At 68.9% G+C, this 54,862-nt stretch carries 45 protein-coding genes and 9 pseudogenes; 23 read left to right on the top strand and 31 right to left on the bottom strand.

All coding sequences use genetic code 11. The features are described from left to right. Positions 1 to 122: 122 nt before the first annotated feature. Positions 123 to 461 (bottom strand): annotated as a pseudogene (locus ACO2Q0_RS21625) (integrase core domain-containing protein); the annotation flags it as partial. 146 nt (positions 462 to 607) lie between these two features. Between ACO2Q0_RS21625 and ACO2Q0_RS21620 the strand changes: the two are divergent. Further along, on the top strand, positions 608 to 880 hold the full coding sequence (locus ACO2Q0_RS21620) for a LuxR C-terminal-related transcriptional regulator (protein WP_423353586.1): 273 nt from the start codon (positions 608 to 610) through the stop codon (positions 878 to 880). Positions 881 to 1,005: 125 nt separating this feature from the next. Continuing rightward, positions 1,006 to 1,275: pseudogene (locus ACO2Q0_RS21615) on the top strand (ATP-binding protein); the annotation flags it as partial. A gap of 671 nt (positions 1,276 to 1,946) precedes the next feature. Here the strand turns inward: ACO2Q0_RS21615 and ACO2Q0_RS21610 are convergent. Continuing rightward, positions 1,947 to 3,629 (bottom strand): ATP-binding protein, encoded by a 1,683-nt coding sequence (locus ACO2Q0_RS21610; protein WP_423353585.1) that lies wholly within the window; start codon positions 3,627 to 3,629, stop codon positions 1,947 to 1,949. Positions 3,630 to 3,991: 362 nt separating this feature from the next. Between ACO2Q0_RS21610 and ACO2Q0_RS21605 the strand changes: the two genes are divergently transcribed. After that, entirely contained in the window at positions 3,992 to 4,324 is a 333-nt protein-coding gene (locus ACO2Q0_RS21605) for a UrcA family protein (protein WP_423353584.1), read from the top strand. A 14-nt stretch (positions 4,325 to 4,338) separates the two neighbouring features. On the opposite strand, the gene ACO2Q0_RS21600 is transcribed toward ACO2Q0_RS21605, so the two are convergent. Together ACO2Q0_RS21600 and ACO2Q0_RS21595 are read right to left on the bottom strand one after the other, a co-directional pair. Next, positions 4,339 to 4,833, bottom strand: a complete 495-nt coding sequence (locus tag ACO2Q0_RS21600; protein WP_423353583.1) for a Rid family hydrolase — start codon at positions 4,831 to 4,833, stop codon at positions 4,339 to 4,341. Positions 4,834 to 4,851: 18 nt separating this feature from the next. Further along, on the bottom strand, positions 4,852 to 6,456 hold the full coding sequence (locus ACO2Q0_RS21595) for a flavin monoamine oxidase family protein (RefSeq protein ID WP_423353582.1): 1,605 nt from the start codon (positions 6,454 to 6,456) through the stop codon (positions 4,852 to 4,854). Positions 6,457 to 7,042: 586 nt separating this feature from the next. Between ACO2Q0_RS21595 and ACO2Q0_RS21590 the strand changes: the two genes are divergently transcribed. Both ACO2Q0_RS21590 and ACO2Q0_RS21585 read left to right on the top strand, forming a co-directional pair. Next, the gene (locus tag ACO2Q0_RS21590) at positions 7,043 to 9,715 is read left to right on the top strand and encodes a TonB-dependent receptor plug domain-containing protein (protein WP_423353581.1); all 2,673 of its coding nucleotides are present in this window, start codon (positions 7,043 to 7,045) and stop codon (positions 9,713 to 9,715) included. Positions 9,716 to 10,147: 432 nt separating this feature from the next. Then, positions 10,148 to 10,492 carry a hypothetical protein gene (locus tag ACO2Q0_RS21585; RefSeq protein ID WP_423353580.1) on the top strand — a complete coding sequence of 115 codons (345 nt, stop codon included), beginning with the start codon at positions 10,148 to 10,150 and terminating at the stop codon, positions 10,490 to 10,492. A 29-nt stretch (positions 10,493 to 10,521) separates the two neighbouring features. On the opposite strand, the gene istB is transcribed toward ACO2Q0_RS21585, so the two are convergent. From istB to ACO2Q0_RS21565, 4 genes and pseudogenes are all read right to left on the bottom strand, one after another. Next, the gene (gene istB, locus ACO2Q0_RS21580; RefSeq protein WP_423353579.1) at positions 10,522 to 11,250 is read right to left on the bottom strand and encodes an IS21-like element helper ATPase IstB; all 729 of its coding nucleotides are present in this window, start codon (positions 11,248 to 11,250) and stop codon (positions 10,522 to 10,524) included. 5 nt (positions 11,251 to 11,255) lie between these two features. After that, a pseudogene (istA, locus tag ACO2Q0_RS21575) lies at positions 11,256 to 12,748 on the bottom strand (IS21 family transposase); the annotation flags it as partial. Positions 12,749 to 12,867: 119 nt separating this feature from the next. Then, a pseudogene (locus ACO2Q0_RS21570) lies at positions 12,868 to 13,014 on the bottom strand (helix-turn-helix domain-containing protein); the annotation flags it as partial. Beyond that, the gene (locus ACO2Q0_RS21565; protein WP_423353578.1) at positions 13,014 to 13,607 is read right to left on the bottom strand and encodes a helicase; all 594 of its coding nucleotides are present in this window, start codon (positions 13,605 to 13,607) and stop codon (positions 13,014 to 13,016) included. The pseudogene ACO2Q0_RS21570 and the gene ACO2Q0_RS21565, both read right to left, overlap by 1 nt. Positions 13,608 to 13,707: 100 nt before the next feature. On the opposite strand from ACO2Q0_RS21565, the gene ACO2Q0_RS21560 reads away from it, so the two are divergent. Next, entirely contained in the window at positions 13,708 to 13,956 is a 249-nt protein-coding gene (locus ACO2Q0_RS21560; RefSeq protein ID WP_423353577.1) for a helix-turn-helix domain-containing protein, read from the top strand. Between the two features lie 210 nt (positions 13,957 to 14,166). After that, positions 14,167 to 15,273 (top strand): sensor histidine kinase, encoded by a 1,107-nt coding sequence (locus ACO2Q0_RS21555; RefSeq protein WP_423353576.1) that lies wholly within the window; start codon positions 14,167 to 14,169, stop codon positions 15,271 to 15,273. 811 nt (positions 15,274 to 16,084) lie between these two features. Here ACO2Q0_RS21555 and ACO2Q0_RS21550 read toward each other — a convergent pair. Both ACO2Q0_RS21550 and traA read right to left on the bottom strand, forming a co-directional pair. Beyond that, positions 16,085 to 16,786, bottom strand: coding sequence for a DUF6118 family protein (locus ACO2Q0_RS21550; RefSeq protein ID WP_423353575.1), 702 nt, complete (start codon positions 16,784 to 16,786; stop codon positions 16,085 to 16,087). Positions 16,787 to 16,804: 18 nt separating this feature from the next. Next, the gene (gene traA, locus ACO2Q0_RS21545; RefSeq protein ID WP_423353574.1) at positions 16,805 to 19,849 is read right to left on the bottom strand and encodes a Ti-type conjugative transfer relaxase TraA; all 3,045 of its coding nucleotides are present in this window, start codon (positions 19,847 to 19,849) and stop codon (positions 16,805 to 16,807) included. Positions 19,850 to 20,245: 396 nt separating this feature from the next. On the opposite strand from traA, the gene ACO2Q0_RS21540 reads away from it, so the two are divergent. The 3 genes and pseudogenes from ACO2Q0_RS21540 to ACO2Q0_RS21530 all read left to right on the top strand — a co-directional run. After that, entirely contained in the window at positions 20,246 to 20,569 is a 324-nt protein-coding gene (locus ACO2Q0_RS21540; RefSeq protein WP_423353573.1) for a mobilization protein, read from the top strand. An 18-nt stretch (positions 20,570 to 20,587) separates the two neighbouring features. After that, a complete protein-coding gene (locus ACO2Q0_RS21535; protein ID WP_423353572.1) occupies positions 20,588 to 20,944 on the top strand; it encodes a hypothetical protein in 357 nt (118 codons plus the stop codon). Between the two features lie 12 nt (positions 20,945 to 20,956). Continuing rightward, a pseudogene (locus ACO2Q0_RS21530) lies at positions 20,957 to 22,153 on the top strand (type IV secretory system conjugative DNA transfer family protein); the annotation flags it as partial. 74 nt (positions 22,154 to 22,227) lie between these two features. On the opposite strand, the gene ACO2Q0_RS21525 reads toward ACO2Q0_RS21530, so the two are convergent. Genes ACO2Q0_RS21525 through ACO2Q0_RS21510 form a run of 4 tightly spaced genes read right to left on the bottom strand, consistent with a single transcriptional unit; the run spans position 22,228 to position 25,162 of the window. Further along, entirely contained in the window at positions 22,228 to 23,130 is a 903-nt protein-coding gene (locus tag ACO2Q0_RS21525) for a hypothetical protein (RefSeq protein WP_423353571.1), read from the bottom strand. 47 nt (positions 23,131 to 23,177) lie between these two features. After that, a complete protein-coding gene (locus ACO2Q0_RS21520) occupies positions 23,178 to 23,543 on the bottom strand; it encodes a hypothetical protein (protein WP_423353570.1) in 366 nt (121 codons plus the stop codon). Beyond that, positions 23,540 to 24,214 carry a formylglycine-generating enzyme family protein gene (locus ACO2Q0_RS21515; protein WP_423353569.1) on the bottom strand — a complete coding sequence of 225 codons (675 nt, stop codon included), beginning with the start codon at positions 24,212 to 24,214 and terminating at the stop codon, positions 23,540 to 23,542. The genes ACO2Q0_RS21520 and ACO2Q0_RS21515 overlap by 4 nt, the downstream gene beginning before the upstream one ends. Before the next feature lie 9 nt (positions 24,215 to 24,223). Then, positions 24,224 to 25,162: a LysR family transcriptional regulator gene (locus tag ACO2Q0_RS21510; protein ID WP_423353568.1), complete on the bottom strand. Its 939-nt coding sequence runs from the start codon at positions 25,160 to 25,162 to the stop codon at positions 24,224 to 24,226. Between the two features lie 95 nt (positions 25,163 to 25,257). Between ACO2Q0_RS21510 and ACO2Q0_RS21505 the strand changes: the two genes are divergently transcribed. From ACO2Q0_RS21505 to ACO2Q0_RS21480, 6 genes are all read left to right on the top strand, one after another. Then, positions 25,258 to 26,817: a sulfatase-like hydrolase/transferase gene (locus tag ACO2Q0_RS21505; RefSeq protein WP_423353567.1), complete on the top strand. Its 1,560-nt coding sequence runs from the start codon at positions 25,258 to 25,260 to the stop codon at positions 26,815 to 26,817. A gap of 23 nt (positions 26,818 to 26,840) precedes the next feature. Next, positions 26,841 to 27,524, top strand: coding sequence for a TetR/AcrR family transcriptional regulator (locus ACO2Q0_RS21500; protein WP_423353566.1), 684 nt, complete (start codon positions 26,841 to 26,843; stop codon positions 27,522 to 27,524). Between the two features lie 28 nt (positions 27,525 to 27,552). Continuing rightward, entirely contained in the window at positions 27,553 to 28,038 is a 486-nt protein-coding gene (locus ACO2Q0_RS21495; protein WP_423353565.1) for a hypothetical protein, read from the top strand. Positions 28,039 to 28,219: 181 nt separating this feature from the next. Beyond that, complete coding sequence (locus ACO2Q0_RS21490; RefSeq protein WP_423353564.1) at positions 28,220 to 30,424, top strand: TonB-dependent receptor; 2,205 nt, start codon at positions 28,220 to 28,222, stop codon at positions 30,422 to 30,424. 9 nt (positions 30,425 to 30,433) lie between these two features. Further along, complete coding sequence (locus ACO2Q0_RS21485) at positions 30,434 to 31,483, top strand: alpha/beta hydrolase family protein (protein WP_423353563.1); 1,050 nt, start codon at positions 30,434 to 30,436, stop codon at positions 31,481 to 31,483. Between the two features lie 68 nt (positions 31,484 to 31,551). Next, positions 31,552 to 32,850: a DUF1254 domain-containing protein gene (locus tag ACO2Q0_RS21480; protein ID WP_423353562.1), complete on the top strand. Its 1,299-nt coding sequence runs from the start codon at positions 31,552 to 31,554 to the stop codon at positions 32,848 to 32,850. A gap of 10 nt (positions 32,851 to 32,860) precedes the next feature. Here the strand turns inward: ACO2Q0_RS21480 and ACO2Q0_RS21475 are convergent, their stop codons facing one another. From ACO2Q0_RS21475 to ACO2Q0_RS21465, 3 genes are read right to left on the bottom strand one after another with little or no spacing between them, the layout of a single operon-like run. Then, a complete protein-coding gene (locus ACO2Q0_RS21475) occupies positions 32,861 to 33,652 on the bottom strand; it encodes a GntR family transcriptional regulator (RefSeq protein ID WP_423353561.1) in 792 nt (263 codons plus the stop codon). A 59-nt stretch (positions 33,653 to 33,711) separates the two neighbouring features. After that, positions 33,712 to 34,788 (bottom strand): serine hydrolase domain-containing protein, encoded by a 1,077-nt coding sequence (locus ACO2Q0_RS21470; RefSeq protein WP_423353560.1) that lies wholly within the window; start codon positions 34,786 to 34,788, stop codon positions 33,712 to 33,714. Between the two features lie 20 nt (positions 34,789 to 34,808). After that, on the bottom strand, positions 34,809 to 36,542 hold the full coding sequence (locus ACO2Q0_RS21465) for a hypothetical protein (RefSeq protein ID WP_423353559.1): 1,734 nt from the start codon (positions 36,540 to 36,542) through the stop codon (positions 34,809 to 34,811). 450 nt (positions 36,543 to 36,992) lie between these two features. Here ACO2Q0_RS21465 and ACO2Q0_RS21460 point away from each other — a divergent pair, with 450 nt between their 5' ends. Continuing rightward, positions 36,993 to 37,187: a hypothetical protein gene (locus ACO2Q0_RS21460; protein ID WP_423353558.1), complete on the top strand. Its 195-nt coding sequence runs from the start codon at positions 36,993 to 36,995 to the stop codon at positions 37,185 to 37,187. An 858-nt stretch (positions 37,188 to 38,045) separates the two neighbouring features. On the opposite strand, the gene ACO2Q0_RS21455 is transcribed toward ACO2Q0_RS21460, so the two are convergent. Continuing rightward, a complete protein-coding gene (locus ACO2Q0_RS21455) occupies positions 38,046 to 39,539 on the bottom strand; it encodes a tyrosine-type recombinase/integrase (protein WP_423353557.1) in 1,494 nt (497 codons plus the stop codon). A gap of 124 nt (positions 39,540 to 39,663) precedes the next feature. On the opposite strand from ACO2Q0_RS21455, the gene ACO2Q0_RS21450 reads away from it, so the two are divergent. Together ACO2Q0_RS21450 and ACO2Q0_RS21445 are read left to right on the top strand one after the other, a co-directional pair. Further along, a complete protein-coding gene (locus ACO2Q0_RS21450; RefSeq protein WP_423353556.1) occupies positions 39,664 to 41,538 on the top strand; it encodes a TonB-dependent receptor in 1,875 nt (624 codons plus the stop codon). 143 nt (positions 41,539 to 41,681) lie between these two features. Further along, positions 41,682 to 42,653 carry a helix-turn-helix domain-containing protein gene (locus ACO2Q0_RS21445; protein ID WP_423353555.1) on the top strand — a complete coding sequence of 324 codons (972 nt, stop codon included), beginning with the start codon at positions 41,682 to 41,684 and terminating at the stop codon, positions 42,651 to 42,653. Here ACO2Q0_RS21445 and ACO2Q0_RS21440 read toward each other — a convergent pair. From ACO2Q0_RS21440 to ACO2Q0_RS21415, 6 genes and pseudogenes are all read right to left on the bottom strand, one after another. Beyond that, entirely contained in the window at positions 42,597 to 42,947 is a 351-nt protein-coding gene (locus ACO2Q0_RS21440) for a HupE/UreJ family protein (RefSeq protein WP_423353587.1), read from the bottom strand. The two genes, ACO2Q0_RS21445 and ACO2Q0_RS21440, sit on opposite strands and share 57 nt — an antisense overlap. A gap of 113 nt (positions 42,948 to 43,060) precedes the next feature. After that, positions 43,061 to 43,162 (bottom strand): annotated as a pseudogene (locus ACO2Q0_RS21435) (HupE/UreJ family protein); the annotation flags it as partial. Positions 43,163 to 43,185: 23 nt separating this feature from the next. Next, positions 43,186 to 43,698 carry a hypothetical protein gene (locus ACO2Q0_RS21430; RefSeq protein WP_423353554.1) on the bottom strand — a complete coding sequence of 171 codons (513 nt, stop codon included), beginning with the start codon at positions 43,696 to 43,698 and terminating at the stop codon, positions 43,186 to 43,188. Continuing rightward, positions 43,698 to 44,066: a hypothetical protein gene (locus ACO2Q0_RS21425; RefSeq protein ID WP_423353553.1), complete on the bottom strand. Its 369-nt coding sequence runs from the start codon at positions 44,064 to 44,066 to the stop codon at positions 43,698 to 43,700. The genes ACO2Q0_RS21430 and ACO2Q0_RS21425 overlap by 1 nt, the downstream gene beginning before the upstream one ends. Positions 44,067 to 44,210: 144 nt before the next feature. Next, positions 44,211 to 44,420 carry a hypothetical protein gene (locus ACO2Q0_RS21420; RefSeq protein WP_423353552.1) on the bottom strand — a complete coding sequence of 70 codons (210 nt, stop codon included), beginning with the start codon at positions 44,418 to 44,420 and terminating at the stop codon, positions 44,211 to 44,213. A gap of 67 nt (positions 44,421 to 44,487) precedes the next feature. Continuing rightward, a complete protein-coding gene (locus ACO2Q0_RS21415; protein ID WP_423353551.1) occupies positions 44,488 to 45,063 on the bottom strand; it encodes a DUF6118 family protein in 576 nt (191 codons plus the stop codon). Between the two features lie 88 nt (positions 45,064 to 45,151). Between ACO2Q0_RS21415 and ACO2Q0_RS21410 the strand changes: the two are divergent. Further along, positions 45,152 to 46,084: pseudogene (locus ACO2Q0_RS21410) on the top strand (type IV secretory system conjugative DNA transfer family protein); the annotation flags it as partial. An 18-nt stretch (positions 46,085 to 46,102) separates the two neighbouring features. Here the strand turns inward: ACO2Q0_RS21410 and ACO2Q0_RS21405 are convergent. From ACO2Q0_RS21405 to ACO2Q0_RS21390, 4 genes and pseudogenes are all read right to left on the bottom strand, one after another. After that, a pseudogene (locus ACO2Q0_RS21405) lies at positions 46,103 to 46,630 on the bottom strand (transposase); the annotation flags it as partial. Between the two features lie 191 nt (positions 46,631 to 46,821). Continuing rightward, positions 46,822 to 47,547 carry a GntR family transcriptional regulator gene (locus ACO2Q0_RS21400; RefSeq protein ID WP_423353550.1) on the bottom strand — a complete coding sequence of 242 codons (726 nt, stop codon included), beginning with the start codon at positions 47,545 to 47,547 and terminating at the stop codon, positions 46,822 to 46,824. Next, positions 47,544 to 48,068, bottom strand: a complete 525-nt coding sequence (locus tag ACO2Q0_RS21395; protein ID WP_423353549.1) for a GntR family transcriptional regulator — start codon at positions 48,066 to 48,068, stop codon at positions 47,544 to 47,546. Before ACO2Q0_RS21395 ends, ACO2Q0_RS21400 begins: the two co-directional genes overlap by 4 nt. 2 nt (positions 48,069 to 48,070) lie before the next feature. Continuing rightward, positions 48,071 to 49,342: a hypothetical protein gene (locus ACO2Q0_RS21390; protein WP_423353548.1), complete on the bottom strand. Its 1,272-nt coding sequence runs from the start codon at positions 49,340 to 49,342 to the stop codon at positions 48,071 to 48,073. 69 nt (positions 49,343 to 49,411) lie between these two features. On the opposite strand from ACO2Q0_RS21390, the gene ACO2Q0_RS21385 reads away from it, so the two are divergent. Continuing rightward, positions 49,412 to 50,419, top strand: a complete 1,008-nt coding sequence (locus ACO2Q0_RS21385) for a serine hydrolase domain-containing protein (RefSeq protein WP_423353547.1) — start codon at positions 49,412 to 49,414, stop codon at positions 50,417 to 50,419. Positions 50,420 to 50,440: 21 nt separating this feature from the next. After that, positions 50,441 to 52,732, top strand: coding sequence for a TonB-dependent receptor (locus tag ACO2Q0_RS21380; RefSeq protein ID WP_423353546.1), 2,292 nt, complete (start codon positions 50,441 to 50,443; stop codon positions 52,730 to 52,732). Positions 52,733 to 52,937: 205 nt separating this feature from the next. Here the strand turns inward: ACO2Q0_RS21380 and ACO2Q0_RS21375 are convergent. Further along, a pseudogene (locus tag ACO2Q0_RS21375) lies at positions 52,938 to 53,144 on the bottom strand (IS66 family transposase); the annotation flags it as partial. A 3-nt stretch (positions 53,145 to 53,147) separates the two neighbouring features. Between ACO2Q0_RS21375 and ACO2Q0_RS21370 the strand changes: the two are divergent. Next, positions 53,148 to 53,273: a hypothetical protein gene (locus ACO2Q0_RS21370; RefSeq protein ID WP_423353588.1), complete on the top strand. Its 126-nt coding sequence runs from the start codon at positions 53,148 to 53,150 to the stop codon at positions 53,271 to 53,273. A 69-nt stretch (positions 53,274 to 53,342) separates the two neighbouring features. On the opposite strand, the gene ACO2Q0_RS21365 is transcribed toward ACO2Q0_RS21370, so the two are convergent. Next, positions 53,343 to 53,543, bottom strand: a complete 201-nt coding sequence (locus ACO2Q0_RS21365) for a hypothetical protein (RefSeq protein ID WP_423353545.1) — start codon at positions 53,541 to 53,543, stop codon at positions 53,343 to 53,345. Between the two features lie 613 nt (positions 53,544 to 54,156). Continuing rightward, positions 54,157 to 54,648, bottom strand: coding sequence for a CYTH domain-containing protein (locus ACO2Q0_RS21360; RefSeq protein ID WP_423353544.1), 492 nt, complete (start codon positions 54,646 to 54,648; stop codon positions 54,157 to 54,159). Between the last annotated feature and the right edge of the window lie 214 nt (positions 54,649 to 54,862).

The following is a 54,862-nucleotide window of genomic DNA, read 5'->3' as shown; positions in this document are numbered from 1 at the left end:
CAACTCGACCTTGGGACAAAGACCCCCGGTGACCAACCCTACCGCCGCGAGGCGGTCCGCCGAGCAATGTGGAGGCTCCGCGGCCCGCCTCGCTCAGCGAATTTCCACCACCTCAGTGGACGCTACCTTGGGGTGGGCGAGCGCGCGCCCTCCACAGCTGGCGCGCTCGCCCATGGCACGACGGTTCCGCTGCGGGGGATGATCATCTCAGGCGCCGGTGGTTGGTAGTTGAGCGAACTGTGCGGCCGGACGGCGTTGAAGTGACGCCGCCAGGCCTCGATCAGCACCTCGGCCTCGGCGAGGCTGAAGAACAGCTCGCCGTTCAGCAGTCCATCGCGCAGCTTGGAATTGAAGCTCTCGCAGTAACCGTTCTCCCGCAGGCTGCCGGGCTCGATGTAGGCGCTCTGGGCGCCGACCGCGGCGATCCACTCCCGCACGGTCGCGGCGATGAACTCCCGCCCGTAACACATCAGGAAGGCGGATGACGGCGAGCCTGCGAAGCGCGCCGCTATCAAGCGGCGGGCGCGCGTAGCAGGCGGTCACGGCCAGCCGAAGAGGTCTCTACAGTGAAGGTGTTCGAAGCCCTCTGTGGAGATCCTGACCGACCATGACCAGAAGAGACTCTACGCCCGCCCACGCCGTCCTGGTAGCGATCGACATAGCCAAGACGCGCAACGAGGTTCTGATCGAGCCGCCTGGCGGCCGCCGGCGACGCCTGGCCAACAAGGCGATCGGCTACGAGCTCGACATCAGCGCGCGGACCGTGGAGGTCTACCGGGCCGCCATCATGGAGAAGCTCGAGGCCCAGGGGCTCTCCACGGCGGTGCGGATCGCCATGGCGGCGGGCCTCGACCCCCTCGAGGACACCGACGACCGCTGAGCGACTATGTAGATTTCCCAGGGACACGCCGCCGGGCTCTCCCCGTACTCCAGCGGCCAGATCAATCACTGATCAGCGCCGGAGACGCCATTTCCCGACCGGCCGCGCCAAGGGACGCGCCGACCGTGGACCCCGCCCGGGTCCGCCAGGTGCTCATCAACCTGGTCGGGAATGCGGTGAAGTTCACCACGCAAGGGCGGATTGGCATTGGCTTCGGCTGGCGCGAAGGGCGGATCGAAGTCGAGGTTTCCGACACAGGTCCGGGCATGACGGAGACCGAAGTCCAGCGCCTGTTCCAGCGCTTCTCGCAGCTCGACGCCTCCTCGAGCCGAACTCATGGAGGCTCCGGCCTCCTCCCCGCCATCTGCAAGCGGCTCGTTGCGGCCATGGACGGCGAGATCTGGGTCCGATCGACGCCGGGCGCGGGCTCGATCTTCGGCTTCGCGGTTCCCGATGGGGCGCCCCCTCGCACTCGCCGCCCGAGTCGTCGGAGGGCGCCCCTCGCCGCACGACGAGCAAGGGCGCCGAGCTCCGCCTTCAGGCCGAACGCCGCATGCGGCCCTCCCGCCGTCAACGGTTGTGCAGCGTCCAGCCGAAGTCCAGGGCGGAGTGTAGTGGACGGCCGCCGGCCCCGCGCCCTAAGGGTGTGCCGGCCTCTGGAAGGATGCGACCAAGCGATGATCGAGACAGGCGAGCACCTGCGCCAGGCGCGTGAGGCGATGGGCTGGGCGCCGGCGGATCTGGCGCGCGCGCTGCGCTTCGCCGAGAGAACCACGGCGCCAGCCGAATCCTGGAGATGGAGGCGGGGAAGCGGCAGCTCACGGGCCCCGTCACGGTCGCGGTCGAAGCCCTGTTGCGCGGCTTCCTCCCCCACGGGTTCAAGCCGCCCGAACCCCGGGATGGGGAGCCGGCCCGCCCCGCCCCGGCCGCCCGCCCCCAGGCGTCCGCCGGCGGGCCGCGCGAGCGCTAGCGCCTCCTGCGGCCTCGGGTCCGGCGCCTCCTGGAGCCGCGTCGCACCTGACGCCGCCTCAAGCTTCCCTGAGGCAGAGCGCCACCTCGGCGCGCGCTACTCGACGCCGCCCGGCGATGCCACGCCTCGGCCGCCGCCGGCGGCGGCGGCGTCCGTCCAAGAACCGTCCCCGCGGGAGGCCAGGACGGCCTCGAGGGCGCTCACGAGGTCTGTCACGGCGATGGGCTTGCTTACGTGGCCGTCCATGCCGGCGGAGAGGTGGGCCGCCACCTGATGCGGCATGGCGTTGGCGGTTAAGGCGATGATGGGCGTGCGGGGTCGGTCTCCAGCCTGCTCTGCGGCGCGGATCTGTTCCGTCGCCTCCAGCCCGTCCATCAGCGGCATCTGGATGTCCATCAGGATGACGTCCCAGCCGCCGCCCCGCCAGGCCTCCACCGCGGCGCGGCCGTCCCCCACGACGGTGGGCTCGACTCCCAATTGATGCAGCAGGGTCTTCAAGACGAGCTGGTTCACGGCGTTGTCTTCCGCGGCCAGCACGCGGAGCGGCAGAGGCGCCGGCGGCGACGCCTGCGGCCCAGGCAGCGACGGCTCGGCCTGCTCCCCGCCGATGCGCGTCAGCGGCAGCCGGACGACGAAGCGCGACCCGCGGCCGACCTCGCTTTCCACCTCGATCGCGCCGCCCATGGCCGTGGCCAGGTCCCGGCAGATGGCCAGGCCGAGGCCCGCGCCCCCGAACCGCCGGGTCATCGCGGAGTCCAGCTGGTCGAACCGGTCGAACAGACGGCCACGCGCCGCCTCGGGGATGCCGGGGCCGGTGTCGGCGACGGCGAGCTCGAGAACGCCGCCGGCATAGCCCCCGGTGACGCGGATGCCGCCGGCTTCGGTGAACTTCACGGCGTTGGAGATCAGGTTGTAGAGCACCTGACGAACGCGGGTAGGGTCCCCGACATAACGTCCTCTGGCACCGGCGATCTCCAGGCTGAAGGAAAGCCCCTTCTTGTTGGCGAGCGCCGTGAACGCCGAATAGGCGCCCTGGGCCACGGCGGCGAGGTCGAACTCGATGCATTCGAGTTCGAGCTTGCCTGCCTCCACCTTCGAAAGGTCCAGGATGTCGTTCAGGATGGCCAGCAAGGCCTCGCCGCAGTCGTGGACCACCGAGAGCCGCTCCCGCTGCACCGGCGACAGCGCATCGGCGGCCATGGCCCTGGCCATGCCGAGGACGCCGTTCAGCGGCGTACGGATCTCGTGGCTCATCATGGCCAGGAAGGCGCTCTTGGCCGCGTTGGCCGCCTCGGCGCCCTCCAGCGCCTCCGCGAGCGCCGCGGCCTGGCGCTTCATCTCCGTCACGTCGATCCGTAGGCCGACGATTTCGCCGTCGCGGGTGCGGCGATCCTCCACGAGCAGGTGGCAGCCGTCGGAAAGTCGCTGCTCGAAGCGCGAGGCGCCGCCCAGGATCTGCGCCTCCCGTTCGGCCAGCCAGGCCTCCTCGCGGCCGACGGCGTCCGGATAGTCGCCCCGGCCGACCCCCACCCGCAGCGTGTCCATGAGGAAGGCGCCCGGGCGGAAGAGGTCCGCCGAGCGATGGTAGATGGCCGCGTAGCGGGCGTTCCAGGCCAGGTAGCGCCCGGCTTCGTCGAGCAGGACGACCCCCTCCGGCAGGGCGTCGAGCACGGACTGCAGGCGGCGCTCGGCGACGTCGGCCCGAGCCTCCGCCGCCGCGCACCGGGCCTCGAGCTCGGCGCTCGCCTGCCGGGATTTGGATCGCTTCAGCTGCGCCAAGACCTGTTGCTCCGGATCGTCGCGCGTGATTGGCGGCCGGCGATGGTAAACAGGTCCTTAGGGCGGCCTCCCCCCTCGCGCGCGCCTGAGCGGAATGCCCGCGCTGCGGCGCCCCAGCCGCGGCGCTGCGCGACTTCTGGGCAGATACGCCGGCGGAAAGCTCGCTCGAGCGCTGGGGGCCGCTCCTGCTGGAGCGCCCCGCGGCGCACCTGATGAAGCCCCGCGGACGGGCGCGTCGTGCAGGCCGCGACGGCGGCCGCCGGGCCCTCCCGGCAGGCGGGAGGCCCGCCGGCTGCCCGCCGGCGTGGCGCCTGGGCCGGAAAGCGCCTATCTTGCGGGCAAAGATCACAATGGAGGAACAGATGCGGCATTTCCTGCTTGGCGCCCTCGCCCTGGCGCTCGCCACCCCCTCGACGGCCATTCCGTCGATCGCCATGGCCCGCGAGGCAGTCGCCGTGCGCACCGGCGACCTGGCGCTGAACCGCCCGGGCCACGCGGAACGGCTGCTGCGCCGGTTCGACAGGGCCGCGCTCGACGTCTGCGGCGCTTCCCACGTCAGCGTGCGGGAGCTGCAACGGGCGGTGCGCGCCACCGACTGCTACGCCCGGGCGATGGACGAGGCGGTGACCGCAGTCGGCGCGCCGCGGGTGGCCGACCTGCATCGCCGAGGCGGACCGGCCTTCGCGACGCGCTGAGCGGCCTCGCGATCTCAGGGCTTCTTCGCCGCCTGGACCTCGATCTCGGCCATCATGCCGGGGGCGACGAGGCCCGCCACTTCTGACGTGATGCGGGCGGGCTTGTTCTTCAGCGGGGCGTAGACGGCGTTGTACGCCTCCATCATGCCGGCGAAGTCCATGCGGTCGCCCTTGGCGGGATCCTTCACCAGCAGCACGCGCATCATCACCACGTCCTCCCAGCCATAGCCCTGGGACGTCAGGATCTCGCCGATCTGGCCGAGGATCGAGGTCACCTGGGTCTTGGTGTCCCCGAATGTCTGCTGATCGCGCGGCGCTTGCGGGTTGGCGGGCCTGGGCGTGATGCCGCTGACGTACAGCATCTCGGACCCGGCCGGGACCTTCACGGCCCGCGAGATGAAGCTGTTCGCGGGGTTGACGTGGAGGTTCTGGGTCCAGGCCGGGCCGGCGGCGAGGGCCACGGCCAGCGTAAGGGGCAGCGCGAGGGCGGCGAGCGGGGTCTTGGTCATCGGGGTCTCCGTGCGATGTCAGGCGGCCGCCCGGCGGCCGGGTTCGACGGCCACCGACTGGCCGACGCGGTCGGCGATCATGCCCACGGACCGCCAGGCGGAGAGCACCGCCCCTTCCTGCCAGCCCGGCATCTGCGAGAGGTGCGCGCCTGAGAAATAGACCCGGCCGTGGGCTTGGTTGAGCAGCTTGTAAGCGGGATCGTCGATGTGGCCCTCCTGGCCGCCGCGGCCGCCGAAGGCGGGCCAGGGCCCCAGGTTGAACGGGATCTTGCTCCAGTTGACCACGACCGGCTTCTCCAGCTCGCCCTCGTGGCCGGGATGCAGGCGCCCGACCACGGCGCGGGCGATCGCCACCTGCTCGTCCAGCGGCTTCTCGGCGAAGCCCTTCGCCCGCGGGCCCGAGCCGTAGCAGGCCAGCAGCATGCCGCGGGCGGAATGCAGGTCGTTGGACGGATACCAGACGAGGCTGGTCTCGCCGCCGACGAAGGAGATGCCGCCGAAGATCTGCTGCTTCTCCCAGAACCGCGGCGCCTCGAAGCCGATCTTGTTCGAGTAGTCGTAGGGGACGCTGGCGATCGCCTGCTTAACCGGCTTGGCGAAGTTGGTGTCGACCTTGGCCAGGATGTTCAGCGGCAGGGTGACGACCACATAGTCGGCCTGGGCGACCTCGCGCCGGCCGCTGGTCCTGTCGCGCCAGGCCACCGCCACGCCGGCCGGGAGGTCGCGGATCTGAAGCACCTCGGCGTTGAGGATCAGCGGGCTGCGCAGGGCCCGCTGGAAGCCGGCCGGGATCTGGTCCATCCCGCCCACCGGCTGGAACATGGTGGCCTGCATGTAGAGCTGGTCCTCGAACAGCGTGGCGGCGAGCTGGTCGTTGGCCAGCAGGTCCTTCAGCGGCAGCGGCGGCCGCCCCGCGCCGTACTGGTCGGCGGCGCCCGGCAGCGCCGAGAAGCCCGACCTCAAGGTGCCCGTGAAGCGCATCTCGCCGTTGAGGTCGCCGTAGCGGCGCAGGAACGGCATCAGCTGCGCCTTGTCCTCGGGCGAGAGCTCCTGGTCGAGGGCGCCGCGGTTCAGCGCCTTGGCCAGCAGCTCCGAGATGTAGCCGCGGGTGTCGTTGACGCCCTGGCGCATCTGGATCGGCCGGCCGCCGTTGGAATCGCCGTCCCAGATGTAGGCGCTGCGGCTGGAGTTGATCTCCACCTCCAGCGGAACTCCCAGCTTGGTGCAGTATCCCAGGACGCCGTCGTGGTGGCTGGGGATGCGGGCGGGACCGGCGTTCATGTAGACGCCGTCCGAGAAGCTCACGGTCTGGGTCGCCTCGCCGACCATCTCGACCTTGGAGCCGTTGCGCAGCGTCCAGTTGCGCCCCCCGACCCGATCGCGGGCCTCCAGCACCGTCACCGAGAAGCCGGCCCGCTCCAGCTCGTAGGCGGCCGTGAGGCCGGCGATGCCCGCGCCCAACACGAGCACCTTGCGGCCGCGGCCCACCGCCGGCTCGAGCGATGGAGCCGCCGCCCGCGCCGGCGCAGCCATGAGGCCCATCGCCAGCATCGCCGAATAGGCGGCGCCGTAGCCGCCCGCCGCCCCGAGCCTATGCAGAAATGACCTGCGGCTGAGCCCCATGACCGTTCTCCCGACGACGCCGCACCCCGCGACACCTAGAGAACCGCCCGGCGGTCCCGCCGCTTCAAGGCGCCAGGCGCGACGACCCGGTAACAGTCGCCAATGCGAACAATCGTTAGGCGCCTAAGGTCAGCAACTGCGCATTCTGACAAGATCATCAAAACCGCCTAGAAAGTTTTCGTGCTGAGGAGTCAAATCTCCATCGTCTTCAGAAACCGCCATGTTGCGCGCTTTCTGTACACTACGGACCTAGTTGATGAAATCGTGGGCGGTCCGCCGCTCCTTTCGTCTATCTTGTTGACTCTCGTTCTCGAACCCACGGTCATGATCTCGGCAAACCGGCGACGAATGTAGGACCTCGAAGTCCGACTGTCGGATTATCGCACGCCGATTGCTGTAGGGGACGGAGACGCATCCACCTGGGGCCTTGCTCTATTGAGGCGAGTGCAGATGGGCGTCGACCTGTATCGGGTTCCAAAGCTTGAGCTGAAAGAACGCCGCACGGCAAACCACGGTGCGCGCCCGGACGCCTGCGCTTGATCAACAACAACAGATCTCTCTGCAGAACATAAATGGGGGCGTTTTCATGAAGACCAGAACTTATCGCGGGCTCCTGCTGGCCGGCGTCACAGCCGTCGCCGCCGCAAGCGCCGGTGCAGCCTGGGGCCAGGCGGCCGTCGAGGAAGTGATCGTGACGGGTTCGCGCGCCGCGCCGCGCACGGCCATCGAGTCGCCCGTGCCGGTCGACTCCTTCAGCCAGGAGGAGATCGAGGCGATCTCGGTCACCGACACCCAGGACCTGCTCAAGACCCTGGTGCCGTCCTACACCCTCACCCGCCAGCCGATCTCGGACGGGGCGACCTTCATCCGGCCCGCGTCCCTGCGCGGCCTGCCGTCGGACAAGACCCTGCTGCTCGTGAACTCCAAGCGGCGGCACCGGTCGGCGCTGGTGGTGACGGGCGGCTCGGGCGTGCAGGCGCAGGACGCCGCGCAGATCCCCGCGGCGGCGCTGAAGTCGGTGGAGGTGCTGCGCGACGGCGCCGGCGCCCAGTACGGCTCGGACGCCATCGCCGGGGTGATCAACTTCATCCTCAAGGACGGCGCCGACGGCGGCAGTCTGCAGGTCCAGGCCGGCGAATACTACGAGAAGGACGGCGACTCAATCATCGTCAGCGGCAACAAGGGTCTGCCGTTGCCGAACAACGGCTTCGTCAACGTCTCCTTCGAATACATCACCGAGCAGCCCAGCTCGCGGGCCCAAACCTTCTGCAACCGCAACATCCCGAACCAGTCGGCGGGCTTCTGCATCCCGGTGTTCGCGTCGGAAACGGCGGGCACGACGGCCAATCCGGGCACGGCCTACACGGCCGCCTATGCCCAGCAGGTCAACTACCTGGGCCTCTACCAGCGCACGCCGCAGAAGTGGGGGCAGCCCGAGGCGGAGGCGTTCCGCCTCTTCGCCAACAGCGAGATGGAGCTGGGCGTTGGCGAGCTCTACGCCTTCGGCAACTACGGCCGCAGCCACATGAAGGAGGACTTCAACTACCGCAATCCGGTGGACGTGGGCGCCTCGACCAACAACCTCGACGACTACGTCCGGATGCAGAACGGCCAGCTGTTCCGCGCCAACCAGATCTTCCCCCTGGGCTTCACGCCCGAGTACTTCGGCACGGTGACCGACTGGTCGCTGATCGGCGGCTATCGCGGCGAGATGGGGTCGTTCGGCTACGACCTCTCGGCCCGCTACGGCTATGACAAGCTGCGCTACGACCTGGACGAGACGGTGAACTTCTCGCTCGGCGAGAAGAGCCCCACCGAGTTCCACCAGGGCGACCTGGTCTCGGACGAAATCGCCTTCAACGCGGACTTCACCTACGGCCTGGAGGGCTTCACGCCCGAGCCGATCGCCATCGCCTTCGGCGCCGAGTACCGCAAGGAAGGCTACGAGATCCGCGTCGGCGACGTGCCCTCGTACATCGCCGGACCCTATGCGGTTCAGGACCCTTACGACTTCTGCACCAACGAGCCGAACGTGGCCCAGCGCACGCTGCGGCCGACCGCGCCGCAGAACGCCGGCATCGTCTGCAATTCCACGACCCAGATCATCGACGGCCGCACCTTCACCAACCCGGTCTACGCCGTCCTGGGCGTGGGCTCCAACGGCGCCCCGGGCTTCTCGCCCCAGTACGCCGGCCGCCTGACGCGGAACTCCAAAGCCGCCTATGTCGACGTCTCCACGGACCTCACCGACCGTCTGTTCCTCCAGGCCGCCCTGCGCGCCGAGGACTTCTCCGACTTCGGCTCCACCCTCGACTACAAGGTCGCCGGCCGCTTCGCGATCACCGACATGTTCGCGATCCGCGGCTCGGTGGGCACGGGTTTCCGCGCCCCCACCACCGGCCAGAACTTCACCACCATCGTCTCGACGGTGGTGAACAACGGCCAGCCGGTCGCCCAGGGCCTGTTCCCGGCGACCAACCCCGTCGCCCAGTTCCTGGGCGCCGAGCCGCTGGAGCCCGAAACCTCCCAGAACTTCTCGCTCGGGATCACGGCGACGCCCCTGCCCGGCCTATCGATCACGGCCGACGCCTACTTCATCAAGATCGACGACATGTTCTACGCCGTGACGCCCATCACCGTGACGCCGTCGCTGCAGGCGGCCCTGATCGCCGCGGGCGTGCCGGGCGCCGACACCATCGGCCAGGTGAACTTCTTCCAGAACGCCTTCGACGCCGAAATCCACGGCATCGACGTCGTCGCCACCTACGCCCACCTCTGGGAGAACGGCCAGAGCACCAACCTCACCGCCTCGTTCAACTGGAACATGCCCGTGGTGACGAAGGTGAAGACCATCGTCGACCCCTCGGGGGTGAGGCGCACCTTCTTCGACGGCGAGTACGTCTACGACTTCAAGCACTCCGAGCCGCGGTGGCGCAGCGTAGTGACTGGCATCCACAAGGCCGGCCCATTCAGCGTGGTGGCGCGGGCCTCGATCTACGGCCCGTACAAGAACATGTTCAGCCAGACCTTGAACGGCGTGATCCAGAAGTGGGACCCCGAGATCTTCTTCGATCTCGAGGGAAGCTGGGCCGTCAACGAGATGACGACGCTGACGCTGGGCGTCCGCAACCTGTTCGACAACTACCCGGACCGCGACAAGATCGGGGAGTCGGCGACGAACGGCCGAATCTACCGCTCCGACATGATCGTCGACTGGCAGGGTGGCTTCTACTACGCCCGGGTGGGCGTGACCTTCTAGGGGGGAAGGGTCGAGGCGGGCGCGGGTCCCCGATCTGCCCACGCCCGCCTCGTCCTGCACCCCCGCGAGAAGCCATGCGGCGCACCGCACGGACGCGGTTTAGTCTCGTTGGAGGCCTTGCGCAGGAAGGCCTCGACATAGTCCGCCGTCAGCTCCGGGTAGTGGTGCTGCGGCCCGTGCCCCGAGTCCGGATAGATGATGAGCTGGGCGTTGGGGATCTGGCCGACCAGGGGGAACCAGTTGGCCGCCGCGGTGCCGGGTTGTTGTCGCCGCAGATGATCAGGATCGGCGTGCGGGTGCGGGTCAGCGCGGCCCGACGCCTGGCGGCATCCAGGCCAAGAAATGCTGCGCGATCAGCTTTCTGAGGGCGCGGCCGCCATCACCGCGTTCTGCCTCGCCCAGTCGGGGTGATGCGCCCAGAAGAACCTGGTCGTGGACGCCGTCGGCGCGGTGTTCCCGTTCGGCTCGGAGCCGTTCGTCCGCTTGCGCGAGAGCTTCTGGCTCCAGACGTTCATCGAGGCGGCCCGAAGCGGCCAGTCGCTCATCTTCACATTCGCACCCGAAGCGACGGTGGATGCCGATTTCCCCACCCGCGTCCGCGCCGCGATAGCGCCCTTCGGCGGCGCCGTGGTCTTCATCGCCCTGACCGTCTCGCACGATGTCAATCGGCGCGCAAAACTGACCCCGGATCGGCGTCCAAGATTGACCCCCTTGGCGCCGTCGGTTGCAGTCGCCCGGCGGCGTAGCGCGGAGCCTTTGGCGGAGCGCAGCGCGTAGCCGACGGGCGCACCCGGGGCGTGGGCGGATCAGGCTCTGTTCTTGAAGCGCCAGCTGTCGTTGCCGGTCTCGATGATGTCGCAGTGGTGCGTGAGCCGGTCGAGCAGCGCCGTGGTCATCTTGGCGTCGCCGAAGACTGTGGGCCATTCGCCGAAGGCCAGGTTGGTGGTGACGATGATCGAGGTGCGCTCGTAGAGCCGGCTGATCAGGTGGAAGAGCAGCTGGCCGCCGGCCTGGGCGAAGGGCAGGTAGCCGAGCTCGTCGAGGATGACGAAGTCCAGTCGGGTGAGATGGTCGGCCAGCCGGCCCTGACGGCCGGCGCGGGCTTCGGTCTCGAGGCGGTTGACCAGGTCGACGACGTTGAAGAAGCGGCCTCGGGCGCCGGAGCGGATGCAGGCCCTGGCGACCGCGATGGCCAGATGGCTCTTGCCGGTGCCGGTTCCGCCGATCAGGACGATGTTGCGCTGCTGGGCGATGAAGCCGCCAGCGGCGAGATCGCGCACCAGGGCCTCGTTGATCGGCCCGCCGGAGAAGTCGAAGCCGGCGATGTCCTTGGCCAGCGGCAGCTTGGCGATGGTCATCTGATACTTGATCGAGCGGGCCTGCTTCTCGGCGATCTCGGCCTTGAGCAGGTCGCCGACGATCTGTGGCGGCGGATGCTGGCGCTTCAGGCCCGCGCTCATCACCTCGTCGTAGGCCTGCCGCATGCCGTAGAGCTTCAGCTCGCCCATCAGGTCGAGCACTTCGCCGCGTTCCATCACATCGCCCTCCGCAGGCTGTCGTAGCGACCGCAGTCGGCGAGCGGCGCGTAAGTCAGGCGCAGCGCCTCCGGGGTCAGGATGGTCACCGGCGGCGAGACGTCCCGCTTCCGGGCCAGGATGTTGAGGATCACGTCGGCGGAGACCGCCCCGTCGGCGAGCGCCTGGGCGCAGGCCGCCTCCACCGGGCCAAGCCCATCCGTGGTGACGGCGGACAGGATCTCCACCATCTGCCGGCCGCCGTCGTCGATCTGGGCGAGGCGGCGGCGGACGCGCTCCAGGGCGCCGGGCAGCACCCAGTCCTTGAAGGGTGCGCCGTTGCGCCAGGCGCCGGGCTTCCTGGCCAGCACCGGGACATAGTGCCAGGGATCGTAGATCGTCTGGTCGCGGCCGAAGCGCCGGGATGCTCGGCAACGATCTCGCCGTCCTGGCGGATCACGATCCGATCAGCGTAGGCGTGCACTTCCACCGGCCGGCCGACCGCTTGGGCCCTGACCGAGTAGCGGTTGCCGTCGAAGCGGACGAGGCAGGTCTTGGACACCGACGCGGGCACGGCGTGGAAGCCGTCGAAGAGGCCCCGGTACGGGACCAGGCTCGGCCGCTCGCGCTCGAAGACCGCCCAGACCGTCTCGCCGCGCAGCTCGGGATGGGCATGGGCCTTGGCGTAGACCACGCACTGATCGAGCAGCCAGGCGTTCATCTCCTCGAAGCTCTTGAACATCAGCCGGGGCGTGAAGAACCGCTCGCGCACCAGGCCGACCTGGTTCTCGACCTGGCCCTTCTCCCACCCCGCCGCCGGCGTGCAGGCCACCGGCTCCACCAGGTAGTGGCCGCACATCTGCAGGAAGCGGCGGTTGTAGAGGCGGTCCTTGCCGACGAAGACCGCCTCCACCGCGGTCTTCATGTTATCGTAGATCCCGCGCTGGCAGGCGCCACGGAAGAAGGCGAAGCCCTTGTCGTGGGCGTCGAACACCATCTCCTGGCTCTCGCGCGGGTAGGCGCGGACGAACAGCATGCGGCTGTGGCACAGGCGAAGGTGAGCCACCTTCACCGTCATCGTGATGCCGCCGATCACCACCACCTCGTGGCTCCAGTCGAACTGGTAGGCCTCGCCCGGCGCAAACGACAGCGGCACATACGCGTCGGCTATGTAGGCCGAGCGCTCCTTGGCCCAGCTGCGCCCGTAGCGGCGGACCGCGTCATAGCCGCCCTCGTAGCCCTCCGCCCGCAGCGTCTCGAAGATCCGGATCAGCGTCAGCCGCTCGCGGGCTGGCGCCGCGGCGTTCTTCGCCAGAAGCGCGTCCAACCGCGACCGCCAGGGATCGATCTTCGGCTTCGGCTGGCGCTCCCGCTCGTACTCGAACGCCGTCGCCTCCGACCGGATCACCTTGCGCACCGTGTTGCGCGACACCTTCAGCGCCCGGGCGATCTCCTTGATCGACTTGCCCTTGACGAAGTGCTCGCGCCTGATCCGGGCGATCGTCTCCACCACCAGCATCCCCGCTCCGATCGACAGCCCTCAAAGCCGTCGATCTGGCCACACCGCCCGGGATGGGGGTCAAATTTGCATGCCGATCACCCCGGTTAGGGGGTCAAAATTCCATGCCGATTCACACTCTCGTACTTCTGCACCTGTTGAAAGGTCACACCGACCGCCTCGGCAAGGGCCTGCTGCGAGCACCCTCGCATCTTGCGGGTCAAACGGATACGCGCGCCGACGGAAACATCGACAGGATCGCGGCGGTCGTCAGGCGGAGGAGGCATCATACACCTTCAAAAGTCGGGCGCATTCCATGTACGGACTGCCTTGAACGGGGGCTAGCGGCCTCCGAATGCCGGCGTGACATGGCCGTGAGATCTCGGCGTGCTCCGGTGATCAGGGCATGAACTTCCGGGTGCTCCTCGCGCCAGATCAGACGCTCCACCACGGCCAGCTTCGCAATGATCGATTCCAGGTCGGCCGAACCGGAACTCGGAATGGATTTCAGCGCCGCTTCGCGCTGCTCGAACAGCACATCGAGGCAGCCGTCGATGTCGCGCAGCTCCTTCGCCCACGGCAAGGCCTGCTGTTCGGCGGGGCTCAGGCGGAACCAATTGTGATTTTTCGCCAGCCAAGTTTCCAGTTTGGCCCAGCGCGTCTGGAGACGCGCGATCTTGGCCTCGATCGCCAGCCAATTCGCGCACCGCCTTATCCCTTCGTCCGAAGGGACCAACGTAGCGGCCGGCCGGATGGCGCCCGTCGCCGCGACCGGCTTAGCGGCGCCCAAGGCCGCAACCGAAGTTCCGGCGATCACGGCCCGCCTGGAGAGTTCAGGCAGGCGCACGCCTTCGACGCCCGTCTTGCGACGCGAGTCCATGACCGAAGCCTTCTAATCACCTATGATAACTTTATGATCGCGCGCAGGCGATGGGGCGTCAACATGAAATCATCTCATACGATTAGAAAATTATCATGACATGTTGACGGCAACTCAAATCCGGGCCGCACGTGCATTGTTGGGTTGGAGCCAGCCGGCTCTGGCAAAGGCATCGGGGCTGTCGCTCCCGACCATTGTGCGCATGGAGAGCCAGCTTGGCCCTGGGCGCAGTTCGGCCGCCAACGTCGAAGCTGTGCAGCGCGCTCTAGAGAGCGCCGGCGTCCTGTTCTTGGAAGCTGATGACGCAAGCGCTGTTGGACCTGGCGTGCGGCTCAAGCAGAGTTCCTAGAGATCGACCCTCCAAATCGGCATCTGCGATCAGCCCGAAATCGAGGCTCGGGATCGAGACCGCGCGCTACGTTCCTCACATCCTAGTTCCTGATGGGTTCCGCTTGTGATGTGATATAGGTGCTTAGGAAGCGCGCTGATCGCGCGCTGTCTTATCGCCCCGGGTACGGCTTTCGCTTCGCGAGCCTCCGGTCACTTGGAAGGGGCCCCTGTGCCCGCCCGCTATCTTTCGCACCCGGTCGACCCGGGTTTGAGCCTGGCTCTAGCCATGGTGGCGGCTTCGGCTGCGCCCTTGCTGCTGATCGATGGCGATTTGAAGATCGTCGCGGCGAGCAATTCTTTCTGCCGTGCGTTTGGCATCGAGGCCGACCAAGCTTCCGGTCACGCGCTCACCGAACTCGGGGCCGGCGAATGGCGAATACCTCAGCTTCAGATGCTGCTGGAAGCCACCGCCGAGGGTGTTGCCGCCATCGATTCCTATGAGATGGACCTGCGGCGGCCGCACCAGGCGGACCGCCGCCTCGTGATCAACGTCCAGAAGCTTGCCTATGGCGACTCGGACAAGCTGCGGCTGTTGGTGGCCATTGCCGACGTCACCGACGCCAGGCTGGCCACCAAGAAGGACCAGGACCAATTGCGGGCGAACGCCGCCCAGAACGTGGAACTGGCCGCCCAGAACGAAGCGCTGATGGAGGAGATCCGCCACCGGGTCGCCAACAGCCTGCAGATCATCGCCAGCGTGCTGATGCAGAACGCCCGCTCCGTTCAGTCGGAGGAGGCCCGTGAGCACCTGCGCAACGCCCATGCCCGGGTGATGTCCATCGCCGACCTACAGCAACAGCTGGCGGGGGCCACTACCGGCACCGTGGAGCTGCGGGCCTATCTCACCAAGCTCTGCGCCACGATCGCCGCCTCGATGATCCCCGATGCCACCCGGCTCAGCTTGGAGGTGGTGGCCGAGGACGTCACCATCGACGCCGGCATTTCGGTGAGCTTCGGCCTCGTCGTCACCGAACTGGTGATCAACGCGCTCAAGCACGCCTTCCCCAACAACGGCGCCGGCAAGATCACGGTCGACTACCAGACCGAAGGGCCAATGTGGACGCTCTCGGTGACCGATACGGGAATCGGCATGCCGAAGGCGAAGCCCGCGACCTCAGGCCTTGGCACCAGCATCATCCAGGCCCTGGCGCGGCAGCTCCAGGCGCGCGTGGATCTCGACGACATGAATCCAGGCACGAAGGTCTCGCTCGTTCACACGCCTGTCGCCCCGGTGATCGTCGACGTCGACCCGTCGGTGAAGGAAGCGGCGGTTTAGAAGCCAACGGCTCGACGCCCTTCGGCGAACTGGATCGGCATGTGCGACGAGCGCGAGTTGACGGTGGGCCGCGAGCCTGCACCTATCAGGCGTTGGGCTTAACTGCACACATGAAGCGCGGACCTTTGCCTTGGCCTATACTGCGGCCCAGTTGCTTGAACTTCGGCTGCGCAAGCGCGGCGATCCCACCGTCCGTTCGATTGTGGACAAATGCCTTATGCTGCTTGCAGCGCTGGACAAGGGCGGGGATTGCGACCGCGCGAGCATCCGTGCGGAACTGGACAGGGTCTATGATCAGCTGGCCTTGGTGATGCAGGGGCCAGCTCGGTCCACTCACTAGGCTATGCGAAAGGGCGACTGCCCGGCCCCGTGCCGTATCGGCGAGAGACCGGGCGCCGGAAACCCGAGCGGGTCGCCAAGCGTGCGTCAGGCTGTCGGGCTATGAACCGCGCCGCTTACAGCTAGGCTTGTATCCGTCAGTGTGTCCTCGGACAACTTTGAGTGGCGCTTCAGGTTGTCGCACGCGCTTACCGGTCGTTAGCGGAACTTGGCCATAACGGCGTCGTGCCACCGCTCTGGGATCAAAGCACTTGTCGTTCCGCCGCCGCCACCTCCTGCTCATTGTGCCCCCGGCGGGCGTCGTCGCGCTCCTGTTGGGTCAACTTGCAGGGCAGGGTCTAGGCTGGGCCTCGTTGTGCGCGGTGCTCTCCGGCGGCGCCCTGTCGCTCTATTGCCTATTGGCGTGGAGAGACGCCACAGCGTCCTCGTCGAACGCGCAATCGGGCGTCGTCCAGGATCAAGAGCCATGACGCTACTTCGGCCTGGTCGCTGAACCACCCGTTGGGCTCGGCGCTGGGTTCAGGGCCAGGGAACAGCGTTGCGCCTTGCCGCTGCGAGCCAGCGCAGCGCGGCAGGCCGCGACGGCCTCCCGGTTTTCACTCACAAGAGCGGTGTCTGCGGTAAGCTGAGCCCATCCCTGGGGATTGGCGGCGCGCATCAGGTCGCCGCCGGCGGTCCAGCGATCTTCGCGCATCACCAGGGCCGCGACGCGGGTGTTGAGCCCGAGCGGCAGAAGGCCCGCGATGATCGGCGACAGCACCAGCCCGACCGCCAAGGCCGCGCCGCCCGTCCAGCATAGTAGCTTGAACTGGCGGTCCTGCGCCCACGCCTGGCCGATGATGCCCGAAAGCCGTGACCGCTCGCGCTCGGCTTCCTGGGCGGCGCGATCCAGCCGCTGGGCGGCCTCGCGGACGAGGGCCAGGCCGGCCTTGGCGATGCCCTGACCCTGCTGCTCGTGCGAGAGCATGAGCGACGGCGACTTCAGCACGGTCTCAAGCTGCTCGCCGATCTCGTCCAAGCCCTTGCCGAGGACGGCGAGGTCCGCGCTGTAGTCCGGCTGCCGGTTCTCACGCATGGCCGCCGGCAGGGCCTCGATCGCCCGGCGCAGCACCGAGACCTCGGCCCGCAAATCCTCGAACGCCTGGGCCGGATCGCCCGCCTGTTCAACCGCCATCCTGGCCCTCCGCGCTCGCTACAACGACATGCCGGGGTCCCGGCTTCGCCCGATCTCCATCGCGGCTTGCCGTGCACCCGGCGCCGCGATCACCCGGGCCAGCGCCGAGCCGCGCTCCACACCCAAGGCGGGCGCGCGAGACCGCACAAGAGACTCCAACTGCGGATCGCGCTTGAGCGCTCCCGCCATCGCTTTCATGCGGCCTTCCAGGCGGCGGCGCGCCTCCCCATGTCGCCAACCTTGTAGCCGGTCGCGCTGCGCCTCCAGCCGCTTCCATTCGTTCACCAGGCGGTCGGCCTTCAGCACCGGATCGCGCCGCACTTGCTCCTCATGGCGGACGGCGCCGGCTAGCTCCGCGCCGCGTTCCGGGCCGCGAAGATCCCGCATCGCCCGCCACGTCGCCGGCTCGTGCCGCAGCGCATTGTGCAAGTCGCGCGTCGCGCCTGGCCGTGCAGCGTCCAGCGCGCGGGCCGCCTCGCGCAATTCCCGCTTCTGATGCTCCAGAACCGGTAGCGCCTGGGCGCGCATCCGCTCTGCGCCGTCCAAGGCCTGCGCATAACGCTCCGCCGCCTGCGCAAGCGGCTGTCGTGGCGCCGGCGCGACGCGATCCGCTTTGGACAGCGGCAAGGCCTCAACGCGTCCCATCGCCGGCGCCGGCCGGCGTGGGTTCAGCGTCAGGCCATCGAACATCCCGCGCTTGCGTGCCGGCTCGACGTCTGAAGCGGGAGTACGGTCCCGGGCCCCACGCCGCATCGCCCCTGTTTGCAACCCTTCTGGCACGACGATTGGCTGTTCGAGCCCGCGCCGCGTTGCGTAGTCCAGCGTGGTTTCCTTCAGCCCGGCGCGCGAGAGTCGCGACGACAAGGCCGCCACGTCCGAAAGTTCTTCCCGGCCGGCGTAGAGCGTCACGGCGTCCCGATGGCGTGTCATGGCGACATAGGTGAGATGGCGGTCCATCGTGCCCGACGCCAGCACGTGGGTCCGGTCCACTGTGGCGCCTTGGGCCTTATGGATCGTGGTGGCGTAGCCGTGATCCACCGCCGCATAGTCGGCCATCGAAACGGACACCGCCCGTCCCGTACCGGGGCCTTTGGCGCTGTCCAGACGGACATCGAGCCGACCGGGCTCGGCCCGCTCCACCGTGCCCAACATGCCGTTCTTCACCCCGAGGTCGCGATTGTTCTCGCGGAACAGGATGCGGTCGCCAGACGCGAAGGCGCGGTCGCCCTCCGTCGTCTGGTAGAGGTGCTCGTTCTGAAGTTCGCCACGGCCCTGGCGCACGGCGCGGATCGCGTCGTTCAAATCCGCCACATCGGCGCGGCGATGCGCCAGCACCAGTCGCGAGCCGTTCGGCCGCGCATCCATGTCGGCGATCACGTCGCCCACGATGGCGCCACGGGCCGCGCCGATGTCATGCTCGAAGCGGATGGCGCCGCGCTCGGCGTAGGCGCCCAAACCCTCGGCCGTCCGATGGCGCGCGAAGTCCACGGACGCCGCCCTCTGCCAGCCTTCGCGCTGCCGGCGGATTTCGCCCAATTCCACGAAGCCGGCGCGCTCGGCCACCGCTCGAAACGCCGCGCCCGGTCCTATCGGCTGGAGCTGTTCGGGATCGCCCACCAGCACCACCTTGGCGCCCGCCTGATCGGCCTGAGCCAAAACCCGCGAAAGCTGACGGCTTCCCACCATCCCGGCTTCGTCGATCACCAGAACGCTGCGCGGGCCGAGCATGTCCCGCCCGCGCTCCCAACTGCGTTCCCAACTCGCCAGCGTTCGGCTTCGGATACCGGAGGACTCCTCCAATCCTTCCGCCGCCTTGCCGGCCAGGGCCGCACCCATGACCTGGTAGCCTTCGACCTCCCACGCTTGGCGCGCGGCGCCGAGCATCGTGCTCTTGCCCGCCCCGGCGATGCCGACCACGGCCTCGATGCGTTCGGGACCGGTGATGTGGCGGACCGCCGCCTTCTGCTCTTCCGCCAGGAACGGCCGATCCGCGATAGCCTGTTCGACCTTGCCGCGGCCGACACCGAACGTCCGGCCTTCCGCCATCCGGTCGGTGCTCTCGGCCATCTGCCGCTCGACAGCGATCATGTCCCTGGTGGAGTAGCGGGCCGGCTCCAGCGTGCGGCCGAATTCGTCCCTTTGCTCGGGCCGCAGCTCGACCAGCGCGGACGACGCCATCGCCTTGGCGAAGGCCGCTTGGAAGGCGTCAGGATCATCAATGTAGCGGTGCAGCGTTCGCGCCACGTCGGTGCGATCGAACACGCTCTTTTCGTTGGTGACGAGCGTCAGCGCTTGTTCGGGCTTTTCGCGGATCAGCTTGGCGTTTCGCCGCGCCTGGTCCTCGTCCTGACGGGCGCGCACGACCGACTTGCCGCGCCGGTCCATCTGGGTGGCGTGAACGCCCATGTGCTGGGTCGGCTCGATCTCCAGGCCGCAGTCGCGATGCGAACGATGGTCGATGCGGATGTCGTGACCGGCGAGCGCCAGATGCCGGTTGGCGCGATCCTCCCAATCCATGCGGATGTCGCGGAGCTGGTCGTGCGAGGTCGGCAGGCCCAGCGCGGCGAGCTTCTTGTTCTCCAGCTCCAGGTCGGACTTCTCGCCGAGCCCATCCTGCTCGACCTTCCGGGTGGTGAGCATGATGTGGGCGTGGTGGTTGCGCACGTCGGTGTCGCCGTGCGGGCTGTGAATCGCGAAATCCACCGCCACGCCGTAGCGATCGGCCAGCTCGTGCGCGAACTCCCGCGTCAGTTCAAGACGCTGGTCAGCGGTCAGTTCATGGGGCAGCGCGACCTCGATCTCACGGGCGACCCGCGCGTCCTTGCGCGTCTCCGCCGCCTCGGCCGCATTCCATAGCCGCGAACGGTCCTGCGCCCACTCGGCCTCAACGCCCTCCGGCAGCACGATCTCCGTATGTTCGACGCCGCGCCGATGCGTGAAGTCATGGGTCAGGCCGTCGCGCTCGTTGGTGAGCTTTTGCGAGGCGCGATAGGCGGCGGCGGCCACGGCGCTGCGCCCGCCGCTGCGGCTGATCGGCTTCATCGCCAGGTGATAGATCGCCATGACGAACACTCAGGTGGCGCCGCGCACTGCGGCGATCCTGGCGGGCCAAGGGTGCGCAAGCCCCGATAGCGTCCTCAAGTCCGTCGATCTGAAGCTAACAAGCGCTGAGTTGCGCAGCAACTCGTAAGTGCGCCCTTCACTAGTCTTCGCTTTGCTCAGACAGCTCGGGGTGGCCCGCATGTGAGCAAGCTGAGCAGTGGAACGGAGAATGCACAGAGCAAGCCGCGCAATCGGCGAGCCTTCGAACCGCGGATGTCACGATGTCCGAAGGTATGAAGAGCGCCTAATCTTGGCAACACGATCAGGCGACTTGCCGAAAGCTCTGGCACCGGTGACGGCGCGGGCGGGACCGGCTATGGTGGAGGCCGCGAGGGGGGCGTGCATCGGGAGAGGACGATGGCAAAGCGGTCGATCGCCGAGCGCCTGGCGCAACTGGAAGCCCAGCGCAAAACCCTCCAGACCAAACTCAGCAAACAGGAACGCGCCAAGGACACGCGCCGCAAGGTGCTGCTGGGCGCCTTCATCCTGTACCGGCTGGAGAAGGGTCAGGACGCCTTTTCGAAGGAGGAGTTGCCGAACTGGCTACGGCGCGAGCTGCCCGGCTTCATCACCCGCGAGGACGACGCCGCGCTGTTCGCCGATCTACTCGGCGAACCCGCCGCCACGACGCGGAGGTCGGAGAAAGGCTCGGGGGCGGCGCAAACTCGTCCGCCGGCCTGAACCGCCCCCGCCGACGCCATGAGATACGTCTCGCTCGCGGTCCATCTGGTTGTCGGCTTCCTCATCGGCAATTTGGTCGCCGACCTCGTCGTGGCGATCGCGATCCCCACTTGGCGCAATCATCTGGGGCAGACCCTCCTCATCCTTCTGTTCGGAGGAACGGGCGCCTTCGCCGGCTATGGGACGTGGCGCCGAAAACTCGCGCCGACCCAGACGGACGTGCATGGCTCGGCCCGGTGGGCCACGGACCGTCAGGTGCGGGCCGCACTCGGCCGAAGCGAGGGGCTGATCGTCGGACGCGAGCCCAAGCGCGGTGGACAGCTCCTCCGCTACGGCGGCGCAGCGCATCTCGTCACCATCGCGCCCACGCGGTAGGGCAAAGGCGTCGGCGCCATCATCCCCAACCTGCTGACCGCCCACCGTTCGATCATCTGCGTTGATCCGAAGGGCGAGAACGCCAGCGTCGCGGCCCGTGCGAGGGCGAAGTTCGGGCGCGTTCATGTCCTCGATCCATTCGAGATCACTGGAGAGCTAAGCGCCGCCTACAATCCGCTCGATCTCCTGAGTCCGAACAGCCCGGACCTGGCCGAAGACGCCGCGCTGCTGGCCGACGCCCTGGTCTACGATCCGCCTGCGCACGCGGGCGAAGCGCACTGGAACGAGGAGGCGAAGGCGCTGATCGCCGGGCTCATCCTGCACATCGTCTGCAACCGCGACCCCGAACGGCGCAACCTTGCCGAGGTCCGAAACCTCCTGACCGCCAGCCCGGAGGAGTTGCCGGCGACCCTGACGGAGATGCAGAACAGCCTTGGCGCCGACGGCCTGGTGCGGCGCGCGGCCAACCGGCATCTCGGCAAGAGCGACCGCGAGGCGACCGGTGTTCTTTCGTCTGCGCAGCGACACACGCACTTCCTCGTCAGCGCCCGGATCAACCGCGGCATGTCGCATTCGGACTTCCGGTTCGGCGGCTTGAAATCGGAGTGCGCGACAGTGTTCCTGGTCCTTCCGCCCGAACGGCTGGAGACACACGCGCGTTGGCTGCGCTTGCTCGTCGTCCAGGCCTTGCAGGACATCGCACGCACGCCGGGAAACGGGGCCGCGCCCGTGCTCTTCCTGATGGACGAGTTCGCGGCCTTGGGCCGGCTTGAACCCATCGAACGGGCGTTCGGCTACATGGCCGGCTACGGCGTGCAGCTCTGGCCGATCCTCCAGGACATGCACCAGCTCTGGAGCACCTATGGCGAGCGCGCTGGCACGTTCCTGTCCAACGCCGGCCTGCTACAGGTCTTCAACGTCGCCGACATCGAGACGGCGAACTGGGTGTCACGTTCCATCGGCGCCACGACGGTCGCCTATGAGACCTCCGGCGCCAGCACCTCGCGCGCGCCGACCCAGTTCTTCAGCACGCACAGCACGTCGACCGCTACGCACCTGTCGCGCCGCGACCTCATGACGCCGGACGAAATCATGCGGCTGGATCCGTCCTTGGAAATCCTGCTCCAGCCCGGCTTGCCGCCGATGTGGGCGTGGAAGGTGCGTTATTTCGCCGACCCGGAATTCGCAGGGCTGTTTGAGAACGCGTAGCCGGCAGAGGGGCCGAGGCGCTGGTTGCTCGCCAGGGTGGACTGGGCGCGCCAGAAGGCCTCTGCGGCCGCATCTTAGGAGCACGGCTCTGTCTCGCAGGCAGCGAGCGCCGCACGGAACGCCTGCGCCACCGGGCGCACCAGCTCGCCGGACGTGCACCGCATGTCATCGCCGCGGGTGTGGAAGTACCGGTGGACACCGTAGAGGCCGATGGCGGTCGGATAGCCGGCCTTCAGCACATTGGTGAGCTCGCCGCCGGCCGTCGCCGCACTGGCCACGAGGGTGGCTTCGAGCCCGGTCACGCCGGCGAAGGCCGGCCGCACGCGGTCGATCACGTCGGCCGTGGCGGTGAGCACCCGCTGCGGATCGGCGCTCGGCAGCGGCCGCAACGCGGGCCCGAACTCGTGCCAGTCCAGCGCCGCGGCGCTGGCCCCGACGTGCAGCCACATCCGCGTGTCGGCCGGCTTGGGCGCGGCGTGCTCCAGGTAGTGCTCGCCGCCCAGGTACTCGTACTCATGGCCGCTGGCGGCCACGAGCTCGACGTTCAGGCCGCCGTCGGACCGTTGGGCCAACCAGTGGGCGAGCGCCAGCCAGACCGCCAGGCCTGAGCCGCGCTCGGCGGCGCAGCCGAACCATCCCGACCGCGGCGTCGAGGCGACCAGGGTCTTCGCCGCGCCGCGGTCCAGCCGCGCGACCAGGTTGAACGCCGGGCGCCGCCCGGCCCGTCCGTCCACGACCAGCGTCCCGCGCCGCCGCTCGGCCGCCGCCGCCAGCAAGGACCCGGCGTCCTTCGGCGCGAGGATCGCCACCGGCCGGTCGAACGGCGGCCGCCCGGTCGAGACGTTCAGCGCCACCGCCTGGCCGCTCGGACCGGTGGTCACCAGCACCACCGCCGCCGCGCCGCGGGCGAACGCATCGGCCAGGGGCCGGACGGCCATGGGATCCACCAGGGTCACCCAGCGCTTGTGCGGCAGCACGACGAGGGCGATGGCGCCCGCCAGGGCGCCGCCCGCGCTTGCCAGCGTCAGGGGCGCGGAAATGCCCGCCGGACCGGTGAGCGCCGATAGCGCCTGGTGGACGACGGGGCCTGCGCCGTTCCGCTGGCCAGGGTCGTTGTGTGGGGTTCGAAGAACGGAACCTCAAAGGCCTGCCGGCGGCAGGCGTAGCCGATCCGGCCGAGCTCGCCCTCCAGCCATGCGCCGCTGGCGTCGTCGCCCGGCCCGCCCGACGCCTTGTCGCCGAGCCCCGCGAAGCGCTCCAGCACAGCCTGCAGCCAGGCGACGTCCGCGCCCCTCCAGCCGTCGCCGGACGTCGCCCGCGCCGGAGGGGCCACGGCGCAGGCCAAGCCCGCCAGGCTGGAGGCGCCCAAATCGCGACGGGACAGGGTCATAACGGGGAAGCCTCCGGGCGCTGCGGCTTGGCGCCGTTCGCCGTCGCCGCCGAGGTCGGCCCGCGCCGTACGGTCCGGAAGCCGATGTGTGACGCGCCGGTATCCGGCGGCCCGGACTGGCGGCTCGAAGGGCGATAGCGGAAGCAGAAGCTCTCCGCGCAGAGGTAGGAGCCGCCCTTGATCACGTGCGTCGGGGCGCCGGCCTCGCCGGGGACTGCATCCTTCGTCCATTCCCAGACATTGCCGGCCATGTCGAACAGGCCGAAGCCGTTGGACGGGAAGCAGCCCAACCACCGCGCCGGATCGGCCCTCGCCGGATCGGTCTGCGGCCCCGTGAACACGACCGACGACGGCTTCAGGCGCTCGGGCGGCACGCCGGGATAGAACCTGGGATCCGGCGCCCGCTCGGCCAGGGTGACAAAGCGGGTCGCCCGGACGAACGCGGCGAACTGGGCGTTGGTCACCTCGGTCCGGTCGATGCGGAACGGAGCCACAGTCGCCTCACGAGGCGGCCCCTCCTCCGGCAGCAACGGATCGGCGCCCATCAGGAAGCGGCCGCCGGGCAAGGCGATATCGCCCGCATCCGGCGCAGCGCAAGCCGGCGCCTCGGCCGCCGGCGAGCAGCCGACGCAGGCGGCAACGGCGGCGGCGAGGACGGGGAACTGACGCACGCGGTCAGCCTAGCGCACGGAAGCGCCGGCGCCGTCATAGCTGGCGGCTATCATGTCCTGTCCCGGCGTCACCGCCTGGCGCGAAAGATCGGCGAGGGCCTTGATCAGCGGCGAGCGCCATCGCTCGGCGGTGGTCAGCATCCAGCAGGCGTAGGTCAGCTCGAGGGTGGCGTCGACCCGCACGAGCCGGCCCGCGGCGCAGTGCTCCTCGAAGACAAAGCTCGCACCCAGCGCGATGGCGTCGGTGTCGAGCGCCCGCTGGATGATCAGCGCGTAGTCGTCGCTGACGAAGCCGCGCAGGTTCTGGGTCTGCGCGCGATCGAGTTCGCCCGCCCAGCGCTCGATGCCGGGCAGCACGTTCGGCAGGGCGAACGGCCAGGCAAGCAGCTCGGACGCCTGGGCCCGGCGGAGATCCATCGCCGGATGGCCCGGCCGGGCGACGAGGATCACCGGATCCTCGAACAGCTTCTTGCGGATCAGGTCGCCATAGGGAGCCGCGTGTTCGGAATAGCCGAAGGCCAGGTCGACGCGGCCCTCGTGCAGGGCCCGGATCACCTCCGGGCCGGTCTCCTGGCTGGTCTCCAGACTGAGGCGGGGGAAGCGCGCGCCCACGAGACGCACGAAGGCCGGCAGCGGTTTCAACCGCGAGGCGGGCCCCACGGCGATCCGAACGCGTCCCTCCTCGCCGCGGGCCATCTGCTCGAGGTCGCGCGCCAGCGCCGAGACGCCCTGCAGCAGGACCTCGGCGCGCTGGGCCACGAAGGCGCCATAGGCCGTCGGCCGGGCGACGCCGCCGGTGCGTTCGAACAGCTTGAGGCCGAGCTGCGCCTCGAGGCGCGCGATGCTCTTGCTGAGCGTCGGCTGGGCGATCTGCAGCTTGCGCGCAGCGCCGCTGATCCCGCCGGCGCGACAGATTTCGAGGATCTGCTCGAGATGCCTGAGCTCCATGCCGCTAGGCTATAGCAGCAGAACAGCGGACTGCGCAGACCGATCCGCACGGCCGGTCTAGCGTTACGCCGAAGACGACGCGCTGAGGGGGAAAGATGAAGCGCATTTCGCTTGCAGGCGCGTTGACGGCCGGCGCCCTGCTGACCGCCAGCGCGCCGCTCGCCGGCGCTCCGGCCGCCACCGCGCAGGAGCCCCCCCGTCCGAACATCATCGTCATCGTGGCCGACGATCTCGGCTATGGCGACCTGTCGAGCTACGGCAGCAAGATCATCCGCACGCCGAACCTCGACGCCCTGGCGGCGGAGGGCGTGCGGTTCACCCAGGGCTATGTGACCCATCCGGTCTGCGCGCCCTCGCGGGCGGCCATCCTGACGGGCCGCTACCAGCAGCGGTTCGGCTTCGAGTTCAATCCTGTGGGCCGTGATCGCCGGGGCGGCGTGGCGCTCAGCGAGACGTTCATCGGCCAGGTCATGCGCGAGGCGGGCTATCGTACGGCGATGGTGGGCAAGTGGCATCTCGGCCAGGCGCCGGGCTACCAACCGCTCGACCGCGGCTTCGACGAGTTCTTCGGCATCACGGCCGGGGCGTCGAGCTACATGATCGACCCCCAGCCGGGCGACGAGTTCCACACGCCGCCCGGCTCCGAGGGCTCGGAACGGGCCTCGACCGCCGATCCGCTCCCGAAAGAGGCCACGCCGCGCGACCGGATGGTCCATGCCCGCAGGATGTCGCCGGTCCTGCGCGGCCGCGAGCCGGTGGAGGTGAAGGGCTATCTGACCGACGCCTTCACCGGAGACGCCGTGCGCTTCATCGGCGAGAACAGGCATCGGCCGTTCTTCCTCTATCTGGCCTACAACGCCCCGCACACGCCGCTGCAGGTGACGGCGAAATACGCCGAGCGGTACCGCCACGTGCCGGACAAGGGCGCGCGGGTGTACGCCGCCATGGTGTCGGCTCTGGATGACGGCGTCGGCGCCATCCGCGCCAAGCTGAAGGCGGAGGGCCTGGAGCGGAACACGCTCGTGATCTTCGTCAGCGACAACGGCTGCGCAGCCTATGTCCTGGGCGCCTGCTCGAACGCACCGCTCAACGGCCACAAGGGGTCGCACCTCGAGGGCGGCGTGCGCGTGCCCTACATCGTGAGCTGGCCGGGACGGATCCCGGGCGGCCGCGTGGACGATCGGCCCGTGTCCAGCCTCGACATCGCGCCCACGGCCGCCGCCCTGGCGCGCGGGCGGCTGCCGAAACCGGCGGACGGCGTGAACCTGATCCCTTACCTGACGGGCGGGAACGCGGCGGCCCCGCACCCGACGCTCTACTGGCGCGCCGGCCCCAACTTCGCCATCCGGGACGGCGACTGGAAGCTGTGGCTGGCGAACAAGGCGCCGCCGGGGACCCAGGTCTCGCACAGCGCCGGCATCACCCCCGATGGGACGCACGCGACGGTCTCCCCTTACGGCCAGCACCCGATGCTCTACGACCTGAAACGGGACAGGGGCGAACGCCGCAACCTCGCTCCGAACCGCCCGACCGTCGTGGCTGCGCTGAAAGCCAAGCTGTCCGCCTGGGACGCCGGAAACGCGCCGCCGCAATGGACGAGCATGCGCCAGTCGGTGAAGGTGCACGACCGGCAAGCCCTGCAGATCTACGACTAGGCCGGCCCGGTTCGGAGGCCCGCATGACCCTTGCCAGACACGAGGCGGACTCCGCCGCCGCCGCGCGCGCGGCGCGGGAGGCGGAGCGACGGCGGGCGTTCATGCGCATCGCGGCGCGGGTCTTCCGCCAGCACGGCCTGGCCGCCGCCACCATGAAGCAGGTCGCCGCCGCCGCCGGGGTCACCAAGATGGTCCTCTACCGGCGCTTCCCATCGAAGGATCAGCTCATCCACGCGATCTTCAGCGAGATCGTCCAACAGCTGAACGCCAGCGACAGCAAGCCGTGGCCCGGCTATGGCGCGGACTTCCGCCGCTCGCTCGCCGTCGCCCGGGCGTTCGAAGACGCCTACATCCTCCTCGTCCGCGACGGCGGCCAGCAGGCCGCCTACCAGGGCTATTACCAACAGCTCCGGAAGCGCGGCGCGCAGCGGCTGACAGCGCTGCTTTGGTGGCCGAACCCGCCGCCGCCGGCATCCGAGCGGCCACCGCTTCTGCACCTGACGCTGGAGCCGATGATCTCCTTCGCCCGCGACGCCCTGGTCTACTGGGTCGAGCACGGCGATCCGGCGCGGGACGCCGACTACATCCGCTGGTGCGGCCAGATGATGCGCGCCTGGCGCAGCAACGCGGCCGAACTTCTGAACCTGGATTCGCCGGACGTGGACTGGCCGTTTGATCCCGAGATCCCCTCCTCGCGGATCGTCTGAGCCGCAGGCGCTATATGGAGGACGAACGATGAGCCGGATCGGAGCGATGATCGCGAGCCTGGGGCTGGCGCTGGGCGGGGCGTCGGCCGCCGCCGGCCAGTCGGTCCCAGCGCCGCCTGTGGAGCCCAAGCACGCATCCTATGCGAAGGAGATCGCCGCCGCCCAGGAGCGCCTCGACGCCTTCATGGCGGCCTTCAACGCACGTGACGTGAAGGCGTTCGAAGCCACCTTCAACTTCCCGCATGTACGGTTCGCCTCGAACAAGGTGACCGTCATCAACCCTGGCTTCCACACGCCCGCGATGTTCGGCGAGGGCGCGCTCAGCGAATGGCATCATTCGGCCTGGCAGCGGCGCCAGGTGATCCATGCGGGGCCGGACAAGGTGCATATCGACACCCGCTTTGCCCGCTTCCGCGCCGACGGCAGCCTGATCGGCGCGTTCGACTCCATCTACATCGTCACTCGCGTCGACGGCCGCTGGGGCATCCAGGGTCGCTCGAGCTTCGCGCCCTGAGCCGCGCCGACCGCGAACGCCGACTGGTGGGCTCGACCTGGTCCCGCCGCGCTAGGGGCCCGGACACGACGCTATGGCTTCACTCCTTCTAGGCATTGGACAACACGGGTCCGCCAGGTGAACCTCACTTCCTGTTACCGCGCCGTAACGCCAAGAATTAGCGCCGCGGAGGGGGAAGAGAGTGCACAGATCGAAAGCCCTGTCGCAGGCGTCGCTGACGGCGGTCGTCCTGGCGCTCGCCGCACCAGCCATGGCCCAGACGTCGGACGGATCGCAGGTCGACGAGGTCGTGGTGACCGCCCGCAAGCGCGAGGAGAGCCTGCGGGACATCCCAGCGGCCGGCGCCGCCTTCGGGGCCGAGCAGATCCGGGACATGGGCGGCATCGCCAATACCCAGAGCCTGCTGCAGAACGTGCCGGCGGTGAATTTCGCCAACACGTCCAACCCCGTGACCTCGGAGGTGTCGATCCGCGGCTCGGGGACCAGCCGCGCGACGTCCGCCGATGCGGCGGTTGGCCTGTTCCGGGGGGGCGTCTATGTGGGCGGCGGCCAGGTCGGCGGCCGTACCTTTTCGAAGGTCGACTTCTTCGATGTCGGGCAGATCGAGGTGCTGCGCGGCGTCCAAGGCGCCCTGAACGGCCGCAACGCCGTGGGCGGCTCGATCAATATCGTCTCGGCGCGGCCGGGGCCGGATCGCGCCGGCTACGCGCTTCTGGAAGTGGGCGACCACGAGCGCGCCGAGCTGCAGCTCGTGCACAATGAGCCCCTGGGGGAGCATCTGTCGTTGCGGGTCGGCGCGAACCTGATGAAGCAGCGGGAGGGCTTCTACTACAATCCCGTGCGGGACGAGTACTTCGACGCCCAGGAGACGGAAATCTATCGGGCGCAACTGCGCTACGACAACGGCCCGCTCATCGCCAACCTGTTGGTGGAGCACGGCCGCGACCAGCTTCCCGGCCTGATGTACCAGGTTCACATAACCGGCAGCGCGGTCTATCCGCGGGGCGTCTTCCAGGACAAGTACGTCATCCCCTGGAACAGCCCGTCGTCGGCCAAGCAGCAGGTGAACCACGGCGAACTGGTCGTCGACTACGACCTGGGCTTCGCGACGATCACCTCCACCACCGCCGTCCGCGAACGGCGCAGCCAGAACGCCTACGACCGCGATGCGGCCTCGCCGGAATTCCAGGCGGCCGTGGCGGCCGCGGGACTGGTGGCGCCGGGCGCCTCTCAGGGCGATCCGAACCTGGGCGGCTCGCAGAACGACTTCGCCCGCATCCTCTACCAGGACATCCACATCGTGGGCGAGAAGGCGGGCGGCCTCGCCTGGCTGGCCGGATTCGAGTACTACGACCTCAACGACAAGTATCAGAACTTCCTGTCTCGCACGCCGACGCGGGCGGACCCGTCCCCAGGGACGGTGAGCGTCAGCCGCCTCGACTTCGTCTCCTGGGCCGCCTACGGCTCGGTCGGCTACGATCTCACCGACCGCCTCAACGTCACCGGCGAGCTCCGCTACACCGACGACGACAAGGAGCTGCTGTCCGATCGGCTGGACCTGCGCACCGGCAATCCCTCGGGCGTCGGCTTCAGGATCGACACGGGGACCGAGAGCCACAACGTCTCGTACAATGTCACCGCCGCCTACAAGCTGGCGAACTGGCTCACCTATGCCAAGGTCGGTACGGCCTACAGGGCCGGCGGCTTCAACCTGGCCCTGGGCGATCCGCGCCAGCCCCGGGAGATCCCGACGAACTTCGACGACGAGGTGGCGACCGCCTACGAGATCGGCGCCAAGGGCGACATCACGCCCCACATCTATCTCGCGGCGGCGGCCTATCGGACCTATGTCGACGATCTGCTGGTCCAGACGGACAACGGCTGCTTCGTGGGCAGTCCGGTCTGCCCCGTCCAGGCGACGCCGTTCGTGTTCAACGCCGGCGAGGCGGAGCTCTGGGGGATCGAGGCGGAACTCACCATGCGGGCCGAGCTCTTCGGCGGCCGCGCGCGCCTGACCGTGGGGGGCTCGCGGCAGGGCGGCGAGATCACCTCGGGTCCCGACAAGGGCCGCCAGGGCCCGCAACGGCCGGAATGGACCGCCAACTTCTCGCTGAACTACCGCCGCGAGCTTGCCTCCGGCATGATCGGCTTCTTCAACCTCAAGGGCAGCGGCCGCTGGGGCGGCGTCCAGGAGATCGCCCAGACGCCTGACCTGCACGACTACCAGTTGCTCGACGTCCGGGCCGGGGTGGAGCGCGGTCCGTGGGAGTTCGCCTTGTTCTCCAACAACGTCGGCGACGAGTCCTACATCGTGTTCGAGGGCCCCTCCGCCCGCCGCTGGAACATCCCGCGCACCTATGGCGCCCAGCTGCGCTACGCCTGGTAGGCCATGACCATGGATCGCCGGACCCTCATCCGCTCCGCCTTCGCCGCACTCCTCCCCGCGGCGCCGTCGGCGGCCTTCGCGGCCTCTCAGGCCACGGAGGCCGCCCGGCTGGCGCCGAGCCCGGTCGAGGTGCGCTACGGCGAGTGGCGCGACCTGGCGCGCAACGACCGCGTCGTCCCCTACAAGGCCTATGTCCCCGCCGGCGCAGGCCCGTTCCCGACGATCATCCACTCGCATGGCCTCGGCGGCTCGCGCGAGGCCTCGACCTACATCCTGGAGGCGGTGGCGCGGGCGGGATTCCTGGTGGTCGCCCTGCAGCACGCGGGCTCCGACAGCGGTCTTCTGGCCGGCGGCGGCGGACGCGCCGGTCTGGTCGCAGCCGGTCGCCGCGGCATGACCGCGGAGGCCGCCCAGGCGCGGTACGGCGACACGCCGTTCGCCATCGACCAGCTCGCCCGCGGCGCCAGTCCCGACCTCAGGGGCAAGGCGGACCTCTCCCGGCTGGGGATGTCCGGTCATTCCTACGGCGCGCTCGCCACCCTGGTGGCCGTCGGCCAGCGCACGCCCGGAGCCGCCCGCTCGTTCGCCGAGCCGCGCATCCGGGCGGCGATCGCCTACAGTCCGAACAAGCCGCGGAACGAGGCGCCGCGCGCGGCTCTGGCCAAGATCCGGACGCCCATGCTCCACTTCACCGGGACCGAGGACGTGACGCCGTTCGACCTGGAACGGAGCCCCATGGAACGCACCCTGCCCTTCCAGGCGATCGAGGGCGCCGATCAGTTCCTCGTGGTCCTCGAGGGGGGCGACCACGCCGTCTTCGGCGGCCGCCGGACGGGGGCCCAGATGAAGCCGACCGACCCCGCGCACATGCGGCTGGTGACGGACGAGACGATCCGCTTCTGGCGAGCCTACCTCGGCGGCGACGCTCGCGCGGCGGCCGAGCTCTGCGCCCTGCCCGGCCGGGTCCGGCCGATCGCCCAGGGCTTCGTCAAGGCCGGCCGCTGCGGCGCGCCCACCGCCATCCCCGACGCCTGGCGGCCGGGCGCCGTCGAGCCATGAAACAGATCCGGCCGCGTCCCGCCACGGGGCCGCGCCCTTCGCCATCAACCGCCCGAGAGTACGCACCCATGATCGATCGCCGCAGCTTCTTCGTCGCGGCCGCCGCGCCGCTTCTCGGGACATCCGCGCTCGCTGCGCCCGACCTGGCCGCGGCGGCGCGGGACGCGTTCATCTTCACCCTGCCGCTCATGGAGGTCGCCCGCACGCGGCACGTGCGGACGGCCACGACCGGGCTGAACCGCCTCAACCATTCGCGCCAGCTGGCGGACTGGCAGGCGCGCGTCGTGACGACGCCGAACAACGACACGCTCTACTCCACCGCCCAGCTCGACCTCAGCCGCGGTCCCGCGACGCTGACCGTGCCGGACGGCCGCCGGAGATACGTCTCGGTGGCGCTGATGGACGCCTACTCCAACAACTTCGCGGTGCTGGGGACGCGCACGACGCCCGCCGGCGGGACCTTCGTCATCGCGCCGCCGGGCGGACGGCCGGGACCGGGGGTGATCGTGTCGCCGACGGACCACGTCTGGTGCCTGGGCCGCACCCTGGTGGCCAGCCCGGAGGACTTCGCCGCCGCCCGGGCGGCGGCCGAGCAGATCACGCTCCAGGCGCCGCAGGACGTCCCGCCGCCACCGGCCATCGTCGCGCGCGATGCGCCCTGGCAGGCCTATCTCGCCCAGGCATCGCAGCTCCTGCGGCTCAATCCGCCGCCCGCGGCCGATGCGGCGATGCTGGCTCGCATCGCGCCGCTCGGATTGGTCGACGGCTTCCAGGCGAACCGGTTCAGCGCCGCGGACGGGGCGCGGATCGCCGCCGGCCTCGAGCAGGGCCGAAGCGCCGTCCGTGGCGGCATGGCCCCCGGCGGCTATATCGACGGCTGGGGCTATCCCAAGGAGAACCTCGGGAACTTCGGCCAGGATTACCTGTACCGGGCCCAGGTGGCGCTGGGCGGCCTGGCGGCCCTGCCGTTGGACGAGGCCATGTACATGTTCGCAGAGGGCGACGCAGCCGGCGGGCGCCATTTCAGCCCCGGCCGGCGCCTGAACCTGCACCTGCCGGCCGACCGCCAGCCTCCGGTCGACGCCTTCTGGTCGCTCAGCATGTACGAGGCGACGCCCGAGGGGCAGTTCTTCTTCGTGCGCAATCCGATCGACCGCTACGCGATCGGCGACCGGACGCCGGGCCTGAAGCGCAATGCCGACGGGTCGCTGGATATCTGGATCGGCGCCGACGACCCCGGCCCGGAGCGGCGCAGCAACTGGCTGCCGGCGCCGGACGGGCCGTTCCAGATGAACTTCCGGGCCTATCTCCCGCGGCGCGAGTTCCGCACCGGCGCCTACCGCCTGCCGCGTCTGCGACCGGCCTGACGGCGAGCGTTCAGAGGCCGCCGGCTCCGCGGGCGACGAGGACCTTCGTCACTTCCTGCTGCATGTAGTAGACGATGCGCCGCGCCGCGTCGGCGGCGCCCTCGGCGTTGCGGGCCGCGAGCTTGGCCGCAAGGTCGCTCCAGTCGGCGAGCGGCCCGTAGGAGCCTCCAGCCTCGCCCAAGTCCAGATAGGACAGGTGCCAGCGCGCCTTGCGATGGGCGGTCGCCAGCATCGCGCGGGCGTCGGCGCTGGCGTGCAGGCCGATGAGCGTGCCGATCTCGACGCCCTCGTTGACCCGTTGCTCGGCCGTAGTGCTCTCCGCGTCAGCGACCAGGCGCTCGATGCGCATGACGATCTCGCGAAGGGCGGCGTCCGGCGCGCGAAAGCAGGCGAACCGGGCCGCCAGGCCGAACAGCGCCGCTCGCACCTCGAAGAGATCGAAGATCTCGTAGAGGCTCGGGGTGGTGACCCGCGCGCCGCGAAACCTCTCGATCTCCACGAGCCCGTCGCCAGCCAGCACGCGAAGCGCCTCCCGCACCGACGAGCGGCTGGATTTCAGCTCCTCGGCCAACCGGACCTCGCGCAGCCATTCGCCCGGCTTCAATTGCCCGCTCTGGATCTGCCGGCGAAGCGCTCGGACCACCTCGCGGACGGCGCTCCGCCCCGGCGGCGCCTCTGGCGACGGGACGCCGCGCCGGCTCGGGCGGCGGCTTGGCTGGGCCTCTTCACGGGTCTTGGGCGGCATGAGCCTGGCGGGATTGGCGACGAAAATGGTGGGATTGTGCGAACCGGCGCCGATCATGCACGTCCGAGGCGCCGCGGCAACGCAGCGCCGGTCATCCTGAGAACCGCGGGCTCCGGTCAGCGCGCGTCGGCGGCGGCTTCGTGGACCAGGTCGATCAGCTTCCAGGGGTCGAAGGTCGCGCTGACCACCGGGCCGCCCACCTTCCGCTGCATCACGAAGACCCCGTAGACGCCGCGATCGAGGTTGAGCCACGGCCGGAACCCCCATGCGCCGGGGCTGGAGACCTGGATCGTGCGACCGTCTGGAGCCTGGACGTCGATCCACTGACCCAGGCCGTAATGCGACTCGCGTCCCAGCCGATCGTTGGAGGCCCGCAGAAGCGGGAGGTGCCCGGTCTGGTCCTTTTGCATCTCGCGGACCGACCGCTCCGAGATCACGCGCCGGCCTTTGTAGACGCCTCCGTTGGCGATCATCTCGAGGAAGTGGCCATAGTCCCTCATCGAGGATCGGGCTCCCGCCGCGACCATCGGATTGCGCGTGGGCTCATTCATCGTGGCGGGCGGCGCGGTGCCGGGCGTACGGACGTACGTTGTGTCGGGCATGTCGCACGGAATGCCGATCCGCTCCCGGAAGAGCTCGTTCCAGGACTTGCCGGTGACCTTCTCCGCGACCGCCCCCACGGCCTGCATAGAGGCGCTAGCGTAGCGGACGCCTGTTCCGGGGTCGCCGGCCATGACCCCGTCTCGAGCCATGCGGTCGGCGTACTCGGCCATGGTGATGTCGTAGTTCCAGCGCGTGCCGTCGCTCGGCGGCTCGATCAGCCCGGAGGTATGGGCGAACATCTGCCGGATGGTCATTTCGCCCTTCTTCCCCGTGAACTGGGGGAGGTACGTCGAGATCGGCGCATCGAGGTCGAGCCGGCCCTCGTCTACCAGGGTCATGACCACCGCAGCCGACAGCCATTTGCTGGCGGAGGCGATCGGGACGACGGTTTCAGCCGTGTAGGCGCCGAAGTGGCGTTCGTAGGCCGTCTTGCCGTCCTTCACGACCAGGAGCGACGCGCCCGGTAGACCGAGGCTCCGGTAGCCGTCCTCCAGGTAGCGCGTTACCGCCCCGAATTGCTCGGCGGCCGCGGTGGCGGGCGCCGCAATCAGCGCCACGGCCAGAGCCATGGCGAAGCCAGTCCGTCTCATCGGGTTCCCGTCTCGCACGATCACAGGATGAAATCGGCCGCCGTGAAGCTCGCCGGATTGGCCACGCCCTGGACGAGCAGCTCCATCTCGACGGTGGCGGTGTTCGTGTCGGTGTTGAACTGGAGGACCACGTCCGGCCCGCTGTCGACAGCCCGGATCTGGCCGGCGCCGGAGAACGCGGCCGTTCCGACGAAGGTGAAGGCCTGGTTGCCGCTGGTTCCCGTTCGGGCGTCGATGGTCGAGACGTCGATGAGGTCGCCGGCGGCGGCCCCGACCCCGTCGAAGCCGGTGATCACATCCCGCCCGGAGCCGACCGGGCTGTCGCCGGTCGCGTCGATGTCGAACCGGTCCTGGCCTCCGCCGCCGGTCAGCCGGTCGGCTCCGGCGCCGCCGACGAGCACGTCGTCGCCTTCGCCCCCATTCAGCGTGTCGGCGCCGCCGAGGCCGCTGAGCACATTGCCGCTGTTGTTGCCTTGGAGATTGTTGGCGAGGCCGTTGCCGGTCCCGTTCAGGGCCGGATCACCCACGCCCAGGATGTCCGACTGCGACAGGATCAGGTTCTCGACATTGGCCGCCAGGGCGTAGGTGACATCGGCGAACACGGCATCGATCCCTTGCCCCGAGGCTTCGGAAACCACGTCGCTCCCCGTGTTCAGCACGTAGAAGTCGTCGCCGGCGCCGCCGGCCATCGAGTCGTTGCCGGCGCCGCCGTTCAGCAGATCATTGCCGTTCCCGCCAGCCAGGGTGTCCGCGCCCGCCATGCCGTAGAGCTGGTCGGCCCCGTCCCCGCCGGAGATGCTGTCGTTGCCGCCGCGGGCGAAATAGATGTCTGCGCTGGCGCTGAGCGACACCGTATTCGCGGAATCCGTGCCGGCCTGACTGGCGGTCACCGTGGTGGCTTCCAGCGCGGCAAGGGCCGTCGCGTCCCCGTCGATATAGGCGTCGAGGAACCGGTCGGCGGCCAGCGCCGCGGCGTCGAACGTGGCCTGCGGGTCGGGGTCGAGGCCGAACAGGTTGTCGACCGGCTTCACCACGGTGGCGTGGGACGCGGTGGCGATGAACACGCCGTGGATGTCGGCGTCTGCGAGGTTGCGTAACACCCCGTCAAGGCGGTCGCCCGGATCGGCGGTCTCGGGAGAGAAGTCGTAGCCGCCGGTGATCCGGAGGAACGGAATGTCGATTGTATCGAAGGCCGCCGTCTCGAACGGGACGTCGGTTCCCTCAGCTCCGGACCCAGAGAACGCGATGCTCGCTATGAAGCGGTTGTCGGACCAGTCGTAGGTCACGCCGTCGAAGGTCGGCCGAGCGCCTGCGATGATCGCCGCCATATTGCCGCCGAAGGAATGGCCGGCGACCACCGGCTCCGAGACGTCGAAGGAATAGCCGCTGGGGATCACGCCCCCGCCGTTGATCTGGTTCGCCTCGGCGATATCCAAGGCGATCTTCACGTCGTTGGCGCGGAACTCCCATCGGGCCCTGTCCGTCAGGCCCGAGGCCAGATAGCCGACCAGGGACTCGGGGGAGTCCGGATGAGTGGGAGCCAGCACGATATAGCCCTTGGCCGTCCATCCGGCGGCGAGTTCGGTGGCCGCGTCCGGCGTTCCGCCGATGCCGTGGCTGAAGACAATGACCTTGTAGCGCCCGGGTGCGTCCGGCGCGTACATGGTGAAGCGATAGTCGTCCGCGTTCGATGATCGGCTGGCGCCGTGGCCATAGGCGTTGGCGTCCACCACGAGGTTCGCGAAGGTCTGCATCTGGATTCCCCCTGAGCGATCCCGGTCCTGCATGGCCGGGTCTTGTGTGCGCGGCGCACTTCCGAACGGCAGGCGATGGAGCCGATGTCCCTGACCATCGCACGGCGTCGCTGGCCGCCCCTTCGCTCAAGGTCTGGATGGACTTGCCGATTGTCAATTCATTCCGAGGATATTGTGTCATTCCTCGGACAACCTTTGCCATGGTCCGGGGCTATAGGCTTCGACGGGCGTCAACTCTGTCGTCGCCAACTCCGTGCTCGTTCGCTCAACGGCGTGGAACATTGTCTAACAATATGCCTTCTTTCGTGAAATCATAATCAAAGCCGAAGGAGGAAGAACCTTGTCCGAGCTCCCCATCAGCAGTCAGCGCACGACCATTTCGGGTCCCGATGGCGCTCCCCTGCCGATCTCCCTCACCGCGCCCACGACGCCCGCGTCTATCCGATCCTGGTGCTCAGCCATGGATTGATGGGGAAGCCCGACGGAGTCGCAGCGCTCGCCGAAACCTTCGCCCGCGGTGGATATGTCGTCGTAGCGCCCGCCCACGCCGACAGCCCCGAACGCGGCGGGGCGGCGCCGGGCGAGATCGGCATCCCCTCGCAGCCATGCGCCGAATTCTTCGCCCAAGTTATCTGGAAAGCCTGATCGATAGCGCTGGATGAAGCGATAGCGGCTGCCGTGCCACTTGCCCTGAATGTCGACCGGGTAGTTGAACTGGGTGGGGCGCACGGTGGGCAGGAATCTCGGCTTCAGCACGTCGTCGATGAACCGCTGACAGGCGGTCCAGCACATCGGGCATCCGCGTAGTGCGACGAGGGCGGCAACGCCCGCGCCCAAGGATAGCCAAGGATGCGCGGTCTGGTGGACGATGGCCCACCCGACTGCGCCGCGAGCAAGAGATCGTCTGCTACGCGCGCCAAGCACTCACCCTTTCAGCGCATTCACCCAGATAAGAGGGCGCAAACCCGGCGCCGGGGTCGCGGAAAAAAATAATTCGAGGGGTGGCAGCTTCAGCAGGCTGGCGTGGGCGTCGGGACGCGAAAAGCCGTGAGCGCTTGGCAGCCAACAGCCGGACCGGCGCTGGCCAGTCAAGGCCACAAGCCGGCGGAGCCGGGCGCGCGCAGCGAGTGCCCAGTTTTGTCCCGAGGTGGCGCGGGCGGAGGGACTCGAACCCCCATGCCGTGAAGCGTTCGGACCTAAATCCAGTGCGCCTGCTGTCGTCTTCCTTGCGTTGTGGCGGGGGAGTGTCAGTCCAGCCATTGAGCCCGAACACTGGGTGGACACATCTGGGGCCGAAGAATTCTCAGTTCGAGGGAAGGCCCGGCGAAGTCGGCCGGCGGCCGGCCGGGCGCAAGCCTTCCGGCGGGGCCGCGCCGAACTCGGCGCGGCTTTTTTCCCGCCAGTATTAGTGGTCTTGTCCGCTTAAGAGCGTCCTCGGGCGCGCCGGACAAGGTGGGATTTGAAAAGGCGCGGCGTCGGAGCCCGACGCCGAATCATCTCCATTCAAGACTTGCGGCGGCGAAGCTTTGCGCTGGGTTCGGCCGTCCTAGCCTTTACGCGTGGAATGCGAGACGCCTTGGCGCTGTCGGCTGCGACCTCGCCGACGGCCGCGCCCGGGTCCCAACCGCCCATGCCCTGGAGCACGAGGTCGGCGTGCTTGACGGTGTTCACGTGGCCGTAGTGCTCCTCGATCATCTTGACCGAGGTCCCCATCTGCTCGGCCAGAAAGTACACGTCTACGCCCTCGGCCAGGCGGAAGGTCGCGTAGGTATGACGGAAGCAATAGGTGGACCGAGGGACGCCTGAGGCGCCCTCGCGCAGCTTGGCCTTGATGAGAAGGTCTTCGATCATCGCCTGATAGAGCGACTTGGCCGGTTCGCCGGTGATGGTGGTGAACACCCGTCCCTCGGGCCCGAACTCGACCTCGGGCGCCTCTTTGCCTTCGGCCTCGGCCGCCTGGCGCCGGTATTCCCGCGTGGCCTCGCGGATGCGCTCGAAGTAGTCGCCGACGCTCTTGGGGGCGACCAGCTTGCGCGACTTGCCCTTGCCCTGGACGAACAGGATCACCAGCTCGCGGCCCTCCCGATCCTTGCCGGTGGTGATGTCGCGCCAGCGCAGGTTCTTGGCCTCGGACGGGCGCATCCCCGTGTTGCACATGATCAGGATGAAGTTGTAGGCGACCGTCCGATACCAGGTGCTGGACGGCCGGATCGCATCCTTGACCCATGACCGGGCCACGGTGTGGAGGTGGCGGTATTCCTCCAGCGTGAACTCGTCTCGCCGCATGGTCTTGAGCTTGGGGCGATCCTCGAACCGCTGGCTGGCGGGGGCGTAACGCTTCTTGATGGCGTGGTTCATCACCGCCCCGAAGATCGACATCTCGAAGCGGATGGTGCTGTCGCTGATGAAGGCCACGGTGCGGGCCTTGGCCGGCGCGGGCGTCACAGGCCGCAGCTTCGTGAAGCCGCGCTTCGCCATCGCCCTGGCGCGTGAAGCGACGTCACGGGCGTCCAGCTCCGCCGCCTCCTCGGCCGAGATTTCGCGCACGCCGTTGCGCAGGTTGCGGCCGGCGCCGTTCTCTCGCCGCCAGGCGGGATAGCCCGCCCAAAGCTCGTCGCCAATCCGATGCACCTGAACCGAGCCGACGTAATCCTCCAGCGCGCCCTCGATCACGGCCTTGAGCTTCTTCGGCCGTTCCTTGCTGATTTCGCCGCGCTTGGCGCGCGCCTCCTGGGTGGCCAGGTATTCCTTCGCCACGGCGCGGAAGGGGTGATTGAAGACCGGGATGTCGCTCTCAAGGCGGACGCGGACTTTGATCTCCTGTTCGGTGGCGAGATGGCGCGCCACGCCGATGTCGCTGGTCTTGAGGGATACGGTCTTGTAGCGGTCAGCTTTGGGGAGCTTGACGCGGCAGTACCAGTTGCGATGGTCCACGTCGGCTCGGCGGAAGATGATGAGGCCGGGCTTGATTTCTTCCTTGTCGGTCACGAACGCCATGGGAAAACCCTCACGCTGTGCAGGTTCCGTGCAGATCGCGGCGCTAAGTCATTGATTCGCCGTGGGTGTGCAGGGCTTGTGCGTGATGAATCTACCAAAAATAGCGTGAGAAAACAACATATTAATGAATATCTATCATCCCGGCGAGATCCGCGCCCTGGTGAACGCCGAAATCGCCGCCGACCCATCGATCGCCGAGACGATCCAGGTGACGGTCGCCCGCGACCACGCCGACATCTTCGACCCGCGCCAGGAGTTCGACCGGGAGACCTATCGGGCGGTGGCCGGCTTCACCGGCGGGTTCGACAACGGCTGGACCTACGAGGTCTCGGCCAACTACGGCCGCACCGAGCAGGCCTTCAGGTCGGCCCGCCGCCTGGAAGACCGCTTCTTCGCCGCCGTCGATGCGGTCATCGACCCCGCGACCGGCCAGGCGGTCTGCCGCTCGAGCCTCGACCCCACGGCCCTGCCCCCATACTCCTTCCTCACCGACACCGCCAACTATCCGGGCGACATCGGCCAGTTCGGCGGCTTCACCACCTTCAATCCCCTCGACGGGACCTGCGCGCCCCTGAACCTGTTCGGCGCGAACATGGCGAGCCCCGAGGCGCGCGCCTTCCTCAACTACTACGGCACCGACAAGTCGAAGATCGAGCAGACGGTCGTGAGCGGCTTCCTGCGCGGCGACACCAAGGACTTCTTCAGCCTACCGGGCGGGCCGATCGCCTTCGTCGTCGGCGCGGAATACCGCAAGGAGGAGAGCGCCTTCACGCCCGATCCTTACGACGCCGCGGGCTATGTCTTCCAGTACATCCCCTCGGCGGCGGTGTCCGGCGACTTCAGCGTCAAGGAAGCCTTCGGCGAAGTGGCCCTGCCGCTGCTCGGCGGCCTCCCGTTCGTGAACGAGCTGAGCGTCACCCTCGCCGGCCGCATCAGCGACTACTCCACGGTCGGTCGCACCGAGACCTACAAGATCGACGGCGTCTGGTCCCCGGTGTCGGACCTGCGGCTGCGGGCGGGCTACGCCACCACGGTGCGGGCGCCGAACATCATCGAGCTGTTCTCGCCGCTGGATTCCGCCACCTTCCGGCCGATCGACCCGTGCGACGCCAACGAGCTCGACAACGGCAGCGAATTCCGCGAGGCCAACTGCCGCCAGGACCTCGGCATCACAGGGGCCTACACCTACGTCGACCCGTTGACCGCCCGCTTCACCGGGCAGACGGGCGGCAACGTCGACCTGCAGGAGGAGAAGTCCAAGTCCTACACGGTCGGCGCCGTCCTGCAGCCGCGCTGGACCCCGGGCCTGGTGCTCTCGGTGGACTACTGGAACATCGAGATCGAGGAGGCCATCTCGGCGGTCAGCGCCCAGGACATCGTCAACAGCTGCTATGACGCGCCCAGCCTGGACAACCAGTATTGCGCCCTGTTCACCCGTAACCGGACGGCCGGCTCGCCGACCTACCTGGGCTTCAATTATCTGCTGCAGACCCAGCTCAACTTCGCGAGCCTCGAGGCTGCGGGCGTCGACTTCTCGGCCGCCTATCGCCTGGCCCTGGCCGACGTGGGCCTCGACCGCTGGGGCGACCTCAGTCTCGCCGTCCAGGGCACCTGGATGGAGAAGCGCAACGACTTCCCGTTCGTGCAGGACCCGGACCGGGCAAACCCGGAACTCTATGAGATCAACGTTCCGAAGTGGGCCCTCAACACCATCCTGCAGTGGCGGGTCGGCGACGTCACCGCCAGCCTCTACTCCACCTACCTGAGCCGCCAGGGCCTCACGGGAGTCGAGGTCGAGAACTCGGCGAACTTCGTGACGCCTTACGCCAATTCCATCTGGATCCACGACGCCTCGGTGCGCTGGGAGGCGCGGGACGATCTCGACGTCACCTTCGGCGTGAAGAACCTGACGGGAGAGCTCCCCTACACCGGGTCGGTGGCCACTCCGGTCAGCGGCGTCGGACGCTACCTCTTCCTGCGCGTGAACGTGCGCCTGTAGAGCAAGCGACACCGACGGCGGCGCAGCCGCCGTCGGTGGGCCGTCGCGCCAGGCCCGACCGGGGGGGCGGCCTGGCGCCATGTCAGGCGGCCACCGGGAGGCGACGTTGACGACAAGTCGGTCCCACCGCAGAGTTTCGCCTCATGGTCCCCACCTCGACGTCGACCGATCCCGTGCGGGCCCAGGACGTGGCCAACGCGGCGCATCGGGCGAGCGTCGCCTTCATCCTCGACCTGATCCAGATCGGGCGTGATGGGCGCCATCCCCTCGACGCCCTGCTGCTGTCGACCATCGTCCAGGCCAACGTGGCGACGATCAGCGGCCGGGCGGACCTGCAGGTCGAGTTCGCCGGGGCGGAGACGCCGCCGCCCGACGAGCTCCGACGGCCCGTCAGCATGAACGCGCTGGCGAGCTCCCTGCGGTTACCGTTCGAGAGCGTGCGCCGGCGGGTGCACGGCCTGGCCCGAAGCGGCTTGTGCCAGATCACCCGCGACGGCGTGATCGTCCCGACCGAGATCCTGACCCACCCCGACTACCTCACCGGCGCGATGCGGGCCTTCGAGCGCCTTCGGCAGCTCCACGCCGACATGCGCGGCATCGGCGCGCTCGAGGGGCTGCCACCGCCGAGCGTCGGCCTCGCCGGCGGGCTCATGCCCGTCCGGACTGTCGCCCGCGTCGTCTCCGACTACATGCTGCGGGCGATGGACGTGGCGCACACCGAGTTCGGCGACGTCATCGCCTGCCTCCTGCTGTTCGAGATCTTCCGCGCCAACACCGAGCATGTCGGCGCCACGATCGCCCCCGAGCTTGCGCAGGCTGACGGCCTGCTCGACGACCGTCATCGCAAGCCGGTGCGCCGGTCCGATCTTGCTCGGCGGCTCGGTCTGCCGGCCGAGACGGTCCGCCGCCATGTCCTCGCCCTCCAAGAGCTGGGCTACATCGAGGCCCGGCAAGGCGGCCTGATCGTCACCGCCTATGCCCTCCGGCGCCCGCGGGTGGTCCGGTTCGCCGCCGAGAACGCCGTCCATCTGCGGCGGATGTTCGCTCAGCTTTCCCAGTTAGGCGTGCTCGCGATCTGGAACGACTACGCCGCCGCCCAGGCCGCTTCTGCCTAGCGCGGCGCGGGTCGCCGCGAGCCTCGCGGTCAGAAGCCGAGCACGCGCTCGAGCGTCCAGAACGCGGCCAGCGAACCCACCCCGTAGGCGGAAGCCATAAACGCCGCCCGCGGCTTGGCGGGGGCGAGACCCCGGCCCAGCCACCCCACCCCCAAGCAGGGCGGCGATGAAGGCGATCTGACCGGCTTCGACGCCGAGATTGAAGGCCAGAAGCGCGAGCGGGACCTCGTGCTGGGGCAGGCCGATCTCGGCCAGGGCGCTTGCGAAGCCCAGTCCATGGAGCAGTCCGAACACGAAGGCCAGCGTCGCCGGGCGCCGGCCCCGGGAGCGCTCCGGCGCATCGTCGCTGCGGACCAGCTCCACGCCAGCATCAGGATCGAGAGGGCGATCAGCGCCTCGATCGGCGCCACCGGCAACCGGATCACGCCAAGGGCGGACATCGACAGCGTGATGCTGTGCGCCAGGGTGAAGGCGGTCGCTGTGACGAGCAGGCGACGCCAGTCCTTCACGAAGAGCACGAGCGCGAACACAATCAGAAGGTGATCGAAGCCAGGAGGATGTGCTCCACGCCAATCCGCACGTAGAGCCGGAAGACGTCCCAGGCGCTGCTGCTTGCCGGCACCTCGAAGGTGTGGGCGTCAGGATGCACTCGACCCGTCACCACCTCGCCGGACGCGAAGCGGATGCGCACCAGTCCGTCCACCATGGTGCCCGCCAGGCCATCGAAGACGATGCTGGTGCCGGCCAGGCCATCGGCGCAGCGCAGCGTCAGACGGCCCACCGAGAAGCCGCCGAAGCTGCGGGGCTCGCCCCCTGCCTCGACGACGCAGCGCGGGTCGACGCGGGGGCTCACTGGAATGGGGACCCCGTTGAAGTTGGGCTTCTTGAACGTGACGTCGTAGCGTCCCGGCAGGGTCTCCTCGACGTCCAGGAACACCGGCCGGATCTCATGGGCCCGCGCCGCGGCGCCGAAGAGCATCGCGAGCAGAAGTCCGAGCAGCGCGGCGAGCCGCGCCGCCGCCGAGGGGCTTGAGACCGCCCTCATCATTGGGGATTGGCTTTCACCAGCCGTTCAAGCGCGGCCTGATCGATGCTCACGCTGTAGCGGCTGCGAAGCGCCTCATCCTGCTGCTTGCGCGCCGCCTCGCCGCGCGCCTTCGACCAGTCCTGCTCCAGCGCCGGCCGCGCGGCCTCGAAACCCAGGGGCTCGCCCGGCGTACGGGCCTGCACGCGCACCAGATGGTAGCCGTAGGTCTGCCGGTCGGGCGTGCGCTCATGCGGCGCAGCGCCGATCAGGTTCTCCACGTCGTAGTCCATGATCCGCTGCAGCGCGGCTTCGGGTACGGACTTCAGGAAATCGCCGTCGTCGCTCTTCTGGATCAGCGACAGAAAGGCCATGGTGTCGTCGGTCATCGGGTTGGTCCTGCCCTCGTGGTCAAGCTTCGCAACTCGACCTTGGGACAAAGACCCCCGGTGACCAACCCTACCGCCGCGAGGCGGTCCGCCGAGCAATGTGGAGGCTCCGCGGCCCGCCTCGCTCAGCGAATTTCCACCACCTCAGTGGACGCTACCAAGGGTCGAAGCCGGGATCTTTTCCCGCAGGGCGCTGTCTTGGGTGGATTGATAGCGTTCGAAGGCCGCGGGATCGTCACGCCAGAGGACATAAGGCGTTCGGCCTCTGACTTTCCCGGTCTGGTGGCGCAGCAGGCGCACGTCGGCTGGGTCGATTCCTTCATCCCTGAGCAATGCGTTGAACTTCAGCGGCACGAAGAGACGCTAGCTCAACCGTGCGCTCCAGCAAGACGGGCTCGATAGGCGAGCGGCAGACGTCGCTTTATGGCCTCGTAGCGCTTGGTCCGCCAACGATCACCCTACACGTCTGAGGCTTCTTCACCCTGTCCGCGGCCCTCATGCACGCATCCAGCGCGGACTGATTGTCGCGCCAGAGCTGGGCGCCCGCAGTGACGGTCTTCCATGAGCCCGGGTCGGCTGACCGCATGATGCGCGAGCCCGCCGCCCATCGGTCCAGATGGAGCGTGGCCGCGGCCATCTTCTCCGGGACCTGCCAGCTATCCGGAAGCAGACGTGCGATCGGTCCCGCCAGCATCGCCCAGAGCACCATGCCGATGATGAGGCCGCCGGCGCCCGCGTAGACGAACGCGTTGCGCTGGGCCTCGCGGGTCCGCAGGTCGCCGGCGAAGCGCGCGATTTCGCGCGAGGCGTGATCCACGGCGGCGACGGCATGGCGAAGGTCCGGCTCGATCACGCGGCGCAGGGCCTCCGCCGCCGCCTTGGCCTGGCTGTTGAAGCGCTCCGGCGTGAGCTGCATGGCCGGATGGCTTTCCAGCTTCTTCAGGCCGTAGACGATTGCGGCGAGCGTCTCGCTGTAGTCCGGGGCCTTGCCCCGCATCCGCGTCGGCATCCTCCTCGTCGGCGGCGCGGGCGCCTTCGGGGGTTGGACCTCGTGGCGGTTGAAACGGTCGGCCGCTCAGTCCGATGTGCATGGCTCGGCCCGGTGGGCGACCGACCGGCAGGTTCGCGCGACCCTGGGCCGCTCTGACGGCCTGATCGTCGGCCGCGAGCCCAAACGTGGCGGCCAGCTCCTCCGCTATGACGGCCCCGCGCACCTGATGACCATCGCGCCCACGCGCTCGGGCAAGGGCGTCGGCGCCATCATCCCGAACCTGCTCACCGCCAACCGCTCGATCATCTGCGTCGATCCCAAAGGCGAGAACGCCCGTGTCACCGCCCGCGCGCGGGCGCAGTTTGGTCGCGTGCATGTGCTCGACCCGTTCGAGATCAGCGGCGAACTGACCGCCGCCTACAATCCGCTCGACCTGCTGAACGTGGGCAGCCCGGACCTGGCCGAAGACGCCGCGCTTCTGGCCGACGCCCTGGTCTACGATCCGCCGGCGCATGTCGGCGAGGCGCACTGGAACGAGGAGGCCAAGGCGCTGATCGCCGGCCTCATCCTGCATGTCGTCTGCAACCGCGATCCCGAGCAGCGCACATTGGGCGAGGTCCGAAGCCTCCTGACCGCGAGCCCGGAGGAGTTGTCGGCGACGCTGACGGAGATGCGGGCCAGCCTGGCCGCGGACGGCCTGGTGCGGCGCGCGGCCAACCGGCATCTGGGCAAGAGCGACCGCGAGGCCTCGGGGGTTCTGTCGTCAGCGCAGCGCCACACGCACTTCCTCGACAGCGCCCGCATCACTCGCGGAATGGCGCGCTCGGATTTCCGGTTCGGCGAGCTGAAGTCGGGCGCGTCCACGGTCTTCCTGGTCCTGCCGCCCGAGCGGCTGGAGACGCACGCGCGCTGGCTGCGCCTGCTGGTCGTCCAGGCGCTCCAGGACATCGCGCGGACGCCGGGAAACGGCGGCGCCCCGGTGCTCTTCCTACTCGACGAGTTCGCCGCGCTGGGCCGCCTCGAACCCGTCGAACGGGCTTTCGGCTACATGGCCGGCCTCGCGCACCCGCTCGTAGCGCGCATCCAGGATCAGATAGGGGAACGGCTCCTCCAGGCGCCTCTCGAAAAACGCCTTAAGGCTCGCGTCCAGCTTGGCCGTCGCCTCGCTGATCGACGAGGCCGAGAAGCCATGGCCACACAGCTCCTCGGTGATCGCCTTCACCTTCCGGGTCGAGACCCCCTGGACATACATCTCCGCAAGGCTCGCCACCAACGCCTTCTCCGAGCGCTAGTAGCGCTCGAGCAGCTCGGTGGAGAACCGGCCCGACCGGTCCTGCGGAACCCGCAACTCCAAGACCCCAACCCGGCTCACCAGCTTGCGTTCGTAGTAGCCTGACCGGTAGCCCAGCCGGCCTTCCGTCCGCCCTCGCCTTTCTCGGCCTGCATGTCTCCGTCATCTCCGCTCGAGCACCGCCTGCAGCGCCTCCTGCAGAACCGCCCGGAAGCCGCCCTCGTCCGACAGCAGCAACGCCTTGATGTCCACGCCTGCCGGCGTAGCCTCGCGCTTGGTCATGGCGCATCCCTTTCGTGGGGAGTGGTTGGTCAGCGCCACCACTCTGCCATGACCGCCTCTTTCAGGCGCTTTTGCTGAACCTTCCGGACACTACCCTGCACAGGCGAGGGCCTGAGGCACCGGGGACGCTGCGACCCAGGCGCCAGAGGGCCGCGGCAGCCGGCCCTCGGCGCCGCTTGACAGCCGTGGCTTTAAACCTCGGCAGCGGCCGAGATTTGGAGCCTCAACGCCTCCGCCATGGCGTCGAGGACGATGCGGCGCCCCTCCGCAGCGGCCGTCGCTTCGTCAGCTTTTGCGATGGCCCGAGCGATTCTCCGCCAGCTCTCGGCGGAGGCCTTTTGCCTCGACTTGGAGAGCATGGGAGCCCAGAGAAGCGCCACTTCCCGCTCCAGCCGCGCGGAGAGGCCGGTCACATAAGGGGCGGCGGCCAGGACGCCGATGACCTGAGCGAGGCGCCGGCGGGCTTGAAGGTAGTCTGTGAGTTCGGCCGCCTCGTCCCGGGCGATATCGCCTAGGAGGCTCGCGCCCGCCGCAATGGCCGACAGCAGGACGGGAGGCTTTTGGGGGCGAGCGGCGGCGAGCTGCATGTAGAGCGCCGAGATTTCGGCGCGGATCCGGAAATGCGACTCCAGCTCCGCAGGCGTCCAGCTGACGACCGTGGCGCCGGCGCGGCCGCGGATCCGAATCAGGTTCTCCCGCTCCAGAAGGCGAAGGGCCTCGCGGACCGGTCCGCGACTGACGCCGAACTCGGCGGCGAGGGCCAGCTCCCGAAGGGGTTCCCCCGGGCGATGCTGCCCGAACTGAACCCTTTGACGAACGACGGCTGCGATCTGCTCCGGTAGGGTGTTCGGCGTGGGGATGGCGGGGGCGACGAGGTCTTCGGTCGTGGCGAGGTAGTCCTGAACCTCCGCTGTCATGAGCCGCCGCTCACGATCGCGCGCTGGAGGGCGATCTGCTGGAGCAACTGCGCCAGGCGATGCTCGCCAGACAGCGTTTCGAGGCGCTTCAGCGCCTGCACGGTCGCGACGTGCCGCTCCGCCGGAGCGCCCCGCGCCGGCGCCGAAAAGACCGAGCCGGCCGCGGCCTCGAGGAGAGGGAGGAGTCGACGCCAGACGAGCTCGACTTCGTCTGGAGGCGCTTCGCGCGCGGAGACGACGCGGGCGCCGCGCCGCTGCGACACAACTACTGCGCCCAGGCCTTGCAAGCGGTGCAACACCTCTCGCGCCGCCGCATGGGTGCAGCGCGAGGTCTCGACAATAAACCTCTCCGTCAGGCGGTCGCCCGGCGCCAGCTCACCGGCCAGCACCTTGTGCAGGACGCCCTCCGTGAGGACGCAGTAGGGGTCCGAACCGGAGACCTCCGTCTTGGGCAGCCGTTTGGACATCTCGATCTCGACAAAGGAGTAATGAGATAGGGCGCGCCGGCAGCGCCTGTCCACTGTCAGACAAGTGCGGCCAAGACGGCGGCCCGCAGGCCCTTTGTCGCGACCGCCACATGTGAGACCTCCACGCACCGCAGGTCATCGCCGGCCACGTGGTGGAAGCGGTGGGCGCCGAACACGCCGAAGACGCGCGGATAGCCGGCCGCCAGAATCTCGGCCACTTCACCTGCCGCCCCTTGGCTGGCGTCATACACCCGCTCCAGGCCAGGCAAGCCCCGGACGGCCGGAGCGATCGCTTCCACGATGTTGCCGGTCGCCACCAGCACGCGTTGCGGGTCGACCGAGGCCAGCGGGCGCAGCGCACCATACCCCTCGTGCCAGTCACGAGCTGCGAGGTTCGCCCCGATGTGAGCCCAAAGCGCGGTCCGGGCGGGCTGTGGCGCGTCGCTGCTGGCCAGGAAGTGATGACTCCCCTGGTACTCGTACTCGTGACCTGACGTGCAGACCGCCAGCAGATCATGCGGCGCGCTGCGGACAGCCCAGGCCGCCAGGGCGAGCCATGAGGCGAGGCCTGGGCCCCGTTCGCCGGCGCACACCGTCCAACCCGAGCGCGGCGTCGAGAGCACGAGGGTCTGGCCGTATCCGCGATCGAGGCGGCCGATCACGTTGAAGGCCGGTCGTCGCCCCCCGCGGCCAGTGATGGTCAGCCGGGCGGTACGCCCTTCGGCTGCCGCCCGGACCAGGTCGGCGCCCGCCCGCGGGCCTACGACAGCCATCGGACATGGCCAGACCATGTCGGGGCGAGCGTTGAGCGCCACCGCTTGGCCGGTAGGCCCGTCCGTGACAAGGATCAGGCCCACGGCGCCACCGCGCCGGGCGCGATTCACGGCCGTCGCAACTTCGGGTGAGAGACTGCTGGACCAGCGCCGGTAGGGCAGGGGCGCGACCATGATCCTTCCCGAGACGTCGCCGGCTTCCCACGACGGGGAGATCACCAGCGGCGCCTCGACGCCGCCGGCGCCGGTGGTCCGCGCGGGCTCCTGCGCGAGAAGCTCTACCCCTTTGCCGTCGACGCGGATGTCCACGCGTGCGGGTTCGAAGAACGGCGTGTCGAACGTCTGGCGCCGCACGTGATAGCCAAGGTCACGCAGGCGGCGCTCGACCCACTCGCCACAGGCCGTATCGCCAGGACCGCCGCTCGCCTTGACGCCGAACTCCGCATAGCGCTTGAGGTCCTCTCCGACGCCCAGTTCGGCGGCCGTCGCTTTGCAAGGCGCCAGGGTCGGCGACGCTGCGGCCCAGGCCAGTACGGATCGTCTTGTAGCGCGCATAGGTCCTCTCCCTTGCCTTTTGGTCGATGTCACCACATCGTTGTTGTCAATAATCGTCAAGGAGGAAGCATGTCGCTCTGGCTGATCGGGACCGCAGCCCTTGCCGTTCAGGCCGCCCCGGACTGGGCGGAGCGATGCGAAGCGGCGTTCGCCTACTCCGCGGCCCGGAGAGGGGCGAGCCTGCTGATTCTGCAGGACGGCCGCCCCGTATGCGAGCGCTACGCCGCGGGGGCCGATGCGACGACGGCGATCGAGCTCTACTCTGGCACGAAGGCGTTCGCGGGCCTGCTGGCGGCTGCGGCCGTAACCGACGGACTGCTGCGGCTCGACGAACCCGTGGCAGACACCCTGCCCGAGTGGCGTAACGACCCGCGGAAGGGGAAGGCCACCATCCGTCAGCTCCTCGCCATGGAGGCGGGACTTCCCAGCAAGATCGGCGTCGTTCCCACCTATGCCGAGGCCGTGGCGATGCCCTTCAATGCGGAGCCCGGGCAGCGCTTCCAGTACGGGCCGGCTCCAATGCAGGTGTTCGGCGAGGTGATGCGCCGCAAGCTCGCCGCCGCCGGACGCGAGCCCGACCCCCTCGACTACCTCGAGGCGAGGCTCCTGCGGCCGCTCGGCGTGACCTCCGCGGTCTGGCGCCGCGGGGCGGACGGACTGCCGCTGCTGCCGCAAGGAGCGAGCCTCACCGCCCGCGACTGGGCGAGAGTCGGCGAGTTCGTACGCCTCAAAGGTCGGGCGGAGGGGCGCCAGCTGGTGGATGCGGACACGCTTGCTGCGCTGTTCCGCCCCTCTCCCGCCAATCCTGCGTATGGGCTTACCTGGTGGCTGCCGCACGCGTCTGACGCTGCGGACCCCGTGATCGCCTCTCGCGATCTTCATCGCCGTCCCGAGCTTGTTCCCGACGACCTGGTCATGGCGGCCGGCGCGGGCGACCAGCGCCTTTACGTCATCCCCTCGCGCAAGCTCACGATCGTCCGTCAGGCGCAGGTGGCGCCGAGCGACTTTGCACGGCCGATCCCCCGCTCCGCCCAGTGGTCTGACACCGACTTCCTGCTCGAGATCCTCCTCCCCTGATCGTCAATTATTGACAATTCAATGGCGCCGCCGCATACGCTTGGTCATTCCCACGAAAGATGGGGCGGGAGGGAAACGATGCGGGTGCGGAATGCAGCTATCCTGTGCGTTGGGGCGGCGGGCTTGCTGGCGCCGGAACTGGCCCAGGCCCAGATCCAGGTGGGCGCGAGCGAGGCGGAGCAAGCCACAGAGGTTGGAGAACTGATCGTCACCGCCCGTCGGCGCGAAGAGCGGCTTTCCGACGTCCCGGCGGCGGCCACGGCCCTGACCGCCGAGACTCTGGCTGAACGCGGCGGCGGCGCCTCGACTGGGGAGATCCTCGCCGGACAACCCGGCGTACGCTTCAACAACCTGACCTCCGCCGTCACCTCCGAGCTGTCGATCCGCGCCTCCTCCACGGCCCGGGCCACGAACGGCGACCCGAGCGTGGGGCTCTACCGCAACGGCGCCTACGTCGGCGGGGGCGGGATCGGGGGCCGCAATTTCGCCCGCGTGGACTTCTTCGATCTCGAGCGGGTCGAAGTGCTCCGGGGCACCCAGGGCGCGCTTTACGGGCGAAACGCCGTCGGCGGCGCGGTGAACCTGGTTTCCGCCCGACCGGTATTCGAGAACACCGGTTACATCGACGTAAAATATGGCTTCGAGACCAACCGCAGTCAGACCCAGGTGGTGGCCAACGTCGCCGCCAGCGACGAACTGGCGTTCCGGTTCGGCGCAGACGCCATTCATCAAGACAAAGGCTTCTTCTACAATCCTGACAACGACGTCTACTTCGACCAGGAAAAGGGTCACGCCCTGCGGGGGCAGGTGCGGGCGGCGAAGGGGCCTGTGGACATCACGCTGCTGGCCGAGTCCCAGCAGCTTGTCACACCGGCGATCACCTATCAGTTGAACATCGCTCCAGGCTCGCCGGGCTTCCCGGGCGGCTACGTGCAGGACCCCTTTAGCTATCCCTGGAACACCCCGCCGCTCGCCAAGCAGAATGTGAACAGCCTTCAGGCTCTGGTGGCGTGGGACCTCGGCTGGGCGCGCCTGGAATCGACGTCCATGTTCCGGGAACGCGAGTCAGCCTACAATTTGGATTCCGACACCGTGAATCCGGCAGAGTTGGCCCGGGCTCGGGCGGAGGGTCGCATCGCCGCGGCGACGCCAGTCGACCCCAATGCCGCCGCGTTCGTGCTCGACAGCACCAAGACGCTGTTCGAGGACCTGCGCCTGTCGGGCAACCTCGGCGAGGGCGCGCTCAACTGGCTGGCAGGCCTTGAGCTCCTGCGGCTGGAGAGCCGCTATTCGGTGACCCTCGCGCGAACGCCGACCCCGGCCAACCCCTCGCCGGGGAATGTCGAGCGTGCCCTTCTGCAGTATGACTCGGCGGCCGCGTACGGTTCGCTCGACTGGCGCATCAGCCAGGCGTTCTCGCTCGCGGGCGAGTTGCGCTACACCATCGACGACAAAACGTTCTCCTCGCGGCTGAACGACCTTGCGACCGGCGTCCCACTGGGCGGGCCCGCCCGCCAGGTCGACGCGGAGACCAACCCGGACAACCTTTCTTACAACGCGACGCTTTCTTACCGGCTGCCGGGCGAACTGCTCGCCTACCTCAAGGCAGGGACCAGCTATCGTGCTGGGGGCTTCAATCGCAACCTGGGCGACCTGCGGCAGCCGGTGACGATCCCGGCGGGCTATGGAGACGAGACCGCGACGAGCTACGAAGCCGGCCTCAAGGGGGCGCCCACGCGCTCCACCTACGTGGCGTTGGCCGTCTACCGGACCGAGCTGGAGGACATGATCGCCCAGCTTGATAACGGCTGCGCAGCCACCAACCCCGTCTGCCCTGTGGCGGCGACGACCTTCCTGACCAACGTCGGTGACGCGGAAGCCTGGGGCATGGAAGCCGAAGCTACGGGAGCCTTCCACGTGGCCGGCGGTCGCCTGCGGGTAAGCCTTGCCGCGTCTCGCCAGGGGGGCGAGGTGACTTCCGGTCCCTACAGAGACGTGGACCTCCCGCAGGTGCCGGAGTGGCTAGCCTCGGTTGACGTCAACTTCCGGCGGCCCTTGGGCGACGTAGAGGCGTTCGGCAACGTTCTCTATACCGCCCAGTGGGGCGGGCGGCAGGAACTGACCGCAAGGAGCGTCAGCCTCGACGACTACCAGACCGTAAACTTGCGGGCTGGAGTGGCCCTGGGCGATCTGGAACTCGCCTTCTATGCCGACAATGTCTTCGACACCGTCTACGTCGTCCAGCGCGACACCACCATCCGGCGCTACAGCCGGCCGCGCGTGCTGGGCGTCCAGGCGCGCTACCGTTGGTGAGCGGGTCGCGCCCGGCCACTGCGATTTTTCGTCGCCCAGTTCGGGGCTGATCTCGCCTGGAGACCAAAAATGCTCAGGGCGGCCAGAGCCTGGCGCTGGCGGTCGCGCCGCTCAGCGCAGCTTCGGCCGCCGTCGGGCCCTGGATCGACCTGGCCCTCGTCCCTGCTGCCGGCGCTCGGCCTTACGGGGCGGGATCGCGGTCGAAGGGTGTCAGCCCGGCGGTGGCGTAGCCGGTCCAGAAGGCCAGCGTCCGATCGATCCAGAAACCCTGCCGCGCCAGGTCCTGCGCCTGACGATAGAGCGGGGCGTGGTCGGCGTACTTGGCGACCAGCACCTAGGTGACCATCCGCTCGGTGGGCAGCCCGCCCGTGATCAGCCGCGCCGCGGCGGGCGTGCCTTCTACCGCCGGTGCGGCATGAACGGCGTGGTGGAGAAGCCCATCCAGCCGGCGCACCTGCTGGCGGCGATGAAGGCGGTGCTGGAGGCTGACGACGCATCCGGGACGCCTCGCCGGCAGCGCCGCCGCAAGCCGACCCCATGACGGACGCCCCCGGAGCCGACTGGGCCGCCGCGTGGAGCGGGCTGCGCGTTCCGGCTGACGCTCGCCATGTCAGCGGCGTTCGCGCTCCAGTCGTACGATGGCGCGCTCCATGATGCGCCGTCCCCAGCGCGTCAGGTTCGGGTCCTTCAGCTTGAGCCGCGCCGCCGCCACGGCCTTCTCGCCGTGTTCACGACGCAGGGCCGCCGCCTCGCGGGCCGCGTCCGCCGCGAGGCGACGATGCCGGCGAAAGCGGCGCAGCAGATCGAACATTGAACCCCCGTTCTCCCGAGGCGCCGGCTCACGCCCCCCAACTTAAGCGCCACAATGCAAAGACCGCGTGAAGTCAAGCTTTCGGCCATGCGGCGGCGGCGCGCGCCGGCTGGTCGCACAGGCGCGTCCGAGGTGAGGGCCCACAAGGGCGGCCACCCCCGGAGCTCGCGGGCGAGCGTGGGGAGGCAACGCCCGGGCCCGCGAAGACCAGGCGCCGCGGGCGCGCAAGTCATGCCTGTAGGGCACCGCGCCGGAAACATCGCCTGGCCGCATCCGCGGGATGGCGGGCCGCGCCCCCGAACGGCCGCCCGCTGCGCGCCTGCGGCGCGAGCCATTCGACGGCTTGGCGGGGGACCTTTGGGCCAGGACGGACGCGGCCCGGCTCGCCAGCCGCTCGAGGCCGCGTTGTCTCTCGCCTGGGACCGGTGGGCCGTCGGAGCCTTTCTGGGGGCGCCGGACCTACCGAAGCTTGGCAACGGCGGCTGGACTGCACCGCTGCGGGCGGCCCGGCCAAGCCTCGCCCGATGAGGATACTGTCGCCATCTGCGTCGAGCACGCATGAAGGCGCCGCCCTCGCGCGGCCCCCCGACGCCGCGGCCGTCGGCTGGGCGGTCTATAGCCTCGCCGGCGTCCAAGGCTGGCCCGCCTCTTCGACCTGCCGCATCAGGGCCTCCTTGCGGAAGCGCGGATCGTCCGTGACCTCGCGCCCGACCCACGGCGGCCGCTGGAACGACTCTGTCTCGGAGTCCAGTTCGATTTCGGCGAATACGAGGCCGTCCAGGGCGCCGAGATGCACGTCGACGGCCCAGATGTGGTCGCCGTAGGAGACGCAGTGCCGCGCCTTCTCGATGACGGACCCTTGGCAGAGGGTTCGCAGCATCTCGTCGGCGTCCGCGAGGGTAATTTCATACTCGAATTCCGACCGGGCGATGCCCACGCGGGGGCCCTTGATCGTGACCCAGGCGCGATCCGCCGCCTGCCGGACCCGGACCTTGCCCCCGCCGAAACGGGCCAGGAGACCATCCCGGAAGTGCTCCACCTGCGTCACCGAAGACCGCCAGTCGTCGCTGGTGACCAGGAACTTGCGTTCGATCTCGATCGCCATCGCATACATCATCCTGCCGGGCCGCCGGCGCGTCGCCGCCTTACGATCTCGCGTTCGCGTTTCCTGGGTCCCGATCGCTGCGGGCGGGGTAGCGTCCACTGAGGTGGTGGAAATTCGCTGAGCGAGGCGGGCCGCGGAGCCTCCACATTGCTCGGCGGACCGCCTCGCGGCGGTAGGGTTGGTCACCGGGGGTCTTTGTCCCAAGGTCGAGTTG

It is taken from the genome of Phenylobacterium sp. VNQ135, from assembly GCF_049445735.1.
Classification (GTDB): Bacteria; Pseudomonadota; Alphaproteobacteria; order Caulobacterales; family Caulobacteraceae; genus Phenylobacterium.
The sequence above is the reverse complement of the archived record's forward strand: the minus strand, read 5'-3'. Positions and strand labels throughout refer to the sequence as shown.

What these genes read in the sequence shown, in the direction of transcription:
- ACO2Q0_RS21620 (WP_423353586.1), top strand. Translation starts at nt 608, where the DNA reads ATGACCAGAAGAGACTCTACGCCCGCCCACGCCGTCCTGGTAGCGATC.
- ACO2Q0_RS21605 (WP_423353584.1), top strand. Translation starts at nt 3,992, where the DNA reads ATGCGGCATTTCCTGCTTGGCGCCCTCGCCCTGGCGCTCGCCACCCCC.
- ACO2Q0_RS21600 (WP_423353583.1), bottom strand. Translation starts at nt 4,833, where the DNA reads ATGACCAAGACCCCGCTCGCCGCCCTCGCGCTGCCCCTTACGCTGGCC.
- ACO2Q0_RS21595 (WP_423353582.1), bottom strand. Translation starts at nt 6,456, where the DNA reads ATGGGGCTCAGCCGCAGGTCATTTCTGCATAGGCTCGGGGCGGCGGGC.
- ACO2Q0_RS21590 (WP_423353581.1), top strand. Translation starts at nt 7,043, where the DNA reads ATGAAGACCAGAACTTATCGCGGGCTCCTGCTGGCCGGCGTCACAGCC.
- istB (WP_423353579.1), bottom strand. Translation starts at nt 11,250, where the DNA reads ATGGAACGCGGCGAAGTGCTCGACCTGATGGGCGAGCTGAAGCTCTAC.
- ACO2Q0_RS21565 (WP_423353578.1), bottom strand. Translation starts at nt 13,607, where the DNA reads ATGGACTCGCGTCGCAAGACGGGCGTCGAAGGCGTGCGCCTGCCTGAA.
- ACO2Q0_RS21560 (WP_423353577.1), top strand. Translation starts at nt 13,708, where the DNA reads ATGTTGACGGCAACTCAAATCCGGGCCGCACGTGCATTGTTGGGTTGG.
- ACO2Q0_RS21550 (WP_423353575.1), bottom strand. Translation starts at nt 16,786, where the DNA reads ATGGCGGTTGAACAGGCGGGCGATCCGGCCCAGGCGTTCGAGGATTTG.
- traA (WP_423353574.1), bottom strand. Translation starts at nt 19,849, where the DNA reads ATGGCGATCTATCACCTGGCGATGAAGCCGATCAGCCGCAGCGGCGGG.
- ACO2Q0_RS21540 (WP_423353573.1), top strand. Translation starts at nt 20,246, where the DNA reads ATGGCAAAGCGGTCGATCGCCGAGCGCCTGGCGCAACTGGAAGCCCAG.
- ACO2Q0_RS21535 (WP_423353572.1), top strand. Translation starts at nt 20,588, where the DNA reads ATGAGATACGTCTCGCTCGCGGTCCATCTGGTTGTCGGCTTCCTCATC.
- ACO2Q0_RS21520 (WP_423353570.1), bottom strand. Translation starts at nt 23,543, where the DNA reads ATGACCCTGTCCCGTCGCGATTTGGGCGCCTCCAGCCTGGCGGGCTTG.
- ACO2Q0_RS21510 (WP_423353568.1), bottom strand. Translation starts at nt 25,162, where the DNA reads ATGGAGCTCAGGCATCTCGAGCAGATCCTCGAAATCTGTCGCGCCGGC.
- ACO2Q0_RS21505 (WP_423353567.1), top strand. Translation starts at nt 25,258, where the DNA reads ATGAAGCGCATTTCGCTTGCAGGCGCGTTGACGGCCGGCGCCCTGCTG.
- ACO2Q0_RS21500 (WP_423353566.1), top strand. Translation starts at nt 26,841, where the DNA reads ATGACCCTTGCCAGACACGAGGCGGACTCCGCCGCCGCCGCGCGCGCG.
- ACO2Q0_RS21495 (WP_423353565.1), top strand. Translation starts at nt 27,553, where the DNA reads ATGAGCCGGATCGGAGCGATGATCGCGAGCCTGGGGCTGGCGCTGGGC.
- ACO2Q0_RS21485 (WP_423353563.1), top strand. Translation starts at nt 30,434, where the DNA reads ATGGATCGCCGGACCCTCATCCGCTCCGCCTTCGCCGCACTCCTCCCC.
- ACO2Q0_RS21480 (WP_423353562.1), top strand. Translation starts at nt 31,552, where the DNA reads ATGATCGATCGCCGCAGCTTCTTCGTCGCGGCCGCCGCGCCGCTTCTC.
- ACO2Q0_RS21475 (WP_423353561.1), bottom strand. Translation starts at nt 33,652, where the DNA reads ATGATCGGCGCCGGTTCGCACAATCCCACCATTTTCGTCGCCAATCCC.
- ACO2Q0_RS21470 (WP_423353560.1), bottom strand. Translation starts at nt 34,788, where the DNA reads ATGAGACGGACTGGCTTCGCCATGGCTCTGGCCGTGGCGCTGATTGCG.
- ACO2Q0_RS21465 (WP_423353559.1), bottom strand. Translation starts at nt 36,542, where the DNA reads ATGCAGACCTTCGCGAACCTCGTGGTGGACGCCAACGCCTATGGCCAC.
- ACO2Q0_RS21455 (WP_423353557.1), bottom strand. Translation starts at nt 39,539, where the DNA reads ATGGCGTTCGTGACCGACAAGGAAGAAATCAAGCCCGGCCTCATCATC.
- ACO2Q0_RS21450 (WP_423353556.1), top strand. Translation starts at nt 39,664, where the DNA reads ATGAATATCTATCATCCCGGCGAGATCCGCGCCCTGGTGAACGCCGAA.
- ACO2Q0_RS21445 (WP_423353555.1), top strand. Translation starts at nt 41,682, where the DNA reads ATGGTCCCCACCTCGACGTCGACCGATCCCGTGCGGGCCCAGGACGTG.
- ACO2Q0_RS21430 (WP_423353554.1), bottom strand. Translation starts at nt 43,698, where the DNA reads ATGAGGGCGGTCTCAAGCCCCTCGGCGGCGGCGCGGCTCGCCGCGCTG.
- ACO2Q0_RS21425 (WP_423353553.1), bottom strand. Translation starts at nt 44,066, where the DNA reads ATGACCGACGACACCATGGCCTTTCTGTCGCTGATCCAGAAGAGCGAC.
- ACO2Q0_RS21415 (WP_423353551.1), bottom strand. Translation starts at nt 45,063, where the DNA reads ATGCGGGGCAAGGCCCCGGACTACAGCGAGACGCTCGCCGCAATCGTC.
- ACO2Q0_RS21400 (WP_423353550.1), bottom strand. Translation starts at nt 47,547, where the DNA reads ATGACAGCGGAGGTTCAGGACTACCTCGCCACGACCGAAGACCTCGTC.
- ACO2Q0_RS21390 (WP_423353548.1), bottom strand. Translation starts at nt 49,342, where the DNA reads ATGCGCGCTACAAGACGATCCGTACTGGCCTGGGCCGCAGCGTCGCCG.
- ACO2Q0_RS21385 (WP_423353547.1), top strand. Translation starts at nt 49,412, where the DNA reads ATGTCGCTCTGGCTGATCGGGACCGCAGCCCTTGCCGTTCAGGCCGCC.
- ACO2Q0_RS21380 (WP_423353546.1), top strand. Translation starts at nt 50,441, where the DNA reads ATGGCGCCGCCGCATACGCTTGGTCATTCCCACGAAAGATGGGGCGGG.
- ACO2Q0_RS21370 (WP_423353588.1), top strand. Translation starts at nt 53,148, where the DNA reads ATGAACGGCGTGGTGGAGAAGCCCATCCAGCCGGCGCACCTGCTGGCG.
- ACO2Q0_RS21365 (WP_423353545.1), bottom strand. Translation starts at nt 53,543, where the DNA reads ATGTTCGATCTGCTGCGCCGCTTTCGCCGGCATCGTCGCCTCGCGGCG.
- ACO2Q0_RS21360 (WP_423353544.1), bottom strand. Translation starts at nt 54,648, where the DNA reads ATGGCGATCGAGATCGAACGCAAGTTCCTGGTCACCAGCGACGACTGG.